We start from the raw sequence: 56157 nt of genomic DNA, 5'->3' as shown, positions 1-56157 counted from the left end.
AGACTGGCCAGCGTGCCGGCAAGGTCAGCGAACAGGCCCGGACGGTCCTGCCCTGACACGAGCAAGGTCAGCGCGCCGCCTTCCGGCGGGAAGCGGTAGCAGACGACATTGCCGGAATCCTTGAGGGCGGTCGCATGCCAGGTCAGGTCTGGCACGTCGAAGCCCGTCCAGTAGGCGGTTTCCATTTCCAGCAAGACCGGCGGGATTTCTCCCAGATCCTCGATCAGCGCTTCGCGGCGGGCTTCGGCGCGACCTTCGAGATGGGCTTGCACGCCGGCTTCGTCCGCCCGGCCACCACGCAGGGCCGCAGCCGTATTGTGGTAGAGGTCGGCCATTAGCTGTCCCTTCCACGCATTCCACACGCCGGGGCCAACGGCGCGAATATCCGCCGCCGTCAGGATATAGAGCAGTCGTAGCCGCTCGAGCGAACCAACGAGGTTGGCAAACTGCGTCACCGTGCGCGGATCGGAAATATCCCGCTTCTGCGCTGTCTCGCTGAGTTCCAGATGATTGCCCACAAGCCACGCAACCAGATCCGTTTCGTCCTCTGGCAGCCCCAGACGCTGGCAGGCGCGGGTGGCGGTCTTCATGCCTTCGATCTGCTGGTCGCCTCTGCCCTTGCCGGTGTCATGCAACAGCATGGCGAGGTAAAGCGCGCGGCGATTCTCGATCAATGGGAAGATTTCGCTGGCCAGGGGGACGCGCTCCCCGTTGACCTGCTCCATTTCCGCAATGGCCTCGACGGCGCGAATTGTATGCTCATCCACCGTATAATGATGATACATGTTGAACTGCGTCTGCGCGACGATGCCGCCGAATTCCGGAATGGCCTTGCCGAGCACCCCTGCCTCGTTCATGCGGCGAAGGATCAGCGCCGGATCCCGGCCACCCAGGATCGCATCCAGGATCAGCTTTCGGGCATCGTCCGTATTCCGAATACTTTCGTTCAGCGCCCTCAGGTTTCGGGTGATCGCCGACAGGGCGTCCGGATGAATGTCCTTGCTCTCGCGCCGCGCAATGATGAACAGCCGCAGCATATTCAGCGGATCGTCCTTCATCACGGCCTCGGATGTGATACTCACCCGCCCGGCATCAATGACAAATCCCTCGTCTTCCAACGCCTGCGGAGTCTTCTGCGGCAACAGCCGGCGGAATCCTTCCGGTTTCTTCTTCTGCTCGGCTTCCAGCTTTGCCGCGATGATCCGCGTCAATGCGCCGACATCCTTGGCCACGAGGAAATAGCGCTTCATGAACCTCTCGACGCCCAACTGGCCGGTCCGGTCACGATAGCCCATGCGGGCCGCAATTTCGGACTGCAGGTCAAAGCTAAGCCGTTCTTCGGCCCGACCGGTCACGAAATGCAGATGGCAGCGCACTGTCCAGAGGAATTTGGCCGATCGGATGAAAGAGCCATACTCGCTACGCGTGAACGGCCCGCCCTGCATCACGTCTTCCAAGGTGTGGCCCCCATAGATATGTTTGACGATCCAGTAGAGCGTCTGCAGGTCGCGCAGGCCGCCCTTCCCTTCCTTGATGTTCGGCTCCACCACGTAGCGGGCATCGCCTTGGCGCGCATGACGTGCATTACGCTCTGCCAGCTTGTCAGCGATGAAGTCGGCATCCTTGCCGTCGACCGCATCCTTCTTGAACTTGGTCAGCATCTCGGCCGACAAGGCCTGGTCGCCACAGATGAAGCGCGCATCCAGCAGGGACGTCTTGATGGTCACATCCTCGGCCGCCAGCTTGACGCACTCGGCCGGGGTGCGGAACGCGTTGCCCACTTTCAGCCCCATGTCCCACAACGCATAGAGCATGTATTCGATGACGCTCTCGGTATGCGGGGAGGCCTTGTAGGCGCGCAGGAACAGCAGATCGGTGTCGGAGGACGGCGCCATCACGCCGCGGCCATATCCGCCGGTTGCGATGATGGCGAGGCGCTCTGCTTCCGTGGGGTTGCGCGCGCGGTGCACATGCGTGGTGGTGAAATCATACAGCGCGTGGATCACTTCGTCCTGAACCGCCGCGATCAGCCGCGCCGTGTCCAGCCCGTCAGCGCCCTGTTGCAGGCGCTCTTGCGCGATCATGCGGCCCCGGAACATGGCGCCGTGCAGATGATCCAGCGCCGCCTTCCGCATCGCTTGGGCATCCCCCAGATTATCCAGCGCCGCAGCGGTCAGCTTCACCCGCAGCGCGCGGCCATCAATGATGTTTGAAATGCGCCATTTGCCGGGCCGGCGGCTCGGCCGGTTGCGGGATTCAACAAGAGTGGGTTCTTGCGGCGGCTGGACGGGGGAATCTGTGCTCATTACCTGCCTGTATAGCAGCTCCCTCTCCCGCGCCTATGCTGTCATAGCGGGATTGAGACAGGAGAGACCGGAAACTGCGCCTATTTCCGGCATTTCACCCGGCATATTGCCGTTCAAGCCCCGATCTTGACCGGCAGGACACGCGACTTCTTGACGACGCCATAGGCAAAACTGGTCTCGACAGACGAAATGCCGGGCAATTTCTGGAAGGTCTTCCGCACCAGTTCCTCATATTCGTCGAGGCTGCTCGTTACGACCCGCAGTTGGTAATCCGACCCGCCTGCCATCAGGTAGCAATCCAGGATCTCTGGCGTATCATTCACGATCTTCTCGAATTTCTGGATCGTGTCCTCGGTATGGATCGACAGGCGGATGCGCACAAAACAGGTAATTGGATAGCCGCAGGCCTTCTGGTCGATCGTGGCGCAATAGCCCTTTATGATCCCGGCTTTCTCGAGATTCCGAACCCGGCGCAGGCAAGGTGATGGCGACAGGCCGACCTTTTCCGCCAGATCCTGATTGGTCAGGCGGCCATCCTCTTGTAAGGCGCGCACAATCTTAGCATCAATCTTATCCATATAACCCCCAGTTGGTTATTTCTGCCAATTCTCATTCTGAGATTGGCATTAATTGACAGCACATGTCCCAAATGTGCTGCTACTCTACCCGAACAGATCAGGAGACTTCCCCCGATGACTCACAAACCTGTTCGCTCCCACGGACCCACAACGCGCGCCATCCACCATGGCTACGCACCTGCAAATCATTCGCACGCACTTACTCCGCCCGTGCACATGACGTCTACCTTCGTTTTCCCTGATACTGCAACAGGTTCAGAACTTTTTGCGGGGGAAACCGAAGGTCATATTTATTCCCGCATCTCCAATCCGACCCTTGCCCTGCTCGAGTCCCGGATCGCCAATCTCGAGGGCGCTGAAGCGGGTTTGGCGACAGCCAGTGGTATGGGCGCCATCTCCGCAACGCTCTGGACCCTGGTAAAACCCGGCGACGAGATCATAACGGACAAGACGCTGTATGGCTGCACATTTGCGTTCATGCGCGACGGCCTTTCACGCTTCGGCGTAAAGGTCACCCATGTCGACCTGCGCGATCCGGCCAATTTGCGCGAAGCGCTCAGCGAGCAGACCCGGATCGTCTATTTCGAAACCTCAGCCAATCCGAACATGCGACTGGTCGACATTGCCGCTGTCTCAGCGATCGCGAAACAGGCCGGTGCGTTGACGGTGGTCGACAACACCTATGCCTCCCCCTTGCTGACTCGGCCCATCGAGCTTGGCGCGGATTTCGTGCTTCATTCGGCCACGAAATATCTCGGCGGGCACGGCGATCTCGTGGCAGGGGTCGTGTGCGGCCCGGCTGACCTGATTCATGAAATCCGGATGATCGGGGTCAAGGACATGACCGGCTCTGTGATGGCTCCGCTGACGGCGATGCTGGTGATGCGCGGCCTGAAAACGCTCCAGCTACGCATGGCGCGCCATTGCGAGAGTGGGCTGACTGTCGCTGAATGGCTGGAAGCTCATCCCGCCGTCTCGGAAGTCCATTATCCTGGCCTGCCAAGCCATCCACAGCATGAACTCGCTCGCCGGCAGATGAGTGCATTCGGCGGCATGATTGCCTTCGAACTGAAAGGGGGCTTTGACGCGGGGACGGCCATGATGGACAGGCTCACCCTGATCCAGCGCGCTGTCAGCCTCGGCGACGCGGAATCCCTGATCCAGCATCCGGCCAGCATGACCCACTCAACCTATTCGCAGGAAGAACGTCTGGAGCACGGCATCAGCGACGGTCTGGTCCGGCTTTCCGTCGGGTTGGAAGATGTCGAGGACATCCTCGCAGACCTCGACGCGGCCCTTGGCTAGCCCCGACTTACCACATCATGCTCGCCTCCAAACCAGAGCGGCGAATTCGCAAGGTCGATGAATTTCTTCTCGTCCTCCAGCAATTCTGCGCCGGCTTTCACCGCCGCTTCGCTGGTATTCGCGGCCAAGGCTGCCTCGCTTTCGAACCAGAGTTCAGCAACGCCATCATAGGCGTCGGGACCACCTCGCGAACCTTGCATGGCCCCGCTTAGTGCATCATGCCCTGTATGGCATTGCACATAGCGGAGGATACCCAGCGTTTCGGCATGTTTCGCGACCAGCGGGGCATGCTGCTCCCGCCAGTAGCGCTGGAACGCCCCACGGCTCAAATGGGGCAAGCGGCGCAGGCAAAAGGTCAGCTTGATCAAAGCAGATCCCCCCCCGCTGCGGCCGCGGTCGTGCCGTCCTTCCGGAACGCGCGAATGACATTCTTGCCGGTGATCCATTTGTGCACTTCGTCCGGCCCATCTACGAGGCGTTGGGACCGGATATGCGTGTACCAGGCCGCCAGGGGCGTATCGAGCGAATAGCCAAGTGCGCCATGCAACTGGATTGCCGTATCGACCACCTTGTGGACCATGTTTGCGAGGAAGACCTTGGCGATACCGTTTTCCTGCCGCAGGTCCATGCCATTCTCGGCCTTGTAGGCAATATGCATCAGCATCAGCCGGGCAATGTAAAGTTGGCTCGCACATTCCGCCAGCATGAACTGGACACCTTGCCGGTCTTCCAGCGGCTTGCCAAAGGTCTCACGGCTCGTGACGTGTTCCGTGGCCAGATCAAGTGCGCGCTGAGCCATTGCCACATTGTGCATGCCGTGACGCAGACGACCATAGGCCAGGCGATGCTGCCCCATGGAGAATCCGCCCCCTTCCCCGCCAAGCAGGTTTTCTTCCGGCACGACGAGGTTCTCGATCTTTACTTCAGCATGGCCGCCGCCCATTTCTTCATAATGGGCCCCGTGCACCGCCATGGTCGGGATATCCCGGATGATCTTGTAGCCGGGATTGGGCAGCTCAACGATGAAGGTCGAGAATTGCTGGTGACGTGGTGCGTCCGGATTGGTCTTGGCCATGACGACCGCAATATCGGCGGCGGAGGCGGCACTGGAAAACCATTTCTCGCCATTCAGGACGTAATTGCCCTTCCCGTCCTTTTCTGCGCGCGTCTGCATGCCGGTGGCATCCGCGCCGGCGGCCTTCTCCGTCATGGAATAGCAAATGCGCTTTTCGCCATTCAGCAGCGGCTTCAGGTATTTCTCTTTCTGGAAATCGGTGCCATGCGCCAGCAGGGTCAGCATGGTTGCATCGTCCGGTCCCTGCGAGTTCATCGACAGCGCGCCGAGATGGCTCTGGCCAAGCTCCATCTGGACCAGCGCATTGGCCAGCGGCCCAAGTCCCATCCCCCCATGCTCGATGGGAATAAAGGGCAACCAGAGCCCCTGCGCCCGCGCCTTCTTGCGCAGCTCAGGTAGTACGTCCTTGAACGCCCGACCGCTCGCCATTTCCTGTTCGGCGGGAATGCATTCTTCCTGCACCCATTTGCGCACCCGCTCGCGGATTTCTTTTGCCTCTTCCGGTATCGTAAAATCGATGGCCATCTTTTCGCTCCCTCTTGTTTTCCAGAGAGGCTAGAGCGGAAGCCGAATTCTGCACAGACTGACTTCGCGTCAGGCGGGACTATTCGTAATCGACCTTTTCCAGGTAGAGCCCATCCGGCGGGGAGATCGGCCCGCAGGCCGTCCGTTCGGCGGCGGCCAGAATGTCCGCAATCCAGCCAACCGGCTGCTTGCCCCGGCCGACATCCACAAGACTGCCCACGATGGAGCGAACCTGTCGGTGCAGGAAACTCCTCGACCGGCACGTCACCTCGACCCGGTCACCATAGCGCGAAACGGAAATCGCGTTGAGCGTCTTTACCGGCGACTTGGCCTGACAATCTGTATCGCGGAAGGTCGTGAAATCGTGCGTTCCAACAAGGGTCTGCGCCGCAGCGTGCATCTTGTCGGCATCCAGCCTGGAGGAGATCCGCCAGGCTTGGCCGTCGTCCAACGTCAGATGCGCCCGGCGATTGATGATGATGAAGCGATAATGCCGCTCAGTTGCGCTGAACCGGGCGTGGAAATTCTCGTCCACTTTTTCGGCCTTCAGCACGGCGATCGAATGCGGACGCAGATGGAAATTCATCGCGTCCGCAACCTTGGTTCCGCGATCCGTTTGCAAATCCATGTGCGCGACCTGTCCCGTCGCGTGAACGCCGCTATCGGTGCGCCCGGCGCCATGCACCTCAACGGGCGCGCCATCGAGCTTTGCGGCTGCTTCTTCCAGGGCGCCCTGCACAGTCGGGATTCCGGGCAGGCGCTGCCAGCCCTGATACGGGCCACCATTGTATTCGAGGAGGAGTCTGTAACGCGGCATTCAGCGGCCCTAGCCAAAGGCCGCCGGATAGGTCAACCGGCCGGATGTCGGTGCCGCCGGATCAAGACGCAGCGCCATGAAGGCATCACCGGACCATTTGCACTCGAATGGCTGGGCAAGATCGGCGGAAAACCCAAATCGGGGATAGTATTCGGGGTGGCCAAGCACGAAGACGAGTTGCTCCCCCGCCCCTTCCAGCGCCATAAGGCCCATCTGGATCAGGCCGCTGCCGATACCGGTCTTCTGGAAATCGGGATGCACTGACATCGGCCCGAGACCGACAGCTACGGGCTCATCATCCAGCAGCATGCGGAAAAACTGAATATGGCCGGCAATGGTCTTGTCATCGCTCGCCACGAGGGAGAGCACGCTCTCACTGCTCTTGGCGAGATCCCGAACGATGCGGCCCTCAGCCTTGCCGCCAAAGGCAAGATCATTCAGCGCAACGATCTCGTCGAGATCTTCTTCGCGGGCGGGGCGAATCCAGAAACTCATCAGCCAAGCACCGTATCCGGAGCAATCGCCTGCCCCTGCAGGAATTGGTCTGCATCCATTGGCTTTCCCCCTGGCTTTTGCAGACGGAGGATACGCACAGCGCCGCCATCGCCGCAAGCGACCAGCAGGCGGTCATCCAGAACCATGCCGGCCGGCGCAGTGGTTTCCCAACCGGAGCGACGGCACATCAGCAATTTCAGGCGCACCGGCTCGTCCTTGCCCGGCGGCGTCCAGTAGCACCACGCCCCCGGGAACGGCGACAGACCCCTGATATGGCAGTCGACCTCTCGCGCAGGCCGCGACCAATCGACCTTCTGGTCATCCGGGCCAAGCTTGGCGGCATAAGTCATCCCCTCTTCCGTCTGCGGAACAGGGGTCAGGCTGCCATCGGCGAGGCCTTCAAGCGCTCGGGGCGCGAGCTCTGCGGCGAGCGCGGCCAGCCGATCATGCACGCTACCGGCGGTATCTTCTTCGGTGATCTGCGTGCGCGCCGAGGCAAGCACCGGCCCGGTATCAAGCCCGGCTTCCATCATCATCGCATCGACGCCGGTTTCCGTGTCCCCCGCCATGATGGCCCGCTGGATTGGCGCAGCGCCCCGCCAACGCGGCAGGATCGACGCATGCATGTTGAGACAGCCAAGGCGCGGTGCATCGAGAACGGCCTGCGGCAGGATCAACCCATAGGCCACGACCACAGCCGCATCGAGATCCAGCGCCGCAAACGCCTCCTGCTCCGGCAATTTCTTCAGGGATTTGGGCGTGCGCACTTCGATACCCCTGGCCTCTGCGAAGGCATGCACGGGCGTGGGTGTCAGTTTCTTGCCACGTCCAGCCGGGCGTGGCGGCTGCGAATAGACACAGACAATCTCGTGCCCGGCCGCGATCAACGCACCCAGCACACCGGTGGCGATATCCGGGCTACCCATGAAGGCAAGGCGAAGGGGTTTGGTCATCGTGCCGGGAATAGTCGGTTCGGGGTCATTTTGGAAGCAACGTTTCGCAAGCGCCTCAGCGCAGTGCGCCCGTCATGCTGAATGGGGTGAGCCCATTGCCGCCTACACTGATCACGATCAGGGCAGCGAGGAAAAAAGCGGCGGTCCAACGGACCCAGGGACGCGCGAAGAAGCTGCCGCGCTTCTTCATGACGATCAGGCCGACTCGCGTGCGTGCAGGCGCTTGGCCTTCTTCACCTTGTCGATCGCCCGCTGGCGCTTCAGGCGCGACAGATGGTCGATGAACAGCGTGCCTTCCAGATGATCCATCTCATGCTGGATGCAAACCGCATACATGCCGGTTGCAACTTCATCGACTTTGAAGCCGTCATAGTCGAGGTAGCGGACGTGGCACTCGGTCGGACGTTCGACTTCATCGAAAATGTCCGGCACCGACAGGCAGCCCTCTTCATAAGGCGCCATGTCCTCAGTCAGAGGCAGGATTTCCGGGTTCACGAAATAGCGCGGCTGGGGCTCTTCCCCCTCTTTTGCGAGATCCATCACGATCACGCGCAGCGGCACGCCGATCTGAATCGCGGCCAAGCCAATACCCGGCGCGTCATACATGGTTTCCAGCATGTCATCCATGAGCGCGCGAATCTCGTCGGTGACGCCGCCCTCGACGGGCTTCGACACTTCCTTCAGACGCGGGTCCGGGACGGTGAGGATTTCTCTGATAGCCATGAGTTTCAGATATGCACGGAGGGGCCTCTGGTCAACACTTGGCCGTCATTCGGCCGCGACGGCCTTTTTGGAATCCCCGAAGTCCAGTTCGCCTGTATCTTCGGGAACATTGGCCCGATTTTCGATCTGCTTGGGTTCTGCCAGCGCCTTGGCTGGCGGCGCAATCTCCATGTCTTCGAATTTGCGGAGGGTCGGCAGGACCCGCTTGTCAAACGATCCCATCGCGGAATTGAAATGGTCCACCGAGCCGTTCAGCGATTTTCCGAGCTTTTCAATATGGCCCAGCATCACCCCCATGCGGCTATAGAGTTCCGCGCCAAGCTCGGCGGCTGCCATCGCATTCTCGTTCTGGTGATGCTGGCGCCAGAGATGGGCCACCGTCCGGGCCAGCGCGATCAGCGTGGTCGGCGTTGTCACGATCACCTGACGGCTCATCGCTTTTTCGATCAGGTCCGGGGAATGCTCCAGTGCGGCCGCGAAGAAATTTTCTCCGGGAATGAACATCGCAATGTAATCAAACCGGTTGCCGAGATTGGACTGGTAGTCCTTGGAGGCCAGCGTGTTCACATGCCGCTGGACGCTGGTCGCATGCGCCTTCAGATGGACGACCTTCTGGGCCGGATCCTCGGCTTCTACCGCCGCCATATAGGAGGCGAGCGAGACCTTGGAATCGATCACGATCTGGCGGTCACCTGGAAGACGGATGATCGCATCCGGCCGCTGGCGTCCCTCTTCCGTCTGGTCGTGCACCTGTTCGGAAAAATCGCAATGTCCCGACAGGCCCGCCTGCTCCATGACGTTTCTCAGGGTCATCTCGCCCCAGCGCCCGCCGCCCTTCGGCGCGGTCAGCGCGTTGACCAGCTTTCCGGTCTCCTGCGTGTTACGGTGCAGGCTTTCCCCGATCGCCTTGACCTGTTCCGACAGCAGCGACTTGTCTTCGGTGCGGACTTTCTCGATGTCATCCACCCGTTTCTTGAAGGCATCGAAATTCTCGCCAATCGGCTTCATCAACTCCTTCAGGTGGCCCTGTGCGCCTTCCTTGTGCTTCTCAAACGTCTCATTGGCGAGCTGCAGGAATTGCGCATTTGCGCGTTGCAGAACGCCCTGCGCCATTTCTCCGAACTTGCGTTCATCCTCGGCGCTGCGGGCGCGGGCTTCAGCCAATTCCAGCTCTGCCTTGCGCGAGACCTCTTCCAGCGTGCGGATACGCTGTTTCGCCTCGACCAGTTCATCGGTCGCGCGCTCAAGGTCCAGCGTCAGCCGCTCCGCCTTCGCGCCGGACTTGCTGGCAAGCCACCAGGCCGTACCTGCCAAAGCAAGGGCTAGGAGGAACAGAACAAGGTGCACGACGTCAAAGCCGGCCCCGCCGATAATGATGATTGGGTCCATACGGGCATCCTCGCACGATTCTGCTCAGAACATATAAGGAACATGCTGCGATGTCTATCAAGCGCGATCATTTCAGCGTCCGCTTGACTTCCCGCCCAGGCTGAGCCCCTTTCTACCGGGATGCAAAGGGGAGGATCGAATGCGCTTGGTTTTGCTGAGTGCGGTGTGGGCGCTCACGGCGTGCGCCTCTGCGCCTGTGCCCTCGGTTGACTCAGCCTCGCCGCCAGAGGGCACGATCACCTACCTGCCCCCCCTCGTGGAAATCACCCTGGTCACCGCCTCCGGTCTCCGAGAGCCGCAATCGGAGCAAACTGAAACAGCGCGACTTAATCTTGCCGATGCCTTGGCGAGCGCCGTACCAGCAGAAGCCCTGGACTCCAGCGATCTGGCGCGAGCGCATGCTGAAGCGCTGGCCCAGAAGCTGGACACGCAGCCTGATCCCCCGGCGCCTGCGCGCGAGACTCCGGCCGAACTTATTGCGGTGATCCGGGTGGAATATGATCTGGAAAGCTCCGCCAGCCGGCTCGTCCAGGGCGGGCTTGGCCTCATGTTCGGGGGTATCCCGGGACCAGATGGCATTGACCAGACGGCCCAAATCGCCCTCTTCGACCCAGCGACCGGCGATCTGGTCTGGTCCCATGCGACAGAAGCACCTGACCCGCGTGATCCGAAAGCTGCAAAACGCCTGATAAACAAGCTGATCGCCGCTTCAGCGCCGAATCCAGGTTTCTGACACTGTTTTCGGCTTGAGGAATCACGCATGCGTGGCATGGGACTTGCTGATTTGCATTCCGACATGTTTGACGCGCACGAAGCCCCCATGAGGTCGCCGAATTGAATATCGACATATGCGTCTGCACCTATCGCAGGCCCTCAATTGAGGACACGTTGCGATCCCTTGACCGGCAGGCCCTGCCGGAAGGTGTGGCGGCGCGTGCGATTGTCATCGACAATGACGAAACCCCATCGGCGTGTGACCGGGTCGAAGCGATCGCGCAAACCCTGTCGATTCCTGTCAAATACCTCCATGCTCCGGCCAACAATATCTCGATCGCGCGCAATGCCGGTCTCGATGCGGCCACAGCCGAATGGATCGCCTTCATCGATGATGATGAAGTGGCCGACACCGATTGGCTCGCTTCCCTGCTCCAGATGGGGCGCGTAAATGAGTTGGACGCCGTGTTTGGGCCGGCGATCGCGGTCTATCCCGATACTGCACCCGACTGGATGCGCCAGCAGGATTATCACTCGAACATGCCCACGCGCCGCGGCGGCGTGGTTCAGACCGGCCATACCTGCAACGCCCTGATGCGCGCGAGTTCCCCGATTGTGAAAGGCCAGCGTTTCCTGCTTGAAAAAGGAAAGACCGGCGGAGAAGACACCGAATTCTTCTTCCGGCTCTGGTATGCCGGTGCGAAATTCGACATCAGCGAAGCGGCCATCGTGCATGAAGCGGTCGACCCGAAACGGCTCGACGCAAGCTGGATTCGTCAACGCAAATTCCGCTCAGGGATGAGTTATGGCTACCACTCTCTCACGACACGCAATTCGGTCACGCTGGGCATTACGATGCTCGCCTCATTGAGTAAGATCATCTTCTGCTACGCCATGGCGGCCGTGTTCGTCTGGTCCGAGAAAAAGCGGAATTTCTGGGTGATGCGAGCAATGTTCCATCGCGGCTGCCTGGCCTCGGCCTTCAGCACAAGAGAACCTGAACTCTACTGATCCGCCTTAGAAAGGCAGCTTGAAGCCCGGTAGCATGCCGCCGCCCAAGCCTTGGGTCGCTTCCTTCATGGCCGCTTCCATCGCCTCATCAAGGCGCTTTCGGGCATCCGAATGCGCGGCCTTGATGAGGTCCTCCACGATCTCCTGATCATCGCCCATCAGGGATGGGTCAATCCTGACACTGACCATATCGCCCTTGCCCTTCAGGCGCACGGACACAAGCCCAGCCCCGGCGACGCCTTCAGCCTCGGTCGATTCGATCTTTTCCTGCGCTTCCTGCATCTTGGCCTGCATCTGCTGGGCCTGTTGCATGATCTTGCCAAGGTCTTTCATGGGAAGCGGGCCTCCTTCAGGCCGATCGTCTGGAATTCAGGTCTATGACATTGCCGTCGCTCGCCGGCGGCTCGGTTACATCAACAATGGTAATGCCGGGAATGCTCTTCAAGGCATCCGCGACAGCCGGATGGGCGGCCGCAGAGGCAAACAATTCCTCCCGTGTGCGGATTTCCGTCTGGCGCATGGTCTCGGCATTGGTGCGAATCTGCTCGACCACCCAATCGTCGCCCGTGTCGCGCTCAAGGAACGCCTTGAGCCTGGCAAGCAGATCGTTAGGGGCATTGTCTTCGAGTTCGCATGAGAAATAGCCGTAGCGCACAGGACCTGGCCGAACGTATCGCTCCAACTCGACCTGCAAGTTCACTTCCCTGTGCTCACCCAGATAGGCGACGATTTGGGCAAAGCTCTCCAGCCCGCCGGCGGGAGACGGGGCCATGCCATGTTGCTCAGGCTTTCCCGGCGCACCGCCTGACTCGGCGATCATGCGCGCAGCCTCCTCCGGTGACGGAAGGTTCGCTGCTGCCGCAAGGCGCAGGATGATCATGTTTAGCGCGGTCGCCGTGTCCGGCGCCGTCTGGAGGTCGTTAAAGCCCGACAGGAGAATTTGCCAATACCGCGCAGCCTGCGCCGCGGTCAGCTTCTGCGCCATGGCCAGTGTGCGTTCGGTCCATTCGGCGGGCCCGGCAGACTGGAACTCGCCGCCAGTCGCCTGCGCCACGGAGACATCGGCGCAGACGTCCATCAGGTCTTTCAGGATGACCGCCGGATCAGCGCCCGCATGGATCTGGTCTTTCACCTCGGCCAGTGCCTCTGAAGCACTGCCAGAGATGGCTTTCTCGAACGCATCCAGCAGGCGCGCACGATCGCCAAGACCCAGCATGTCCCGCACGGCCGCACCGGTGACTTCCTCGCCGTCCATGGTCTGCACGATGGCCTGGTCGAGAATGGAGAGGCCGTCGCGGACGGAACCTTCGGCCGCGCGAGCAATCAAAGCGAGCCCCTCTTCGGAGACTTTCGCCCCCTCATTCGTGGCGACCCGGCCGAGGTGCTCGGACAAATTCACGGCATCGAGCCGTTTCAGGTCGAACCGCTGGCAGCGCGACAGGACCGTGATCGGCACTTTGCGGATCTCGGTCGTCGCGAAGATGAACTTCACATGCGGGGGCGGCTCTTCCAGCGTTTTCAGCAGCGCGTTGAACGCGGCCGTCGACAGCATGTGAACCTCATCGATGATATAGACCTTGTGACGGGCCGAGACCGGGGCGTAGCGTGCCCCGTCCAGCAGGTCGCGCATGTCGGCAACCCCGGTGCGGCTGGCGGCGTCAAGTTCCAACACGTCCGGATGGCGGCTCGCCATGATGGCATCGCAATGCTCGCCCTTCGGGTCGAGCCGGATCGACGGGCCGTCATGATCGTCTGACTGATAGTTCAGGGCCCTCGCCAGCAGGCGGGCGGTGGTCGTCTTGCCGACCCCGCGCACACCGGTCAGCATGAAAGCATGCGCTACGCGGCCCGTCTCGAACGCATTGGAAAGCGTGCGGACCATGGCCTCCTGGCCGATCAGGTCCTCAAAGCGGCGCGGGCGGTATTTGCGCGCGAGCACCTGGTATTCAGCCGATTTCGGGGCCTCATCCTCCCCGAACATCGAGAAGGTCTGGTCATCACGTTCTTCGGGGAGTTCGGAATCGCTCATCAGCCGGGACTTTAACGACTCATGCGGCCCGGCCGCAATGGGGCGGGCTCATCTCATTTGCCCACAACAGGATCAGGCCTCAAGCAACCGGGCCCGCAGCCGCTCCTGCGCGGCCTCATCCACACCCAGCACATCCACCAGATAGGCATCGACGGTGCCGTGCTTGTCATGGATCACGTTGAAGGCGGTATCGAGATAGCGCAAACGCACGCCGAGGAATGGGCGGAACACTTCCGGTTCATACGCCTTGCCGACCTGTTCATTGAAGAAGGCGGCTGCCTGCGGCAGGAATTCGTCGACCTTCACGGCTGTATTCGTCAGCTCATAGTCGGCCCGGAGGTCGGCTTCCTCGACCCCCAACACATGATGCGTCAGCGCGCAGAGAATGCCCGTCCGGTCCTTGCCAGCCGCGCAATTCACGAGCCCGGCGGCGTCGTCTTCCAGTCCGGCCAGATGCTCGAACCAGCCCGAGAACAATTCGGCATGGTGGGCCTTGAAGGGCGCCAGCGCGTAATAATCATTCATCCAGTCGTCCGCCTTCTGGGCGTCGGCCTCGACCTTCTTCAGGAATTGCGCGTGCGGGGCTTCATGCTCGCGGCCGCCATCATGAGTCAGCGTGTTGGGCGCCGACCAGCGCGCCACATTGCGCTCGCGCTCATCCGGGCGGCGGAGATCTGCCTGCAAATGGATGCCAAGCGCACCCAGCGCGGCCAGATCCTCCTCGGTGGCCTCGGCATAATGGCCCGACCGGAACAACCGCCCGCGCTTCACCTGCCCGCCATGCCGGGAAGCATAGCCACCGAAATCCCGGAAATTCCGGACGCCCTGAAGAGTATGGATTCTGTCTGTCATGGTCTGCGAGGTACCGCGCCCGGCCGCGCACGTCCAGATGGGCGTCGGGGAAGGTTTTGTGACCCTCATCACGCACGGACAGCCTTTGCCCTCACAATCTGCCGTTAACAGAGGGTGAAAATTCATCGGAACCGCCAGCGCGCGAGCCGGTTGAATTCATAGACACTCACACGAAAGAGGCCCCCATGACCGACACCGTTCAGAACCAGTACGAAATGCGCGACCCCCGTGCGCAATATCCCAAGCCCCCCTTCCCGAAACAACCCCAGGAGAAGCCCGGCTTTGACCACAAGATGGAGCCGAAGGCCGATCATGGCGAAGACAGCTACAAAGGCTTCGGCCGCCTGAAGGGCCGCAAGGCGCTGATCACCGGCGGCGATTCCGGCATAGGCCGCGCGGTTGCCATCGCCTATGCCCGCGAAGGGGCAGAAATCTGCATCAACTACCTGCCGGAAGAGAAAGAAGACGCCGACTGGGTCTGCGATCTGCTGGAGGGCGAAGGCCATACTGTCCACCGGATGCCCGGCAATCTGACCGACAAGGAATTCTGCAACAGCCTTATCAAGGATGCCCACGAGAAGATGGGCGGACTCGACATCCTCGTGAACAATGCCGGTAAGCAGATACGCCAGCCCGGCATCGAGGACATTTCCGACGAGCAGTTCGACGAGACGATGAAAACCAATGTCTATGCCATGTTCTGGTTGTCCAAGGCCGCGCTGCCGCTGATGCCCCCGGGCGCGGCGATCATCAACGTCACTTCAAACCAGGGCTTCAGCCCAGCGCCGTACCTGCTCGACTACGCGACAACCAAATTCGCCATTCGCGGCTTTACAGAAGCCTTGGCACAAGGCGCTCTGGACCGTGGGGTTCGCGTCAATGGTGTTGCCCCTGGCCCATTCTGGACCCCGCTGCAGCCGTCCGGCGGCCAGACGCAGGAGAAAGTGCAGGAATTCGGCAAGGCCACGCCCATGGGCCGCCCCGGCCAGCCCGCCGAGTTGGCGCCAACCTTCGTGTTCCTTGCATCACAGGAATCCAGCTATGTCAGCGGCGAAATCATAGGAGTTACCGGCGGTAAGCCGATCAGCTGATTGATACGCATCAACGAAATAACGCTACCTTGCCTCTTATTGACGGGAACCTTGGCCCGTCTGCGGAGTTCAAGCTGATCTATATCATGAAGGAGTCTATCCATGATGAAATTCCGTTCCGCCCTCCTCGCTGGTTGTTTTGCCGCCACTACTGCCCTCGGCCTCAGCGCCTGCTCGTCCCTCCCGGACGAAGTGGACCGCGCCCAGATTGACGCCGGCAGCCGCGCCGCGCTGAACAAATTGGTCAGTGAGAATGCTGCCGCCCGGGCAATCAACCACCAGTCCCGCGCCGTGCTCGTCTTCCCGTCCATGGTGAAGGCCGGACTTGGTCTCGGTGGCGCCTATGGTGAGGGTGAACTGATCCGCAATGGCGCGACAGTTGATTACTACAATTCCATGACCGGCTCCTGGGGCCTTCAAGCTGGCGCTCAGTCCTATGGCTACGCCGTCTTCCTGATGAATGACGATGCCGTAGAGTATTTGTCAGAATCCGATGGCTGGGAAATCGGCGTAGGCCCGACCGTTGTGCTGGTCAATGCCGGCATGGCGGAGAACCTCTCGACGTCCACGCTGAAAGAAGATGCCTACGCCTTTGTGTTCGACCAGAAAGGCCTGATGGCTGGCGTCAGCATCGAAGGTACCAAGATCACCAAAATGGACTAACCAAGCTTGGGCTCAGGTGAGCCAGGGTGAAGGCGCAGGGTTCCGGTTCATCGGACCCTGCGCCTTTTTTCTGCCTGAGAGGTCCAGCCTACCTGAAGGGTGGCTCATCAAAGGCGCGCAGTTTGCGGCTATGCAGCTTGGCGCCCTTGTCAGCGGAAAGCCGTTCCAGCGTCTCGATCCCGATACGAATGTGCTCGCCAATGGCCCGCTCGTAAAAGCGGTTGGCGGCGCCTGGCAGCTTGATCTCACCATGCAGCGGTTTGTCCGACACGCACAGCAGGACGCCATACGGCACACGCAGACGAAACCCATTCGCCGCGATGGTCGCGCTTTCCATATCAATGGCAATTGCTCGGGATTTGTTGAACCGGCGCGCCGTGGCCGAGAAACGCAGCTCCCAGTTCCGGTCATCCGTGGTCACGACGGTACCCGTCCGAAGCCGCCGCTTCAGCTGCTTCTCATTCTCCCCTGTCACAGTCGCGGCTGCCTCCTGCAGGGCGACCTGAACTTCCGCGATCGGCGGCACGGGGATTTCCGGCGGCAGCACGGAATCCAGCACGTGATCCTCGCGGAGATAGGCGTGCGCCAGAACATAATCGCCAATCGCCTGGCTATGGCGCAGACCGCCGCAATGCCCGACCATCAGCCAGACTTCCGGGCGAAGCACGGCCAGATGATCCGTGATCGTCTTTGCATTTGAAGGCCCCACGCCAATGTTCACCAGCGTGATGCCGCCGCCATTCGGGGCGCGCAAATGATAGGCCGGCATCTGGAAACGCCGCCAGGGGGAGGCATCAATTTCCGCCCGCGTCGTATCGGTCGGCTCCGACACTTCCAGGCCGCCCGGAACAGACAATGACGTATAGTGATTGTCTTCCGTCAGCTTCTGCAACGCCCAGTCACAGAATGCGTCGACATAGCGATGATAGTTCGTGAACAGCACATAATGCTGGAAATGCTCGACGGGCGTACCGCAATAATGCTGCAACCGCTTCAGGGAGAAGTCGACGCGTTGCGCATCGAACAGCGCAAGCGGGTGCGTCTCATATGGCTCGTAGAGTTCGCCATCGGCCACTTCGTCGCCAATATCGGCAAGGTTCGGGCTTGGGAAGTGTCGCGCCAGTTCGGCCGGCGAAATCTCCTCCAGGCCACTCGCCTGCCCCTGCTCCCAGACATAGGCATAGGGAATTTCGGAATCCGACTGCTCGACATACACGTCGATGTCATAATCGCGCATCAGCAGGGCAAGCTGTTCGGTCAGGTAGTCGCGGAAGAAGTCTGGCCGGGTGATCGTGGAAACATATGTTCCCGCCTCGGACATCTTTCCGAAGGCCCGTGAAATCGGCGGAGGTGGCCCGTCCGGATTATAGACCAGCCGGATTTGCGGATAGCAGAAAGCCCCGGATTCCCGCAAATTCGGTGATGGCGGGGTACCTGAGTGCAGGAAAATGTCCAAAGCTGAGGACAGGGCAGAAACGGCCTCGGAATAGAGTTTCTCAAGCGCGTCAATTACGTGTTCGGGTGTGTTCAATTTCGACATGGCGTCAAATGGCGGGAATGCGACCTTCTGTCAATCTGCGGGGCTCTGCGGGTCACACATGACAAACAAATGAGCATCGTTCGCATAGGCTTCGTGCAATCCCGGTGCGCAAGGCAGCCATGACTTTCTGCCGTGCAGGTTTCACTTGAGGTATGCGCGAATATGCGTTTTTGTTGCAGTGCAACATGAAACGTCAATCCCGCGCGGAAGGCCATGACGCTTCGGCGTCACTGTGGGGAGAACAAAAGAATGACGTTGCATGGGGCGGGAGGAGTTTCCTGTCGGCACACGCCGACGCTAACTCTGAAGGTAGTTTTGACATGAAAAAGTTCATCATCCCGGTCCTGATGGCCGCCGCAACCATCGTTCCTGCTGCAGCGACTGCAGAAGGCACTCCAATCACTGTAGAAATTGCCTACGACAAGGCTTTGCTGGCCTCCGATGCCGGCGCGGCTGTCGTGCTCGAATCCATTGACGCACAGACCCGAGCAGCCTGCTCAACACGCATGCCGGTCACGAACCAGCCATATGTTGACCGGTCATGCGCCAAGGACCTCACAAAGGCCGCTCTGAAGAAAATTCTGGAAGAGCAGGAAGTTGCGAACCGTCCAACTGCGCCTGTTTTTGCGCGCCAGGTTACCACCCTCGTCGCTGACGCGGGACAACGCTAGACCTTTTCCTCCCGGAATAGCGTTGGAGGGGCTGCCCAGGGCCACGGGCAGCCCCTCATTCGTTCTGGGTTCGGCCCCGTTCTGGACCCGTCCGCCCTTCCCCTTTCCCGGATTAAACCCGCGCAATCATGGATCGCTCGCCCGCCTCACGCATTGGTTTCTTACTGGTGGGGCTTTCACCATGACAGGGAGGTATCCATGTCAAACGATGCAACATTGAGTTCAAATCCGCTGATCAGTTCAGATCGGGTTGAAGGCACCAGTGTCTACAACATGGCTGGCGACAAGATCGGTCATATCGACAGCCTCATGTTGGACAAACGCGGCGGCAAGGTCGCCTATGCGGTCATGTCCTTTGGGGGCTTTCTCGGGATCGGGGAAGAATATCATCCCCTTCCCTGGCAATCGCTCGATTATGACGAATCCAAGGAAGGCTATGTCGTGGACCTCGACGAGGATCAGCTGCGCGGAGCCCCGACGCTCAAGCGCACCGAATACGACCGTTTGCGTGACGACGCCTATGGCCGCAGCGTCTATTCCTATTATGGCGCCATACCGTACTGGTATTGATCAATAAGGTAGACCGCAAAGAACAAGGCGCGCTATCCCAGTCAGGGTAGCGCGCCTTGCTATGCATGGATTCGGTGACGCCTAGCTTGTGGTCGCATCTACCAGCTTGCGCTGGTCAAATTTCGACCATACGCCGTCGTCGCCATGCCAGTCGCCGCTGGTTGCGCCCTTGGAATACTCCGTGGCGCGCTGCTCGAAGAAGTTCGCGTGCTCAACCCCGTTCAGGATTTCCGTCAGCCACGGGATTGGGTGCTTGGTTACACCGAAGACAGGCTCCAGCTTCAGCTGGCTCAGGCGCCAGTCAGCGATGTAGCGAATGTACTGCTTGATGTCGTCAGCGGTCATCCCTTCGACCGGGCCCATCTCGAAGGCCAGTTCGATGAACTTGTCCTCAAGGGCCACGACAGTGCGGCAGCACTCGCGGATCCGTTCGCGCAGCGCATCATTCATGACGCCGGTTTCGGCGCAGAAGGTGTGGAACAGCTTAATCATGCCTTCGCAGTGCAGCGACTCATCGCGTACCGACCAGGACACGATCTGGCCCATGCCCTTCATCTTGTTGAAGCGCGGGAAGTTCATCAACATGGCAAAGCTGGCAAACAGCTGCAGGCCTTCGGTGAACCCGCCGAACACGGCCATGGAGACGGCAATGTCTTCATTCGTCTCGGTGCCGAACTGGCCGAGATAGTCATGCTTGGCGGCCATCTCCTCATATTCCATGAAGGCCGAGAATTCCGAATCGGGCATGCCGATCGTTTCGAGCAACAGGGCATAGGCCGCGATGTGGATCGTCTCCATGTTGGAGAACGAGGCCAGCATCATCGACACTTCGGTCGGTTTGAACAGGGGCATGTAATGCTCCATGTAGTTCGCACCGACTTCCACGTCAGACTGGGTGAAGAAGCGGAAGATCTGGGTCAGCAGATTGCGCTCGGAATCATTGAGCTTCACCGCCCAATCCTTGCAATCCTCGCCGAGGGGCACTTCTTCCGGCATCCAGTGCACCTGCTGCTGGACCTTCCAGAAGTCATACGCCCACGGGTAACGGAAGGGCTTGTACGCCCGGCTCGCGGTCAAAAGTCCGGGCACATTGGAATTTCCGTCAGCCATCAGGGCCTCCTACGTCATTTACTGCGTTTTCTGGAACAATCTACACCATATATAGTGCCTCATTGAGGCTCTTGCCGCAAGATGTTTGACTGCGGCAAAGCGTACTTGTTCACAGGCTTGCCCACAGTTTTGGCATATTTCCCGCTTAGGGGTGGCGCCGTCCGGATTAGTGCAGAATGATCAGCACATTCCGGGCGCCTAAGCGTTCCATCCCCGCCTTGCGAGACAAGATATCTATGCGTTTCTTCAGTGTCATTCTTTTTGCCGTGGTTTCGGCCTTTGCATGCGCTGCGCCCGCCAGCGCAAAAGTGGTGCGGGATGTCATCTATGCCGAAGCGCCGGGCCTTGATCCGGGCGATGTGCGCGCGGATATCTACATTCCCGAGGATGCCGAAGGCGCGCCCATGATCATCATGATGCATGGCGGCGCGTGGACCTTCGGCAACAAGCAGAATGCGCTGGGCATGTTCCAGTCAGATTATTTCACCGATCAGGGATTCGTTTTCGTCGCCATCAATTACCGTCTTGCGCCCGGCCATCCCTTCCCCGCTCAGGAAGAAGATGCCGCCGCCGCCATCGCCTATTTCCATGAACATGCGGAAGAGTTTGGCGCCGACCCGGACAAGATCTTCCTGATGGGACATTCGGCCGGCGCGCACATGGCGGCGCTCGTCGCCATTGATCCTGACTATCTGGACGCCTTCGACCTGACACCAGCGGTCATCAAGGGCGTCGTCGCGATGGACAGCGCTGCCTACAATCTGGCCCGCACCGGGCATGACGGCGACATCCCCGACTTCTACCACCCGACCTTCACCAGCGACGATCAGGACGTCTGGGCGGCCGCCTCCCCAACCTTGCAGGTCGAGAAAAGCACCGAGATTCCGCCCTTCCTGCTGCTCTATGTGAACCGCGCCGTCGCGCCCAGCCGGGCCAAGGAACTGGCTGAAGCGCTCAACAGCGCCGGGCACAAGGCCGAAGCGCGCCTCGTCAAGAATCGCGACCACAAGAGCCTGAACGAGCGCCTCGGTGCAAAGGGAGACAAGGCCGCACCAATGATCGCAGACTTTTTCCGCGACCAGCTGGACAACTAGCTGGCCTCAGGGCTCGACGACATTGAACCAGAAGTCGGGCGTCTCCAGCGCCGTGAACCAGGCGAGTAGCGCGGTCGGGTCACCCTCGACCTTTGCCTCACCCGCTGCCGCGATCTCCCGAAAGCTGCGAGTCTGGAGGATCAGATCGTTGAAGGCGTCGCGGGACAGGGTGAGGGTCGCCACCGCTCCCTCAGACTGCACCACCGGACGCGGGAATGCCGTGGCATTGCCCACATCGATCACGAAGTCTTCTTCGGTATCAGTGAAGCGGAAGTTCAGCTCGAACGGATCCCGGCTCAGTTTCTCCGGCGCATACCGCACCGCCAGCGCATTGAACAATTCAATCGTCGGCACGCCCTCGACGAACTCACGGCTGCGCGTGCGCACGGCGCCCGCATCGGCCAGGCCATTCCGCAATTCCTGCGCGCCCGTAAGATAGAAATCGCGCCAAGCACCACTCTCGGCCTGAAACCCCATCTGTTCGTAGCTCGCCGCCAGCCAATCGCGCGCCGCCTGATTTTCAGGATTGGCAAACACCGCATAGTTCAGCACTTCGGCGGCCCAGCGATAGTCGCCCTCATCGAAGGCTTCCTGGCCGATCGCCAGCGCCGCATCCTCTCCCCCGACGGCCTTGATGAACCGGCTGGCTTTCGCTTCCAGCGGATGGGCATTGAACGTGGCAGGCACGCCATCCCACCACCCGAAATAGCCCTGATAGACGGCTTTCGCATTGTGGTTCAGCGTGCCGTAATACCCGCGCGTATCGAAATGCTCGGACTGTACGGCCGGTTCGGCCAGATCCTCTGCAATCTCGAACTGGGTTTCCCCGCGATTGGCGCGCCGCACGGTTTGGTCGTGCGTGTACCGATAGATATCCCGCTGGCCGCGCAGGAAGGTCTCGACATTCTCCTTCCCGAAGGTCGGCCAGTGATGCGACGCGAACACGACATCCGAGCGCTCGCCATATTCGGTCAGTACATAATCGATCACCCGGCTCCATTCCAGCAGGTCGCGGACCTTCGCGCCGCGCAGGGTGAGCGCATTGTGGAAGGTGGCCGTGGCGACTTCTGCGGTACACAGCGCGTTGAAGTCCCGCAGGTAAAACATGAATTCGGCTGGCGCCTCCGTGCCGGCCGCGTCGATGAATTCAAATGTCACGCCATCAATCACACGAATTGTGCCCCGGCCCGGCACCTCTTCCGTCGGCTCGATCAGGCCAATTGTCCCCTGTGACAAGGCCGGTCCAAGCCCCACGCCCACCTGCCCCGTCGGCCCGCTGGGCAGCGTGTTGCCGAACATCAGCACCGCCCGTCGGCTCATATAGTTTCCCGCGAGCAAATTCTCGGCCACGGCTGATTCCGTAAAGCCGACGGGCGCCAGCACCGGCACGCCCCGCGCCTCAATGTCAGTCTCGTCGATCACCCCGCGCACGCCGCCAAAATGGTCACCATGCGAATGGGTATAGATCACGCCGGTTACTGGACGGTCGCCCAGTGTGTCGTTCACCAGGCCCAGCGCCGCAGCGGCCGTTTCCTGGCTGAGCAGCGGATCCACGATGATCCAACCCGTGTCACCCCGGATCACCGACATGACGGCAAGGTCGTAGCCTCGCACCTGATAGATGCCGTCCGTCACCTCAAACAGGCCGTGCTCGGAGTTCAGCCGTTCCTGCCGCCAGAGCGATGGGTTCACCGTGTCAGGGCTATCACCGGCAATAAAATCCCGGCGGCTGACCTGCCAGACGACATTGCCCTCCGCGTCCGTGATCGTGTCCTGCTTCAGCTGGGCCAGCAAGCCGCGCGTTGCGTCGACAAAATCGGATGTCTCTTCCAGCGGCAGGCGCTCGGCCACCGCCGCATTTGCCGCGCGGGTCACATCCGTCGCTTCTCCGATGGGTGGGGCCTTGGCAGCAGGGTCCGGTGCATCACTCTTTGAGCCTGGGGAACAGGCCGCCAGCAATATGGCTGCAGCCACGCTACAAAGAATTCGCATAGTTTCCTCCCGTATCGGCACTTTCCTGCGCGCCCTTTTCAGGCACTGTGCGACGAGGCCGGAAGAGGCGCAAGACAGCCGCGAGGGAAATGCGGATTTAGCGGGAGATGCTGATCGACAGCGCGCCGAAACGTTGCGGGCCGTCCTGCCGAATGAATTCCTCGGTCCGGTTCACGAAGGTGAAGGCCAGTTGCACACTGCGATAATGCATGGCGACCCCGGCCTGCAGGTCGCCGACTATGGGCCGGCGATCTTCCACGCTCGGGCCATCACGCCAGAGATTGCCATCCAGGAACATGTCGCGGGCAACCGCCCGGCCATCCACGCCCACAAAGAAGTACCCGCCCAATGGATCTTCGGGCGTGCCGGGCACGAACTCCCCTGCCCCGGACAGGGCCGGGCGGATGCGCGGCGGACCGAAGCTCGAATTCAGATCCCACCCGATCCGTGCGGTCAGCCCGGTCGACCCATAGGTCCGGACATTTCCGAGCGCGACGCCCAGGTGGGCCCCGAAATCGGTCTCGATGCCCAGCGGCAGATCCGGTCCGTCAAACATCTGCATACGCTGCGCGATGATTTCGATGCCGGGCTCATCCTTCAGCTGGTGATCCCACCCCTTCGCCGTCGCCACACCGATGATTTCGTGCCAGGTGTTCTGGACGAATTCGCCGGCTGCGGATGGGCCGACGACGCCGAGATTCACCTGCAATGTATCCTGCGTGTTGTCACTGCTGGCGGCCACGGTCGATGACAGGGCCAGCCAGGCGGCATAAGGGCGATCGGTAGGGTCCGGGGTAAATGACTGGATGTCTTCCGGCGTGAAGATGGCATGCGAAAGCGCAAATCCCTGCCGGAGCTCCGTACGATCCAGATCGAGCCAGGGCAGACGGTCAGCGACCCATTTCAGGCCCGGATGGACATTGTCGGCGCCCGACACACGTTCGATACGAAGTCCGTTCGAATAATTACGATCCGTCCCCCCTCCGAAGAAGTCATTTTCTGTTGAAAAGGACACGACGGCCGGCTTCGGCGGCGCAGTCGGTTGATCGGCCTGCGCGTTAGCGGTTGGGACATGTAAAAAAGCTGCGACAAGGGCCGCAGCTTGAATGGGTGTGAATCGAGCCTGCATGGGCTCTGATTAACAGTTAACGACGCATCGTGAAACTAACACCTGCGAAATCTTCAGTCTCGCTGATGCTGACATTCCGGTCGGAATATTTCACTTCACGGCGGATATAGCTGAGCGACAGTTCGCCGCCGCTGCGCTGTACGGAAACACCCGCCTGAAGGTCACCCACTGTGACTTGGTCAGTGAGGGACATGTCACCCAGATTCGGCCGGAATCCGCTGGCATCGGCATCCCAGACAAGGGCTTCCCCGTCGGCGCCAGCAAAGATGTACCAGCCCTGCGGTTGGCCATTGCGGTCCAGCAGGTCAAAATCCTGACCGATCCGAACTTCACCCCCAACGCGGCGCGTGAGAATCTCGCCCTCTTCGCGGACAGCAATACGCGGCGCAACGCCGACATCGAACTTCAGACCAGTGACTTCCTTCGGTGCAGAAATGGCGATCTCCGCAGCGATGTCCTTTTCTATACGGCCAGGACGCGACAGCGCTGAACGGCTTCGCTCGGCTGCAACAGCGACCAAGGCTTCGCTATTGCCCCAATCAACACGTGTGTTGTTGGGCACAATATACTCTGCTGCCGGGGCAGACCGATAATCAACGGGTTGATCGACGAGCAACTGCGCCGCAACCGTGTTCGTGGCATCAAGCGGCACACCGCTGAAGCGTGTGGACTGGACACTGAAAACATGGACAGACGCCGCGCTTGGCGCGGTTGCGCCTGAATTGGGTGCGTAGCTGGCAGGTGCAGCGAGCTGCATGCCCAAGGTGGGAGGGGCTATAGGTTCGGAACGGACCTGATCATGGGGAGACGTCGATACGCATCCCTGACACGCCATCGTGATGACTGCGGAAGAAATTGCAAACACCATGTGCCTTATACCTCTCATGCCTTCATCCCTGAACGATAACGTATTCAAGGATTAGACCGCTCGACGCTTAACTTAGCATAAAGAACTCGCGCGCCCCAAACGCCAATCGGTCGAATTGCATTAATACCTGCCTATCAAACTCGCCTCTGTAGAGTTTGTTCCAGAACCCGGTAAAATTATGTTTTTTAGGGGGCAAATGGCCTGATTTCCGGCCTATTCCGTTGTTAACCAACTGTAAAATCTAGGGAAATCATGCAGCGTTTTAGGTCGAAACCGCCTTAATCACGCACCTGTCCCCTCTCCCGAATCTCGAAAAAAAGCCGGCACCCCCCAGGATGCCGGCCAATTTATGTGCGCAATTTCGGGTTGAAGCCCTACTGACAGGCAAGACATTCATCATAATCGGTGTTCGGGGTGTCCATTTTCAGGACTTCCGCCTTCTCAGACCCGGCAAAAGCCGCGCGCTGTACCGATTTGGAGCGACAGTAATAGAGCGATTTGAGCCCGCGCTCCCACGCTGTCCAATGCAGCATGTGAAGATCCCATTTGGCGATGTCGCCCGGAAGGAACAGGTTCAGGGACTGCGACTGGCAGATATAAGGTGTACGGTCGGCAGCCAGTTCGATGATCCAGCGCTGGTCAATTTCGAACGCCGTCTTGAAGACAGACTTCTCGTGCTCGTCCAAGCATTCGAGATGCTGGATGGAGCCTTCATGCTCGAGAATGGAGGTCCAGACCTCGTCCGTGTCCATATCCTTGCTGGCCAGCAGGCGCTGGAGCTGCTGGTTCTTCACCGTGAAGGAGCCAGACAGCGTCTTGTGCGTGTAGACGTTTGCCGGGATCGGCTCGATGCCGGCCGAGGTGCCGCCACAGATGATGGAGATCGACGCGGTCGGCGCGACAGCCATCTTGTGGCTGAAACGGGCCATCATGCCGACGTCACGGGCATCCTCACAGGGGCCCCGCTCCTTGGCGAGCTTGACCGAAGCCGCATCAGCGCCCTGACGGATATGCTTGAACATCTTCTCGTTCCAGACTTTCGACATGGCGCTTTCCAGCGGCACGTTCATCGTCTGCAGGAAGGAGTGGAAGCCCATCAGGCCGAGACCGACCGAGCGCTCGCGCTTGGCGGAATAGACCGCGCGGGCCATTTCCGGCGGCGCGCGTTCGATGAAGTCTTCAAGCACATTGTCCAGGAAGCGGAAGATGTCTTCGATGAAGGTCTCGTCCTTGGACCATTCCAGATACTTCTCGGCATTGACCGAAGACAGGCAGCACACAGCCGTGCGGTCCTGGCCGGCATGGTCGACGCCGGTCGGCAGGGTGATTTCGGAACAGAGATTGGACTGGGTGACCTTCAGGCCCAGCTTGCGCTGGTGCGCCGGCATCGCATTGTTCACCGTATCAGTGAACAGCAGGTACGGCTCGCCCGTCTGCATGCGCAGTTCGAGAATCTTCTGCCACAGCTTCCGGGCATTGATCGTGCGGATCACTTCCTTCGATTTCGGGCTGATGAGGCCGTAATCCTCATCCTTCTTCACCGCGTCCATGAAGTCATCAGTGATGTTGATGCCGTGATGCAGGTTCAGGGATTTCCGGTTGAAGTCGCCGGACGCCTTGCGGATTTCGAGGAACTCCTCGATTTCCGGATGGTGCACGTCGATATAGCAAGCAGCCGACCCCCGGCGCAGCGAGCCCTGGCTGATGGCCAGCGTGAGCGAGTCCATGACGCGGATGAACGGGATGATCCCGGACGTCTGGCCGTTCTGACCAACCTTCTCGCCGATCGAGCGGACATTGCCCCAATAGGTGCCGATGCCACCGCCATTGGAAGCGAGCCAGACATTCTCGGTCCAAGTCTCGACGATATCGTCCAGCGAATCGCCAACCTGGTTCAGGAAGCAGGAAATGGGCAGGCCGCGGGCCGCGCCACCGTTCGAGAGAACAGGCGTCGCAGGCATGAACCAGAGCTTGGACATATAGTCGTACAGGCGCTGGGCGTGCTCGGTGTCGTCCGCGAAGGCCAGCGAGACGCGCGCAAACATGTCCTGATAGGATTCACCGGGCAGCAGATAGCGGTCCTGAAGGGTCTTCTTGCCGAATTCGGTCAGAAGGGAATCGCGCGATGGATCCATCACGATCGGGCTGCCTTCAACAACACGAAGCAGGCCTTCCACCCCGGCCTTGGGCTTTCCCTTGCGCAGCGCAGATTTAGACACAGTTTTGGCCTCGGTTGCAGACATTAGAGCAGCCCTCCAGATTCAATAGAAACATATAGGTCCGGAAGCCCCTGAAAGCCAGATATTGCTCTCAACCCCGTTCCTGACACTAGATATAGTGTCTGAAGGTTAATATCGGGTCAACGGCCCTTGTCTCTAAAACGTCAAATTTGCCGTGGAATTCTGGTTAATCAATGGTTAACACACCCACCGATGGCCCGCCAGTATTGGCCTTTCGGGAACTGCACAAATCTGCGCCAAAACCACCTGGGCCAACCGGCCAAAATTTACCTGCCGGATGACCAAGCGACAGGGATTCCGTTAACGCGGTGTGACGATTCCTCAACCGATTGGTCCGGCCTGTTGAGACAATCGCTAACTACCACCGTGCATTATGGCCTCATCGGTCCAATTTCGACCCGCAAGAGGACACTATGCTGAACTGGCTCAAGAATCAGACCCTGCAGAACTGGGCGAGCGCGCCCATCGTGAATGATGGTGAAACGATCATCGACGCCCCCGCCGCAGAAATCTTCGAGAAGCTCGACCTCGCCTCCCCCCGCAATGCCCTGCGCGAGCGCGGCTTCGTCTTTGGTGCAGGCAATCCGGCCTATGATATCTTCGAGGCCACCGATCCCGACCAGCCGGGCGTCACACTGGTATTTGAAGTCACCGAATCCCGCCCGCGCAAGCGATACTGTTACCGCACGACCACGCGGTCGAACGATGCGGACTGTGCGGTTCTCGAATCGGCCTGCGAATACACGATCATCCCGCAAAAGGATGGCCGGCACCTGCTGCACCTCCAGGAGACCAGCACGCTGGCACCGGGACTCAGTCGTGATCAATATGTCCTGGAGCGCGCAAAGCTGAATTTCTCGGTATTCCGCACGCTCGCACGCCTGCGCCTGCACCTCGAACTCGGCACGGACCTCAGCGAAATCAACTAATCGTTTTCTGAGAAAGCGGAGACAGACGAGCGACCCGGGCGAAAAAACTCGTTGGGGCTGCTTCGTTCCCGACCTGACCCGATTGGCGAGCGACCCGTCCGCCGCCTGCCTCCTGCCGGTTATATGCGTCGAGCAGCGCCCCGGTGCAAGGGCCAGCATCCATCGCGAAACACTTACCCCTCCCCCAAATCCCATGTTAGCCTCCCCGCATAGGGTTCTTGGAGGGATACTCAATGAAACTTCACCAATTTTGCGCGGCCGCCGGCCTGACAGCGGCCTTGGCGGTCACATCGGCCCTCGGCCAGGAAGACACGGCTGACGACAGTAAGCGGTTCACCGCCGAGCGCGTGTTCGACATCGAATATGCAACTGGCCCGCAAATCTCGCCGGACGGCAAGACCATTATCTATGTCCGCCACAGCATGGACCGGATGACGGACCGCGACACCGGTCATCTCTGGATCATCGATGTCGAGAGCGGCGCCCAGCGGCCCCTGCTCGGCGCGGGCGGCAGCGCCGGGGCGCCAAGCTGGTCCCCCGATGGCTCCCGCGTCATTTACACGAGCACGGCAAATGGAAAGCCCGAGTTGAAGCTCGTCTATATGGACACAGGTCTTTCCTACTCCATCGCCCAGTTTGAAGAGAGTCCCTCAGGCGCCACCTGGTCCCCCGACGGGCGCAACATCGCCTTTTCCATGTTCGTGCCGGGCGACAAGCCGGGCTTTGCCACGCCCCCGGAACAGCCAGAGGGCGCGGAATGGTCCGAGCCGGTCAAGGTGATCGACGATTTGACCTTCCGGTTTGACGGCGCAGGCTATCTTGAGGACGGCGCGGATCAGGTCTTTGTGCTCCCGGCCGAAGGCGGTACGCCCCGCCAGGTGACCAAGGGCGAGGCTGAAATGGGCGGGCAAGCCTGGCTCGACAATGATACGCTTCTGGTCACCGGCAATCTCGCAGACGACCGGGACATGGACCCAATCGAAAGCGAGATCTACGCCGTTGAACTGTCTGACTTGTCCATCAGCCCCCTGACATCCCGCGACGGGCCAGACTACGCCCCCATGCCTTCACCCGACGGGCAATTGATCGCGTTTCGCGGCTATGATGACGAGGAGAAATCCTACCAGCAGGACCATCTCTACCTGATGTCCGCCGATGGGTCGAACGTGCGTGAACTGATGCCGGGCTTTGCCGGGTCGCCCGCACAGATCGAATGGGCGCCGGATGGCAAGAGCCTGTTCATGCTGTTTGAAGATCACGGCGTCCTCACCCTCAATGAGGTGGATTTGCAAGGTCGCATGAGTGAAGTCGTCACCGGCATTGGCGGCACATCCATTGGCCGACCCTATGCGGGAGGCAGTTTCTCTGTCGCCAAATCCGGACGGCGTGAACAGGTTGCCTACACGGCAGGCTTCACGGATCGCCCGGCCGAGATCGCCACCATCCGCTCCGACGGCAAGAATGCCCGTATCCTGACAGATCTGAATGCGGATGTCCTGCCCTATCTCGACATGGCCTCCATCGAGGAGTTCAAGGTTGCGTCCAGCCATGACGGACTGGAAATCGAAGCCTGGGTCGCCCTGCCCCATGACTTCAAGGCCGATGGCAGCTTCCCCCTGATCCTGGAAATCCATGGAGGCCCATTCTCCATGTACGGCCCCTTCTTCGCTAGCGAAATCCAGCGCTATGCGGCAGAAGGATATGTTACCGTCTATGTGAACCCCCGCGGATCCACAGGCTACGGAGAAGAGTTCGCTCAGGAGATAGACCAGGCTTATCCGGGCTACGATTATGATGATCTGATGAGCGTGGTCGATGATCTCGTCGCGCGGAACTATGCCGACCCAGACCGCCTGTTCGTGACCGGCGGGTCCGGTGGCGGCATTCTGACAGCCTGGATTGTCACCAAGACGGATCGTTTCGCTGCCGCGGCCTCCATCAAGCCGGTCATCAACTGGATGACGATGGCGCTTGCCGGCGATATTGCGCAATATGTCCGCCGTCACTGGATCCGGGAAGACCCATGGTCCAACCCGGAAGCCTTCCTGAAACTCTCGCCCATCACCTATGTCGACCAGGTCGTTACCCCGACCCTCGTCATGGTCGGCGAAGAAGACTGGCGTACACCGGCCTGGGAAGCGGAACAATTCTACACCGCGCTGAAAATGAATGATGTGGAGACGGCCCTCATCCGTGTGCCGGGGTCTTCCCACTATATTGCCAGCCGTCCGAGTCGCCTGATCGCAAAAACCGACAATATCATGGGCTGGTTTGCGAAATATGATCCGGCCAGGAAGGAAGATGCCACGGACGAAGAATAGTCTCTCAAGGCATGCCGTGCACGTTTCCTCGTGGATGGCATGCCGGCCACTCCATGTCTCACCCGGCTCAAGACGGCGCAGCGCCTCCCCTGCGGAATGCCCGCACCCGGAACGCTACTGGCACCCTTCTTGCCTAGCCTTCTTTGCGTGACGCTGCTCCGCATCGCAAGCAATGACGGGGTCGCAACCTGATGATGCACGTAACCGTTCTGCCGTTCACCTCTGTGCTGGCATATCTCAGCTCCCGTTATTTCGAGACGCCGCCAAATATGTGGCTGCGCATGATCCTGCACCTGCCCAAGCTTCCGCTGAAATCGGTTAGGAATGCAACGTCGGAAATGCGTCCCACGGCAGTATAGGCCGCCGACCTATTCGCTGGTCGCCGTTTCGTCCCGCCGGCGTGTCTTGGCGACGCCGGTGATGATGCCAAAGCCGATCAGAACGATAGCGCCAACGCCGATCCAGACAGGGGGTGCGCCAATCAGGTAAGCGGCATAGGCGAGGCCGGAAATCAGGATCAGGAAACCGATCAGATACAATCCGAAAGACGACATTGTGCGCTCCAGTGCTGTTAAAACATCTGGAGACACAACGTCACGCCCTTAATCCGGTTCCCCGGACCGCATCAGGCCTGTATCAGGATCGCGTCCTAGTCGCCTTTCTTGGCGGCGCGCTTGCGCTCATGCGGGTCGAGATAGACCTTGCGCAGGCGAATATTCTCCGGCGTGACCTCGACCAGTTCGTCATCCGCAATATAAGCGAGCGACTTCTCAAGCGTCATCTGAAGTGGCGGCGTCAGCCGCACGGCCTCGTCGGTGCCGGATGCGCGCACGTTGGAGAGCTTCTTGCCCTTCAGCACGTTCACTTCGAGATCATTATCGCGATTGTGCTCGCCAACGATCATGCCGCCATACACCTTGTTGCCCGGATGGATCATCATCGGACCGCGATCTTCGAGGTTCCAGAGCGCAAAGGCCACGGCCTCACCCTGCTCCATCGCGATCAGAACGCCCGTATGGCGCCCCTGGATCTTGCCCTTGTGTGGGGCATATTCGTGGAAGACGCGGTTCATAATCGCAGTGCCGCGCGTGTCGGACAGCAGCTCGCCCTGGTAACCGATCAGGCCGCGCGTCGGCGCGTGGAAGATCATGCGGGTACGGCCCACACCGGACGGGCGCATGTCCAGCATGTCGGCCTTGCGCTCGGACAGTTTCTGCACGACCACGCCGGAATGCTCGTCATCGACATCAATGACGACTTCCTCGATCGGCTCAAGCTTCTCGCCGTTTGGGCCTTCCTGCATCACGACCTGCGGACGCGAGACGCCCAACTCAAAGCCTTCGCGGCGCATCGTCTCGATCAGAACGGCCAGCTGAAGTTCGCCGCGTCCGGATACGGTGAAGGCTTCAGCGTCCGTCGCGCGCTCGACTTTAAGGGCGACGTTGCCTTCGGCTTCTTTCAGCAGGCGATCCCAGATCATTCGGCTGGTGACTTTCGTACCCTCGGTACCGGCCAGCGGAGAATCATTGACGCGGAATGTCATGGAGATGGTCGGCGGGTCGATTGGCTGGGCTTCGATCGGCTCGCTGACGGACGGATCACAGAACGTATCGGCCACGTTCGCCTTGGTCGTGCCAGCGAGGGAAACAATATCGCCAGCCTGGGCTTCATCAACCGGCACGCGGTCCAGGCCGCGGAACGCCAGTACTTTGGAGACGCGGGTCTGCTCGACCAGTTCACCGTCGCGATTCAGCACCTTGATGGACTGGTTCGGCTTGATCGTGCCGGACGAAACGCGGCCCGTCAGGATACGACCGAGAAACGGGTCGGAAGAAATTGTCGTGGCGAGGAAACGGAACGGCCCCTCTTCCACCTTTGGCACCGGCACATGATCGACGACCATCTGGAACAGGGAATCCATGTTCTCGGTCGGGTTTTCATATTCGGTGTTCATCCAGCCCTGCTTGGCCGATCCGTAGAGGATCGGGAAGTCGAGTTGGTCGTCTGTCGCGTCGAGATTGGCGAACAGGTCGAACACTTCATTGATGACCTCGTCCGGGCGACGTTCCGGCTTGTCGATCTTGTTCACGGCCACAATGGGGCGCAGGCCCACTTTCAGGGCCTTTGACACGACGAATTTGGTCTGCGGCATTGGGCCTTCAGCGGCGTCGACCAGCACGATGGCGCCGTCCACCATCTGCAGGATACGCTCCACCTCACCGCCGAAATCGGCGTGTCCGGGCGTATCGACGATGTTGATGCGATAGTCTTTCCATTCCACCGATGTCGTCTTGGCGAGAATGGTAATGCCCCGCTCTTTCTCCAGATCGTTGGAATCCATCATCCGTTCGGCGGTCTTTTCGTTCTCGCGGAACGTGCCGGATTGTTTCAGCAATTCATCGACGAGCGTGGTCTTGCCGTGGTCAACGTGGGCAATGATCGCGATGTTGCGCATTTTCTCGATAGGCGTGGACATGGAGGGTATGCTTTCGGGAGGGAGGCTGATTTGCCGCGCACATACACGGGCCCGCCGCGGTTGGCTATGCTTTGTTGTCAGGCTGCGCCTGAGCGTGCCATGTTTGGCCCAGACACTCTGACGGGAGGGGATTATGGTCTTCAGGCGCGCATTCGCCGGCCTGGTCGCGGCATTCATGGTATCAGGGTGCGCTGTCGCGCCCGAACCGGCCCCTGCTGAAGATACGGCCTATATATTCTCATCCTTTCGGGGAGATGGGGAAACCGGCCTGCATCTGGCCTATTCGCTTGATGGCCTGACCTGGACCGCCCTGCGCGGCGATGCCTCATACATGACCCCCGAAGTGGGCGGACAGCTTATGCGGGATCCCTGCATCATCAAGGGCCCGGACGGACGCTATCACATGGTCTGGACGACAGGGTGGTGGGAAAACAATATCGGCATCGCCCACTCTTCGGATCTGATCAGCTGGACGGACCAAACCCGATTGGACGTGATGGCCCACGAACCGGGCGTCATGAACAGCTGGGCTCCCGAAATCTTCTATGATGAAGAGACGACTGAATATGTGATTTTCTGGTCGTCATCCGTGCCGGACCGGTTTCCGGAAACCGATGACCGGGGCGACATCTGGTCCACTACAGGCAAGTCCCTCAACCACCGGATCTATTTCGTGACGACCCGCGATTTCGAGACCTTCTCGGAGACGCAACTATTCTATGATGGCGGGTTCGTTTCGATTGACGCCTCCCTGCTGAAGGACGGCGATCACTACATCATGTTCCTGAAGGATGAGACCAAGCGCCCGGAGCCAGAGAAGAACATCCGCATCGCGGTGGCAGACCAGGCGCAAGGCCCCTATGGCCCGGCCTCTGCGCCCTTCTCACCGGAAGGCGTCTGGGTCGAAGGCCCCACCGCCGTCACGATCAATGGCGTCCATTACGTCTATTTCGACGCCTATATGGAGCACCGGATGCGCGCGATGCGATCCGGGGATCTTGAGCATTGGGAAGATATCAGCGACCAGATCACCTTTCCCGAAGGTATTCGCCACGGCAGCGTTCTGCCGGTGTCACGCGATGTGCTGGACCGGCTGATTGCCGCGCAATAAGCGCTCGGCCCTTCCCCTATCTGCCCGAACGGCATCGTTTACAAATGCCTCCTCAGGCGGCAAGCCAGCCCGGCAAAGTGAGGATCGCCCATGACCAATTCGAACGACATGCCGCTTGCCGCAAAGCCCATCGACCGGGCCGCGCACCACCGCAAGGATGATGCCTGGCTGGACGCAGCCTTTGCGCGGGAGGATGTCCTGATCCTGATGCTACGCAATGGCGATCCGTTCGCTGCAAAGGATGGCGGCCTTGTCTGGATGGGGCCGGAAATCGAGAAAGTCTCGCCGGGTTCTCCCCGTATTTTCCTTGGACAGGACACGAGCGGTGCACCCGTCTTCGCGGTCAATTTGCCGTCAAAATTTGATCTGGAAACCTCCCTTATCGCCGGCGCCGGGGAGTTCATCGAATTCCGGGCGGCAGCCGGCCGCATGAGCCCGCTGGAAGCCAATTGCGCCTCGACGGGCCGCAGCATTTTCCTGTGGCATGCCTCGCATGGCTTCTGCGCAAAATGCGGCGCGGGAACCGCCATCGTGGAAGCGGGCTGGAAACGCGAATGCCCAGCCTGCGGAACCGAGCATTTCCCCCGTACAGATCCGGTAGCGATCATGCTGGCCGTCAAGGGCGACAAATGCCTGGTCGGGCGCCAGACCAATTGGCCGGCAGGCTTTGTCTCCTCCCTCGCAGGCTTCTGCGAGCCGGGCGAAACAATCGAACAGGCCGCAGCCCGCGAACTGGAAGAGGAAGCCGGCATTGTCTGCGATCCGGCTGGCGCCGAATACATCGCCTGCCAGCCCTGGCCTTTCCCGTCTTCCCTGATGGTGGGCCTGATTCTGGAAGCCCAGACCGAAGAGATCACGGTCGATACCAACGAGCTGGAATCGGCCGAATGGATCAGCCGCGAGGACGTAAAGCGCATGCTTGCGGGCACACATGATCGCCTGTTCTGCCCGCCGCCCATGGCCATTGCCCATCATCTCCTGAAAGTGTGGGCTGAGAGAGCGTAACCGCGCTCTCTGACCTCTGACTATCCCCTTGCGGACATACGCAAAAATGGAGTTGATTTTACTCGAATCAATCTAGGTTGATTGTTGCCATTTACAGGAGACCCGACATGGCAACAGCAACTCTGAAAAAGCCGGCCAAGAAGGCCGCCACCAAAAAGCCCGCAGCCAAGAAAACCGTGGCAAAAACGGCTGCAAAGCCAGCCAAGAAAACAGCGGCAAAACCTGCTGCGAAAAAAACGGCCGCAAAGCCGGCAGCAAAGAAGGCCGCCGCCCCGAAAGCGGCCGCATCGGCAAAGAAGCCTGCAGCAAAGGCCACCAAGCCAGCGGCGAAAAAACCTGCTGCAAAGAAGCCGGCCGCAAAGAAGAAATAAGCTTGCGGACACGCTTGTCGGAAACGGGCGGGCCTCCCGCCCGTTTTTTTGCCCCCTGAGAAATCGAAAACCCCCGTATCCAAGGGACACGGGGGCGCTGGCGGGCCGGTGGCAAACGGCACCGAGTGCCCTCCGACCCGCTCAGACAGGATCGATCATCACGGAGCTGTGCCCGCTTGACCCTGTCAGCATGATACCGGCCTATTGTGGCAATTCTTTTCGCTTGCCATTTACCTCACGAATTTTTGTTCCTGCGCCGCGCAGACAGATGGTCTGCATACAAGCGGATTGATTCCATGGGATTTTGTGGCACGCGGAAGCAAACACTTATCGCTGCCCGTTTCATAGGCCCGCTTAACCAATAGGGCCGCCTGCCCTAATCATTAATGCCTGCCCAGGCCGTGTCGGCACGGTCAATAAAGCCCGGAATGTCGGCATCCCACTTTTTCTGAATGCTCTTGTTGTAGTTCAGGTAAAGCTTTCCATCGACGATTTTCCAATACCGCGCATCGCCCTTGGCATGCTTGCCGTCGGCCATGGCCCAGGCGCAGTAACCGCCATATTGCGGCGCATACGCTTCGGGCGTGTCGATGAAGGCATCGCGATTGGCCGCGTTCGAGAATTTGAACTTTGCGCCCATATAGTCGGCCGTGAACGCATCATTGCCCTTCATCGGCTTGCCGTCTGTGAAATAGGCGACGGGATCATACCCTTGCAGGGCAGTGTCGGAAAACACGCCGGTATGAATCGGCGGTTCGGCATGGGCGGCTGGCACAGCGGCCATCATGGGCAGGCCAGCAAGCGCAGTGGCCAGGATCATGGCACGAAGTTTCATGGACGGAGTCCCCTATTGCGGGGATGTCTGGACAGACGCCAGCTTGGCCGTCCGGGAGGCGGGTTCCACAGCACCTGCCTGTCCTGGCAGGACGGCGCGGCCGACCCCGGTGAGAATGGAAAGGAGCGTGTCCCGATGGAACACGAGATACACAATCGATGCGAGCCAGACTGTCACCGCCATGACGAACAGGCCGCCGCCATCACTATTCGGATCAATGCCGAGCGGCGTGAACAGGTGGAAACTCACCGCGCCGGTCATGACGGCGGTGGCGATCAACGCGCCAAGGGTCTGCAACCGGCGCAAGGCCGGAATGAGGCCAATCAGCAAAAGCGTTGAGGCGACCAGTTCCGCTGATCCGATGACGTACTGGCTGAACAGGCCGGTCTGATCGAACAGCCCCCCTGCCCCGAAACTTGCAGCCCACGCATCGAGCTTGCCGAAAATGACCTGCGTTTCCGGCGCATTCGTGAATTTGAACCGCAAGCTGTCCAAAAAGACTGCGCCGGCGATCAGAGCATAGGCCACGGGCGCATATTTCCTGAGTTGTGCGAACATGTTGAGCGTCCTCCCTTGGCGCTGTTTTCTCACAAACGGGGCGGCGTCTCAAAACAAGGGCGTGTGAGGTTTGCCCACTTTTGTGTGAGCCAAACGGCTATTTTTCGTGAATTACCGTTGCGGTCTCGCGAAATGCCCTCCGCGTCCCTACATAGCATTTCGACATGCAGGGAGGGGTCAGATGGACCGTATCGACGCAATGCGCCTATTCGTTCGCGTAGCCGAAGCGGGCAATTTCTCCAAGGCGGCCTCGGCCCTCGGCGTGGGCCAGCCAACGGTGTCTCGCCGGATCCAGGATCTGGAAGCCCAGCTGGATGTGACCCTCTTCCAGCGAACAACCCGCGCGCTCAGCCTGACCGAGGCGGGCGAGCGCTTCTACCGGCGCGCCGTAGACCTGATCGCCGACTATGAATCGGCCGAAGCAGAAGCCCGAGGTCTGCAGCACGAGCCCGTCGGCCTGCTCCGCATATCCTGCTCGAATTCCTTCGCCCGACGGATCATCGTCCCGGCCATTCCGCCGTTTCTCGAGAAATATCCCCGGATACGCTTCGACGTGATTTCGGACGACGCACTCACTGACCTCGTCGAAGAGGCCATCGATCTGGCGTTCCGCTTTGGTCATCTCAGCGATTCCCGCCTGATGACCCGCAAACTCGCAGATACCCCGCGCGCGCTTTGGGCCTCGCCGGACTATCTCGCCCGAAAAGGCACGCCGCAAACGCCAGAGGATCTGGCGCAGCATGATGCCGTCCTGTTCCGGAAAGGGCTCCACTCGGATTGGACGCTCACACGCGGCGAGGAAAGCGTTACCGTCCGCGTGGACGGGCCCTTTGCCGCCTCCGGGGGCGACAATCTGGTCCAGGCCGGCCTCGCCGGGCTCGGAATCCTCATGGCGCCCAGCTGGCTGGTCTCAGGATGCGTCACCGAGGGCCAGATGGTCCGTATTCTTCCCGACTGGGAAATGGAGAGCCTGCCCGTGAACTGCGTCTGGACCGCTGGCCGGCTCCGGGGAAAGACCAAGCTCTTCGCCGATCACATCACCGAAGAACTCAAACTGGCCATGTCTCACTGCTAATCCGGCGCATGTTCCGAACTCGGGAACACGCCGAGAATTTTCAGCGAATGTGAGAAAAACCCCAACTCTTCCAGCGCCAATTGGACATGGCGTTCATCGGGGTGGCCTTCGATCTCGGCGTAGAATTGTGTCGCCGTGAAGGACCCGCCGACCATATAGCTCTCCAGCTTGGTCATGTTGATGCCGTTCGTAGCAAATCCGCCCATCACCTTGTAAAGCGCGGCAGGGATGTTGCGAACTTCAAACATGAAGGCGGTCTTGGCCGGGCCATCCTTGGCTTCCACCTCGGAATGGTCCTTCGACATGATGATGAAACGCGTTGTGTTGTGGGCGGCGTCCTCAATGTCTTCAGCCAGGATTTCGAGACCATAGACCTCCGCCGCAAGACGCGGGGCAATGGCTGCGACCGATGGATCGCCCAGTTCAGCGACTTCTCGCGCCGCGCCCGCCGTGTCCGCCGACGTCACCGAATCAATATTGTGTGCGCGCAGGAAATCCCGGCACTGACCGAGGCCCATAATGTGGGATCGCGCCTTTTTCACCTCGTCCAGTCTGGTCCCCTTCAGGGCCATCAGCTGGAACCGGATCGGCAGATAGTATTCGGCCACGATCTGTAGCTCAGTGTTCGGGAGCAGGTAATGGATATCCCCTACCCGGCCGGCAATCGTGTTTTCGACCGGAATCATTGCCAGATCAGCGTCCCCGCGCTCCACAGCGGCGAAACAATCCTCAAACGTGCGGCACGGCATCGGCTCCAGGTCGGGATAGGCTTCATTGCAGGCGATATGGGAATTTGCGCCAGGTTCACCCTGATACGCGATTTTGCCGGTCATGGATTTGATGTCCCTTTTTCTTGGAATCATGTGCGTCGGATCGCCGCGACGAAAGGGGGAAGCCCTATAACGCACAGCCTTTATATTGTCTGCACTCCGTTAGCGTGCCAAAAGGCGCGCGCCAAGACGTATGACCAGACAGATTCGAAGGAATACCTCCATGGGAGAACTCGGTCTCAACAAGATTTTCGGTGCGCTGCTCGCAACGGCCCTCGGGGTATTTGCCCTGCAGACACTTTCGAGCATCGTGTTCAGCCATGGAAGCGAGGGCGCCCATCACGGCGACGAGCACGCTGAAGCGGCCTCCATGTCGGAGCAGATGTGCGAGAAATTCGCCTACTGCGTCGAAGTCGCCGATGCAGGCGGCGCCGGCGCTGAAGAGGAAGAAGTCTTTGACCTCGGCCTTCTGCTGGCCAGCGCGGACGTTGCCCGCGGCGAACGCACCTTCAAGGGCAAGTGCGCCACCTGTCACACGATTGACCAGGGTGGCTCGAACGGCACGGGCCCGAACCTCCACAACGTGGTCGGCGCCGACAAGGGCCATCATGACGGCTTTGCCTATTCTGCCGCAATGGAAAGCACGCCCGGCGAGTGGACGTATGAAGCCCTTGATGAGTGGCTCTACAATCCGTCTGCCTATATTCGCGGCACCACGATGTCCTTCGCCGGCCTGCGCCGCGACGATGACCGCGTGAACGTGATTGCCTACCTCGCGTCCAACACCACCAACCCACCGGCTTTCCCGGAACCCCTCGCTGCTTCTGCTGAAGAAGGCGCTGAGGGCGAAGAGGGTGCGGAAGCTGCCGAAGGCGACGCCACCGAGTCCGGCGACGCCGTCGAAGCAACCCTTCCGGCCGATGGCGTGGACGACATGGAAAACCCGACACTGGCCACAGGCGAAGTCAAAACCATCGATTCTGTTGATGCGACCGGCCGTGATGATGGCGGCACCGGTGAGACCGTGACCGTTCCGGCAGAAGCCGTCGAAGCAGTTGAAGACGCTGCAGGCGACGCCGAAGAGACCGTGACCGAAGCCGCGGACGACAACTAGGCGCTTGCGCTTAGCCAGTCGGGGATGCGTCCCCGTTCCGACGAAACATCTATGCGCCGGGCCCCTATGGGCTCGGCGTAATAGTTTGCGATCCGGGTGATGGCAGACTCCAGCGGCTCGACCGCCACAGCCATGTGCCACGCATTCGCATGCAGCAAATGGTCGGCATCAGTCATGATGCCCACATGCCCTTTCCAGAAGACGAGATCACCCCGCCGCAGGGCGTTCGGCGCGCGCCAGTCCGGAATATCCGCGCCAGCCCAGTCGAACTGCATGTCGCTGTCGCGCGGCAGCATTACACCGGCCGCCTCGAAGGCTTGCTGGGTGAGCCCAGTGCAATCGAGGCCAAGACTCTGCCGGCCGCCCCACAGATAGGGTGTGCGCAGGAACCGCTCGGCAACGGTGACCGGGTCATCCTCCAGCTTTTCGGCCGGAGCCACATGGCGCGCATGAACCCATCCGCCACGATCAGAATGGAGCCAGTCCCCTTCCCGGCCGCTGACCGACAGGCGGGCACCGTGGCTCAACAGGAAACGGGGCGCGGATTTGAGGTCGGGTGCGCTATAGCAATGGGTTCCGGGCGAGGAGACCTTGTGGGTTGCCTGCAACAAGGGGGCTGACAGCGCCTCCATCCGCACCCAGCCGCAATATCGGTCGCGGCGGCACTGGACCAGGCCAAACGCGCCTTCCTCTCTGAAGACGTCCACGATCTCGCCATGCAGGGCCTGGGTGGCGAGCCGTCCATCCGCCGCAGGTGTCTCGCGTACGGCCGCCACACCGGCCGTCACCTGATAGGCCACAGCCTCACCCGCAGGCCGCTGAAGTCTCTTGTCGTCGAATGTAGGCATGCCTGTTCCCGAATTCGGGCGCTTCAGGCGGCGGCGTTGGTCTTCCCGCCGCGCTTGGGCGCCAATTGGCTGTCATCCTTGCCGGAAGCTGCGGCAAGAACAAGGCCGGAGAATGTCCGAAGATACGCCATGCCGGCGGGCGTGCGCTCGATGAAGATATTACGCAGGTCCGTATCGTCCTTGATGCGGCGGATGAAATCCAGCCGGGCCAGCGCATCCAGCGCGCGGGTGACCGCAGGCTTGGCAATGTTCAAATGCTCGGCAAGGCCCCGCACCGTGTGGGGGCCGGGCGTCAGGGCAATCGTCATCAGGATGGCCTGCTGGCGGGCCGTCAGATCCGGCGCATCGGATCGGACGGAGGCCGTCACCGCGCGTCGCCACAATTCCAGACCTTCGCGCTCAGACAGTGCCATTTCTCTACCCTTATTGTTCGCCTTAGTGGAGAATCTCAGGTGATTTGCAGACTCCGTCTAGGGGTCTTGTCCTGTAAAGCTGGGGACAGGGGCCTTCACATTCCGGCCGAAACGCACGACATTACAGGCATGGCCCAGTCACACAGTCACATTCACGCAAATACCCCCTGCAGCCCGCAGGACGTGGAAGCCTTTATCAATGAGGCAGAAACTCTCGTCATGCGCCAGGGACAGCGGATGACGCGTATTCGCCGCAAGGTGCTCCGCCTGCTGCTGGAGAGCACGGAGCCCGCCAAGGCGTATGATTTGCTGGCCAATCTGGACGGCGAAGGCTCTGCCAAGCCCCCTACCATCTATCGCGCGCTCGATTTCCTCCAGGAAACCGGCCTCGCTCACAAGATCGAAAGCCTGAACGCCTATGTCGCCTGCGGCCATGCCAGCCACAATCATTCCGCCGTGTTCCTGATTTGCGACACCTGCCATGGCGCAGAGGAATTGCACGCAACAGCGACGAACGAGGCGCTGGACGCCGAGACGAGCGCCGCCGGCTTCAAGATGAGCCGCGCAGTCGTTGAAGTACGGGGCACCTGCCGGGACTGCGTTGCATGATCACATTGTGGAGGGGGAGCTGCAATCAGTGGGATTGCGACGAGATGGGGCACATGAATGTGCGCGTCTATGTCGAGAAGCAATTGGAGGGCCTCGCCGCCTTTGCGCCGGACCTTGGCATGCCACACGCTTTCAAGGCGTCGTCGCCTTCGACCATCATTCCAGTCGACCAGCATATCCGCTTCGTACGCGAAGTGCTGCCGGGCCGACCCCTCACCATGAATGGCTGCGTACTAAAAACCGGCGAAGACGACGCCCTGATCTATCAGGAATTGCGCCATGCCGACGGCTCACTCGCTGCCGCAATGCGGACCCGTGTGCTGCATGTCGATACGACAATGCGCAAGCCCTTCCCGTGGAGCTCCCGCACGCGCGCGCTTTTCCCGGACTTCATGGATACCGCACCGGAGGAATCCGCGCCCCGCTCCATCGACATGTCCAAGCCCAGCCTGCCTCTGGAAGAGATCACACTCGACCGGGTGAAGGAAGTCGGCGCACCGCTCGCCGGCCGCGGCGCCATACCGCCCCACCATATCGACGTGCATGGTCGCATGTACCCCTATTGGATGATCGGGCGCACGTCGGATTCGGTGCCGAACATTCTCTACACCTGGCGCAAACGCGTCGCGGACGCTGCGGGCGATTTGCGCATGGGCGCCGCCGTGCTGGAATATCGCATCCGCTACCATGCCATGCCGGTCGCGGGCGATGTGTATGAGCTCTACACTTCGTTCGGGGGCGCGTCGGGCAAGACGCACAATCTGATCCACTGGATGATGAACCCGGCGACGGGCACCCCCTGGGCCACCATGCAGGCAACCGCGATCACGCTGGACCTCGACGCCCGCAAGGCCATCCCCGCCCCCCCGGAAATGCTCAGTCAACTGAGCTCAATGGCCGCGCCCGGCCTCGAAATATAGCCTTGGAGATTTAGGCTTCGCTGGCGATGATGTCGGCCACGGCCGGAATATCATTCAGACTGAGGCCCGCAATATTGATCCGCCCGGAATTCGGCATGTAGAGGCCGCTCTTCTCGCGCATCGCCGTGATGCCGTCCTTCGACAGCGGCAGCTGGCTGAACATGCCATTCTGGTTGGCCACGGCGGCTAGCCGGTTGGAACCGGTTTTCTCGACCAGCGCGTCGGCCAAAGCCTTGCGCAGCGAGATCATCCGCTCACGCATCTGCGTCAGTTCGGCCTCCCATTCGGCGCGCAGGTCTGCATTGTTCAGGATGGTGGCGACAATCGCCGCGCCATGCGCGGGCGGCATGGAATAGCTCGCCCGCGCCAGCGCCGCGACATGGGTTGCCGCTGCCGCGATGCCCTCAGCGGATTCTCCTACCGCGAGGAAACAACCGGCGCGTTCGCGGTATAGGCCGAAATTCTTTGAGCAGGAATAGGAAACCAGCGCTTCGCCCGCTGCCTCGATGAAAGCGCGCACGCCTTTGACGTCTTCGTCCAGCCCCTTCGCAAAGCCGTGATAGGCGACGTCCAGCATCGCGATGAGGCCCTTGTCCTTGACCAGCGCACCGACGGCCTTCCAGTCCTCGACGGTCAGATCGATCCCGGTCGGGTTGTGGCACGGTCCCTGGATGATGATGCCATCGCCCCGCTCGGCCTTTTCGATCCCGGCCAGCATGGCGGCAAGGTCAAGCTCGCCCGTCTCCGGATCGGCATAGGGATATTCGGCCACATCCAGCCCCATGAAGCGGACAACGTTCGGATGGTTCGGCCAGGTCGGGTTTGACACCCAGACCGTCTTGACGCCCATCCGGCTCATCAGGCCGGTCCCGAGGAACAGCGCCCCGCATCCACCCGGCGCGGTGAAGGACAGAGTACGCCCTTCCTGGACGGCAGACGCCCCTTCCCCGAACACGAAGCCTTCGATGGCGGCGCAATAGTCGGTATTGCCGCGCGGGCCTTCATACACTTTCGTGGTCTGGGATTTCAGGATCAGCGCTTCGGCCTTCGCCACCGCCGACATGACCGGCGTCTCGCCCTTGTCATTCTTGTAGACCCCAACGCCAAGGTCGAATTTCTCATCGCGCGGGTCTTCGCGATAGGCCGTCATCAGGCCGAGCAGGGCATCCGCCGGCATGGGCGTAAGGGTGGAGAATTGAGACATGTCGGAAATCCGTTTCTTCTGGGAAGTCGCGGCGGACCCTATGCAGTTGCGGACGCCTCCGCAACCGCCGCGGCGGGAACCGATTGTCGCGTGGAGACTTTATTCTTCAGACACAGAAAGGCCCCTGATGACCGACCATGCCAATACCGCCCTCGAATGGTTGATGCGGGCCGGATATGGGGCGCGGGGCGTGGTTTACCTGATTGTCGGCGGGCTCGCTTTCTTTGCTGCCCTGAATGGCGGGGAAGCGGAAGGTACCTCCGGCGCGCTGAACTTCCTGATCCGCCAGCCTTTTGGCGCCGTGCTGCTCGCCATCACGGCCGCAGGCCTGTTCGCCTATACACTGTGGCGGCTGGTCGACGGCATCATGGACCTCGAAAATGAAGGCGACGATGCAGAAGGCTATGCCAACCGGGCCGGCCAGATCATGTCGGGCCTGACCCATGCCGCGCTCGGCGTCTCGGCCATCCTGATCCTGATGAAAGGCGCGCGGGCCAGTGGCGATGATTCCTCGGCCGAGAACTGGAGCGCGTCCCTGATGCAGCATCCAGCCGGGCAGCTGGTGGTCATCGCCGCCGGTATCACAACGCTCTGCGTCGCCATCTATCTGTTCCACAAGGCGTGGAACGCGGCCCATCGCAAGGACATCATCCGCAGGGAAATGGCCGAACGGCTGGAGCCGGCCGTCCGCTTCGGTCTTGCCGCGCACGGCTTCGTCCTGCTGATCGTCGGCGGGCTGATCCTCTGGGCCGGCATTTCGGCCAATCCCGAACATGCGGCTGGCTTGGGCGAGGCCCTGCGCATCCTTGAGACGCAAGCCTATGGACGTGTCCTGCTCGCCCTGGCGGGCGCCGGCCTTGTGGGCTTTGCCGTCTATTGCTTCGTGATGGCGCGCTATCGCATCGTGCCGAAACTGTCAGGCAACACGCTCAAGACGCTCGCATCCCCTGTCAGCTGAGCCTGTCTAGTCGACGAGGGTGGCTTCGGTTTTCGATTTCACTTCGTCCATCGTGACACCCGGCGCCAGTTCGATGACTTTCAGGCCGCCCTCTACCACGTCCATGACGCAGAGATCGGTGATGATCCGGTCGATCACTTTCAGGCCTGTCAGAGGCAGCGTGCATTCCTTCAGAACCTTGGACTCGCCGCGCTTGTTGGCATGATCGGTAATGACCACGACGCGGCCGACACCGGCCACAAGGTCCATCGCGCCGCCCATGCCCTTGACCAGCTTGCCGGGGATCATCCAGTTCGCGAGGTCACCATTCTCGGCCACTTCCATGGCGCCGAGGATCGCCATGGCGATCTTGCCGCCGCGGATCATGCCGAAGCTGGTTGCGCTGTCGAAATAGGCCGATTGCGGAAGCTCCGTGATCGTCTGCTTGCCGGCATTGATCAAATCGGCGTCTTCCTCACCCTCGAAGGGGAATGGCCCCATGCCCAGCATGCCGTTCTCGGATTGCAGCGTGACATTCACACCCTCCGGAATGTGGTTCGCCACCAGCGTCGGAATGCCGATGCCGAGGTTCACATACATGCCGTCTTCAAGTTCCTGTGCGGCCCGCGCCGCCATCTGGTTACGATCCCAAGGCATCAGACTTCCTCCCCTGTTCCAGCTGGCGTATTGCTCGTATCGGACCGCGGCCGCGTGGTGCGCTGTTCAATGCGCTTTTCGAATTCGCCCTGCACCAGGCGATGCACATATATGCCCGGCAGGTGGATCGCGTCAGGGTCCAGTTCGCCCGGCTCGACGATCTCTTCGACTTCCATCACGCAAATCTTGCCACAGGTCGCGGCGGGCAGGTTGAAGTTGCGCGCGGTCTTGCGGAAGATCGCATTGCCGGTCGTGTCGGCCTTCCAGGCTTTCACAATGGCGAGGTCTGCGAAGATCCCCTCTTCCAGGATATAGGTCTCGCCATTGAAGACCTTCTCTTCCTTGCCCTCGGCCACCAGCGTGCCAACGCCCGTCTTGGTGTAGAAGCCCGGAATGCCGGCGCCGCCGGCGCGCATGCGCTCAGCCAGCGTGCCTTGCGGGTTGAATTCCAGCTCCAGCTCGCCGGACAGGTATTGCCGCATGAATTCGGCATTCTCGCCGACATAGGACGAGCACATCTTCTTGACCTGGCGGGTCTGCAGCAACACGCCAAGGCCGAAATCATCCACGCCCGCATTGTTGGAATAGACGGTGAGGTCCCTGGTGCCGGCCTCGCGGATCGCCGCGATGGACAGTTCCGGAATGCCGCACAGGCCGAACCCGCCTGCGGCAATCGTCATGCCGTCGAACAGCACGCCATCCAGCGCGTCTGCGGCCGTCTTGTATATCTTGCTCGCCATGAAGTGCGGGCCTCCCCTTGGATAATGCTGCGGTGCAGCAGGGGTTCTAGACCTGCTCGACCGTTTGTTCAATTGCTCCGAATATCGAATGCCCGGATTTGTCGAGCATTTCCATCCGCACAACATCGCCCGGTGACATGAAGGGGGTCTTGAATTCGCCGGTGGCGATCTTCTCGATCATGCGGATTTCCGCGATGCAGGAATAACCGCGACCGCCTTCGCTGACCGGTTTTCCGGCGCCGCCATCGGCGTCCTTGTTCGACACCGTGCCAGAGCCGATCACCGTGCCGGCTGACAGGGGTCGCGTCTTGGCCGCGTGGGAAACGAGCCGTGCAAGGCTGAAAGTCGCATCTTCGGCGGCTTCGGCGCGTCCGAAAGGCTGGCCATTATAGTCCACATGCAGCGGCAGGTGGACGAGATTGCCCTGCCACGCCTCGCCCAGCTCATCCGGCGTGACCGCAACCGGCGAGAACGCGCTCGGCGGCTTGGACTGGAAGAAGCCGAACCCCTTGGCGAGTTCGCCGGGGATCAGGCCGCGCAGCGACACATCATTGCACAGCATGACCAGTTTGATGTGGTCAGCGGCGTCCGCCTCGCTCGCGCCCATCGGCACGTCGTCGGTGATGACCGCAATCTCCCCTTCCATGTCACAGCCCCAAGCCGTGTCCTTCAAAGAGATTGCATCGCGAGGGCCGAGGAAAGCATCAGAGCCGCCTTGGTACATCAGCGGATCATCATAGAAGCTTTCCGGCACTTCCGCGCCGCGCGCTTTGCGCACCAATTCGACATGATTGATATAGGCCGAGCCGTCCGCCCACTGATAGGCACGCGGCAATGGGCTCTCGCAATCATGCTCATGGAAGCGCGCGGTTGGCACGCTGCCCAGTTCCACCTGCTCGGCCAGCTGTTGCAGCTTCGGGGCATAGACATCCCATTTGTCGAGCGCCGCCTGCAGCGTCGGCGCGATGCCTGCGGCGTCCGTGTAGCGGGTCAAATCCTTTGAGACGACGACAAGACGGCCGTCGCGGGCCCCATTCTTCAGTGTGGCGAGTTTCATGGTTCAGCTTTCGTCTGCGATTTTCTCGTGCAACCAGGCGGCATGGCGCGGCGCCTTCTTGGTCGCGCTCCATTCCTCGATCATCGGCTGGGCAACGTCTTTCAACTGCTTCATCTGTTCTGGCGTACCGATGTCGGCGGCCAGTTCGATGCGGTGGCCATTCGGATCAAAGAAATAGATCGACTTGAAGATGCCATGATGCGTCGGGCCGAGCACGTCGAGCCCCATGCCTTCAAGGTGCGCTTTGGTCGCCATGAGCTCGTCCATGGAGCCGACTCGGAAGGCGATATGCTGCACCCATTGCGGCGTGTTCCGGTCACGGTCCATGTCGGGCTGGGTCGGCAGTTCGAAGAAGGCCAGCACATTGCCATTCCCGGCATCCAGGAAGACATGCATGTACGGATCATGCGCGCCGGTCGACGGCACCTTGTCCTCGGCGATGGCCAACTGGAAATCCATGCCCAGCGCGTCGCGATAGAACTCCACCGTCTCCTTCGCATCCTTGCAGCGATAGGCTACGTGGTGAACGCCTTTCAGGGGGGCGGGAGCCGTCATTACGCGTCCTCCTCTACCTTGAGCGCGCCTCGCTCAATCTGGTCACGTTCCATGCTTTCGAACAAGGCCTTGAAATTGCCCTCGCCGAAGCCGTCCTTGTAGTCACCCTTGCGCTGGATGAACTCGAAGAAGACCGGGCCGATCTGGGCCTGCGCAAAGATCTGCATCAGCAGGCGCGGTTCGCCGCCCTCGGTCGTGCCGTCCAGCAACAGGCCGCGGGCCTTCAGGCCCTCGACGTCTTCACCATGACCCGGCAAGCGCCCGTCCAGCATCTCGTAATAGGCGGCCGGCGGCGCGGTCATGAAGGGCACACCGCGTTCTTTCAGGCGATCATAGCACGCATAGAGATCGTCACAGATCAGCGCGATATGCTGGATGCCTTCGCCATTGTATTCGCGCAGGAATTCTTCGATCTGGCCCTTGCCGCCCTCGCCTTCCTCGTTCAGCGGAATGCGGATCTTCCCGTCCGGCGCCGTCAGCGCCTTGGAGGTCAGGCCGGTATATTCGCCCTTGATGTCGAAATAGCGGATTTCCTGGAAGTTGAAGAGCTTCTCGTAGAAATCTGCCCAATATTTCATCCGGCCACCATAAACATTGTGCGTCAGGTGATCGATCAGCTTGAAGCCTGCGCCGACAGGATTCTTGTCCACGCCCGGCAAATATTCGAAGTCAATGTCATAGATATCCAGATCGTCGCCATAGCGATCAATCAAATAGATAATCGAATTGCCGATGCCGCGAATGCCCGGAATGTGCAGCTCGCTCGGACCCGTATTCACGTTCACCGGCTCGGCGCCCTGCGCCAGCAGATGCTGGTAGGCCTTGCGGGCATCGCGGACGCGAAAGCCCATGCCACAGGCGGACGGGCCATGCTCGCGCGCGAAATACCAGGCCGCGGATTTCGGCTCGTAATTGGTGATGAGGTTGATGCCGCCCTGGCGCCACAGCTCAACATCCTTGGTCCGGTGGCGGGCAATTTTTGTGAAACCGATGAGGTCGAACACCGCTTCCAGCTGGCCTTTTTCAGGCGCGGAAAATTCGATGAACTCGAAACCGTCGAGGCCGGCGGGATTTTCAAACAGGTCTGCCATGGTGCGCTCCAGTCGTAATTCCGGGGGTCAAAACTATTAGTTTCATATGTAACTATTTGACAGGCGGAACGCAACCCTGAATCAGTAAACCATGCCTGATATTGAAAACGTTTCTTTGCTTCGCCTGCGCGAATTCCTGCCCTACCGCCTGTCGGTCCTGTCGAACACGATCTCGACCCGGATCGCGAGTCTCTATGACCGTGAATTCGGCCTCTCGATCTGGCAGTGGCGGGTCATGGCCGTGACCGGCGACCGGCCCGGCATCAGCGCCACCGAAATCGGCCAGTTGACCGCCATGGACAAGGTCGCGGTCAGCCGGGCCATCGCCGCCATGATCCAGATGGGCTATCTGGAGCGCAAGACGTCCGAGACCGATGGCCGGCGCTCGCAGCTCTTCCTGACACCGGCGGGCCGCGACGTGTACGAACTCATCGTGCCGATGGCCCTCGGCGCGGAACAGGAACTCGCCAGCAGCCTGACGGAAGACGAGCAGAAACAACTTGAACGCCTGATGGGCAAGCTCGCCGATGCCGCCTCCCCTGACCGTCCGCTCTGGTAGGTCTCAGGCCAGCGGCCAGAACATCGGAATGACGATCATGGAGGCCGCGAACATCACCAGATTCAGCGGCACGCCAATCTTCAGGAAGTCCGAGAAGCGATACCCGCCCGCACTGTAGACCAGCGTATTGGTCTGGTAGCCGATAGGGGTGGCAAAGCTCGCGCTGGCGGCAAACATCACCGCCACGACGAAGGGGCGTGGATCAATGCCCAGCTGGCTGCCCAGCCCGATGGCGATGGGCGTCAGCAGGATCGCGGCGGCATTGTTGCTCATGATCTCGGTCAGGAAGGATGTGACGAGGTAGAGCACCGCCAGCACGGCCAAGGGTCCGAGCCCGCCGGTCAGGTCGGCAAGCTGCCCCACCAGCAGGCTGGCCACGCCGGTCTTCTCCATTGCCGTGCCGAGGGCCAGCATGCCGAAGATCAGCATCAGGATATCCCAGCGGATCGCGCGATAGGCTTCCTGATGGTCGAGGCATCCCAGCGCCACGACGGACGTTGCCGCAATCAGGGCCAGCGCCGAGATCGGCAACACACCCAGCGCCGCCAGCCCCATCACCGAAACCAGCGCCACAATCGCAATCGGCGCCTTGCCTCGTCTGATGGCGCGTTCGGTGGTCTCGGTGAGATTGTTGAGAATGCCATCATCGAACAATTGCCGCATGCCCCGCGCCGGACCTTCCAGCAGGACTGTATCCCCGACATCGAACCTTATGTCGTCCGTATTCGTGATATTCTCTCCGCGCCGGTGGATCGCCAGCACATAGACGCCATAGAGGCGGGCCAGGCCGAGACCGTTCAACGACCGGCCGATCAACCGCGATTGCGGACCGATCACCCCTTCCATGATGACGGTCTCGCTGGTCTGGATCGGCTCGAACGCAGGTCGCGCATCAGAGGCTGACGCGCCGATGGCGATGCTGCCCGCCTCCTTCAGTGTCAGGACTTCGGACACGGGCGTGCGCAATACGATCCGGTCCCCGGCCTGGATCGAGAGATCGCGCAAATCAGCCCGTAGGGAGAGCCCCTCCCGGAAGACGTCGATCACCTTGAACCCCTTCTCCGCAGAGAAGCCCGTTTCAGAGACCGTCTTGCCGATGAGGGGCGAGCCAAGCGGAATCAGAATCTGCGCCAGGAACCGGCGGTTCTTCGCATTCGGCAACATGTCGACCAGCGACTCGCGCGTCGGTAACAGGAAGGGCGAGGTCAGCGCCAGATAGGCCGCGCCGACCAGCGCCAGGATCGCCCCTGCGCCGGTAATCTCGAACACCCCGAACGGGGCCAGCCCGGCTTCCTGCGCCACGCCGTCCACAAGGATGTTGGTCGATGTACCGATCAGCGTGGTCGTGCCGCCAAAGATCGCGGCGAAGGAGAGCGGGATCAGCAGTTTTGACGGCGCCACGCCAATCGTGCGCGCGAGCTGGATGACCACCGGGATCAGCACGACGACGATCGGCGTATTGTTCATGAGGGCCGACAGGATCATCACGCCCAGCATCATGGCCACCATCGCCACCACGGGCGAAGCTCCACTGGCAAGGCGGGAGACCAGCCGCCCCGCCGCATCAATCACGCCGGTGCGCTCCAGCGCCGCCGACAGCACGAACATGGCGGCAATCGTGATCGGCGCGGAATTGGAGAAAACGGCAAGGGTCTCGGGAACTGACAGGATGCCCGTCAGCAGCAGCGCGCCCATGGCCAGCAAGGCGACCACATCGGACGGCAGGATTTCCCGCACGAAGCCGAAAAACACGATTCCCACCAGCAACAGCACGATGGCAATCTCTACCCCCGGCAGGGCCAGGATATCAGCGGGCATGAGGTCAGCTCCAATGGCAACCGCGCATCCTTACACGACCGCCTATTGTTCCACCACTGAGCTTTTCTCAAGTCAGGCGTCGCCCTCGCCTATCGTGAGCCCCGCCGTCGCATCTTCAGGGACCGTTCCACGAAGGCATCCTCTTCCAGCGTGAACCGCTCGACGAGGCGCGCCAGGAACGCCGACAGCTGGTCGCGCACCTCATAGGGCGCTTCCATGGGCAGGAAATGGGTCGTGCCGCGCACCGCCTTCATCATCATCGCCGGATAGGACAGGATCAGCTTCGCGCGCACCTTGTCGTTAATCACGGACCCACGCGTGGGCCGCAATATGGTCATCGGGATGCGGTGCTTCTTCACGTGGCGCAGCGCATGCCACGGGCGATTGCGCTGGCCGGCAAAGGTGGCCGCCTCCCATTTCGGTTCGCACAAGAGGCGCCAGGTCTGGTCTTCGCTATCTGGCGAATTGTGGTCCGTGCGCTCGATCCCGTCCAACAGATAGTCGGCCAGGAAAGGCGCGCGCCAGGTCTGGAATGCGCCGCGGCCGGTATAGGCTTCCAGCGCTTCGCGAAACGACCCGAATTCGGCGCGGCGTTTCTTGGCCTGGCGGGCCATCGCATTGCGCCGCATGAGGAAGGAAATGGGCGACAGCATATGCTGCCAGAAATAGACTGATTTCGACAGGATCACCGGGTCGGCCAGGACCAGCCCCTTCACGAGGTCCGGCCGCTTGCCCGCCACCAGAAGGGCCACGCAACCGCCCATCGAATGCCCGCCGAGAATCACGCCCTGCGGCGCTTCCTTTTCCAGCCATTCGATCACATCATCCCTGTGGCGCTTCCAGGATTTCATCCGCCCCGGCTTGGCCAGCAGGGTCGAGCGCCCATGTCCGCGCATATCGAGCGCCGCCACACGCTGGCGCAGGCCAAGCGGGGCCAGCAATGACTGATAGGTCATTCCGTTGAATCCGGTCGCGTGCAGCCACACCGCCGAGAAGGGCTTGATGGGATCACCGAATTCTATGCCGGCCATCTCTCCGCCGGCCTTGGCCTCATACGTAAAGCGACGCATCAGCCCCTCGATCCAAAGACGCGACGCAACAGGTCGGTCGTCCGAGCCAGAGGATTCTCACGGATTTTCTGCTCCTCCAGGGCGACGTAATGGAACATGCCATCAAGGCCCAGCGTGACCGCGTGATGGGTCAGATCGTTTTGCAAGGAAGAGGTCACGCCTCCCACGCCATAATTGGTGGCGACCTGCTCAAGAGAGGTGAAGGCGCCGGCCTGCGCAAGCGACGTTTTGACATAGGGCGTGAAGGAGGCACGCAGCTGACTCTCGGTCTTCTCGCGCAGGTAATCGGTTGCGGCCGTGTCGCCGCCATTCAGGATGCGCACCGCATCCTCGATCGTGATCTGGCGGATTGCGCCGATCACCAGCGTCTTGGCTTCCGGCACGGCGGCTTCGGCAGCGCGGTTCATGCGCAGCTCCAGATCATCCAGCGGGCCGCTGGCCCCGACGCGCGACAGGCCGGACTGGATGTCGCGATACGTCTTGGGAAGTGGAATCCGGATCTCGGAATCGCCGAAATACCCATTGGTCTGGCCCAGTTGGGCCGCGACGAGATTGGTGCCCACGGTAAGTGCTTCACGCAGGCCCGCATCGATCTCGGCCTGGGTCAGGGCGCCCTGCCCGCCGGTCTGCTGGCCGATCACCTCTCCCAGGACCCGGCCAAAATCACCGGAACTTCCCGTGGTTGCACAGCCCATCGGTACGGTCAGCAGCGCCATCGCCGCAATCGTCACTCGTCTCATAACCCGGTCCTCCAATACCTCTCCGGGAGGACCGTACTCGACGCCGTGCCCGAATAGAAGCCACGCGAGGACGTATTCCTGTAATGCCTGTCCACCTTACAAGAGTGTCATCTAAAAGGTGTTGACCACGAGTGTAGTCATGTCATACGACTACGCTTGTAGTCCAGAGAGGGGTTCTACACCATGAAGATTTCCGACGCAGAACTTGACGTGATGAGCGTGCTTTGGGAGCAGCCGGGCCTTGCCGCTTCGGATGTCCATGACGCGCTTGGCACGGAAAAGGACTGGACCAGCCGCACCGTCAAGACGCTGCTGGCCCGGCTCGTTGAAAAGGGCGCGCTGCGCACCGAAGAAGACGGCCGGCGCTATCTCTACTTCCCGCTTGTCGAGGAAGGCACCTACAAGGCCGGCGCCGCCCGGCAGTTCGTGGATCAGGTGTTTTCCGGCCGGGCCGCCCCTCTGGTCGCACACCTTGCCGATACACGCGGTCTGACAGCCGACGACATTGCGGAACTCGAAAAGCTCTTGGGGGAGTTGAAGAAATGATTTTCGACCTGAACAGCCTCAATTTCAGCTACGGTGTACAGACAGTTATTGCTGTTTCCGTCCTGATCGCCCTCATCCTCGTTGCACGCAAGCATGTGGCCCGCCAGTTCGGCGCGGGCGTCGCCTATGCTCTCTGGGCCATCCCGCTGGCCCGGCTTGTCCTGCCCCCCCTTTCCATGCCCTCGCCGCTGGCCGGTTTCTTTGCGGTCTTCCAGACCCAGTTGCCTGCCTCGGCCGGGACGACAGAAGTTGCCCCTGCATTCGTTCGCTCACCTGAACCCGTAGGACCCGTAACCCATGTCGTCGGGGCTCCGCCAGTCGCCAGCCCTGTGCACACGGGTCCCCTGCCCGATGCAGCTCATGGTCCTGTGGCCTTCCCCGAATTGACGGAACCGTTGTTCGGCGGATTGTTGCTTGGAACCATCCTGGCCGTATGGATTGGCGGAGCCCTATACATGCTCGCCCGCAGCAGCCTGGCCCATCACAGCTTCATGCGGACCCTGCGCCGGGAAGAAGCCCCCGCCTCGCCCCGGCTCGATGCGCTCGCACAGGATGTCGCCCGGCAGATCGGCCTGAAACGCAAGCCGCGTGTCTCCACCAGCTTCATTTCGTCAGGACCGCTCGTGTCCGGTCTCCTGCGGCCCACCGTGTTGCTCCCGGCCTGGTTCGAGGATGACTACACCCAGCCCCAGCAACGTGCCGCCCTGGCTCACGAGCTGACCCACGTCAAGCGCGGAGACCTCTGGGCGCTGCAGCTATCGGAAATCTTCGTGGCGGCGCTCTGGTTCAATCCCCTGGCCTATCTGGCCCGCCGCGCCTTCCGGACCGACCAGGAAGCGGCCTGTGACAGCGACGTGCTGAAATCCGGTGCCTCCTCGCCGCGCGCCTATGGCGAGACCTTGCTGAAAGCCGTGCAGCTGGCCCTGCCGGAACGCCTGACCGCCGCCGCCAGCCTGCCCCTGACCCACGCCCTGAAGGAAAGAATGATCCGTATGACCACACCCAGCCCCTCCCGCTCACGCCGCCTGGTAGGGGCCGGAGTCTCCGGTCTGCTCGGCAGCGCCGCGCTCATGTCGTCCGCCTTCGTGGCCACGGCCTGCGCCTCCGCCGAAGCCGAAGACAAGGTCGACATGGCTGAACTGGCCGGTGGCGCGCCGGACAGGATGGAAGAAACCTCTTCACATCGCAGCCTCCACTTCAAGAATGGCACATTGTACATTGATGGCGACAAGGTCGAGGACCGGCAGGTCGTCATCATCGGCGATCCTTTCTCGGTCGATGCGATGACGCCGGAACTTGAGCGGGAAATTGAAATCCTGACGTCAAAGATCGAAGCCGAGACAGCCGGAATCGAAACTCTGGTGGCCTCCATGCCGCAAATCGAACTCGCCTTCGAAGGCTTTGACGAAGAGTTGAACCGGAAGATGGAGATGGCCTTCAGCTTCACCGAAGAAACCATGCCGAAATCCGAAGCCGAGTGGGAAGCCTGGGCAGAGAAAGTCGAGGCACAGGCCGAGGAATGGGAAGCCCATGCCGAAGCGATTGCCGAGCGCGCCGAAGCTCATGCAGACGCTTGGGAAACCCGCTTTGAACCCCAGATGGACGCGCTTGAGGCCCGCATCGAAGCCCATGCCGATGCGCTCGAACGCAAGATCGAGATCGCCTATGGCGAGGAATTCGAAGACGACATGGAGCACACCCATATCGTCCTGACCGATCTGGTCGAACAATGCCGCGACGCCAATCTGGCAGAGGGCGAGACCCGTATCCTCGAACAGAGCAGCAGCGAGGACAAGACCAAGGACGTGAAGATTGCCTGCATCAAGGGTGACAAGGACACGCTGAAAGCCAAGGCAACGATCAAATCCGTGATGAAGAGCGACAAGCTCGATGCCGCCGAAAAGAAGGCCTTCAAGAAGCAGATCAACGGTTCGTCCAGCCACACGATCACGATTGAAACCGACACGACTGACGAATAACAGGTCCCGCTCGCGCATTGCACGGAATGCATAGGCGGAGTCCCCCGGCGCAGGTCCCATTGCGCCGGGGCTTTTTTTGCGAGTGAGTCTCGCGCTTTGCGGCAATGGG

56 protein-coding genes and 1 other RNA gene (1 of these 57 running past the window's edge) are annotated in these 56157 nt (G+C 60.7%); 22 read left to right on the top strand and 35 right to left on the bottom strand.

Annotated elements, in window-relative coordinates:
• On the bottom strand, positions 1-2306 hold the 5' portion of the coding sequence (locus V7660_RS13490; RefSeq protein ID WP_335603573.1) for a [protein-PII] uridylyltransferase. 547 nt of this gene lie to the left of the window's left edge; the window shows 2306 of its 2853 coding nt (coding positions 1-2306); the start codon lies at positions 2304-2306; its stop codon lies beyond the left edge, outside the window.
• A gap of 113 nt (positions 2307-2419) precedes the next feature.
• Positions 2420-2884 carry an Lrp/AsnC family transcriptional regulator gene (locus tag V7660_RS13485; protein WP_335603572.1) on the bottom strand — a complete coding sequence of 155 codons (465 nt, stop codon included), beginning with the start codon at positions 2882-2884 and terminating at the stop codon, positions 2420-2422.
• Between the two features lie 114 nt (positions 2885-2998).
• Between V7660_RS13485 and V7660_RS13480 the strand changes: the two genes are divergently transcribed.
• Positions 2999-4189 (top strand): methionine gamma-lyase, encoded by a 1191-nt coding sequence (locus tag V7660_RS13480; RefSeq protein ID WP_335603571.1) that lies wholly within the window; start codon positions 2999-3001, stop codon positions 4187-4189.
• Here V7660_RS13480 and V7660_RS13475 read toward each other — a convergent pair.
• The 7 genes from V7660_RS13475 to rmuC form a co-directional block, all read right to left on the bottom strand.
• Positions 4186-4557 (bottom strand): EthD domain-containing protein, encoded by a 372-nt coding sequence (locus V7660_RS13475; RefSeq protein ID WP_335603570.1) that lies wholly within the window; start codon positions 4555-4557, stop codon positions 4186-4188. The genes V7660_RS13480 and V7660_RS13475 overlap by 4 nt on opposite strands.
• Positions 4554-5789, bottom strand: coding sequence for an acyl-CoA dehydrogenase family protein (locus tag V7660_RS13470; protein WP_335603569.1), 1236 nt, complete (start codon positions 5787-5789; stop codon positions 4554-4556). The genes V7660_RS13475 and V7660_RS13470 overlap by 4 nt, the downstream gene beginning before the upstream one ends.
• Positions 5790-5868: 79 nt before the next feature.
• Positions 5869-6606 carry a tRNA pseudouridine(38-40) synthase TruA gene (gene truA, locus V7660_RS13465; protein ID WP_335603568.1) on the bottom strand — a complete coding sequence of 246 codons (738 nt, stop codon included), beginning with the start codon at positions 6604-6606 and terminating at the stop codon, positions 5869-5871.
• A 9-nt stretch (positions 6607-6615) separates the two neighbouring features.
• Positions 6616-7101: a GNAT family N-acetyltransferase gene (locus V7660_RS13460; RefSeq protein WP_335603567.1), complete on the bottom strand. Its 486-nt coding sequence runs from the start codon at positions 7099-7101 to the stop codon at positions 6616-6618.
• Entirely contained in the window at positions 7101-8054 is a 954-nt protein-coding gene (gene fmt, locus V7660_RS13455; RefSeq protein ID WP_335603566.1) for a methionyl-tRNA formyltransferase, read from the bottom strand. Before fmt ends, V7660_RS13460 begins: the two co-directional genes overlap by 1 nt.
• Before the next feature lie 195 nt (positions 8055-8249).
• Entirely contained in the window at positions 8250-8777 is a 528-nt protein-coding gene (def, locus tag V7660_RS13450) for a peptide deformylase (RefSeq protein WP_335603565.1), read from the bottom strand.
• A gap of 45 nt (positions 8778-8822) precedes the next feature.
• A complete protein-coding gene (gene rmuC / locus V7660_RS13445) occupies positions 8823-10166 on the bottom strand; it encodes a DNA recombination protein RmuC (protein WP_335603564.1) in 1344 nt (447 codons plus the stop codon).
• A 139-nt stretch (positions 10167-10305) separates the two neighbouring features.
• Here rmuC and V7660_RS13440 point away from each other — a divergent pair, with 139 nt between their 5' ends.
• Positions 10306-10899, top strand: coding sequence for a hypothetical protein (locus V7660_RS13440; RefSeq protein WP_335603563.1), 594 nt, complete (start codon positions 10306-10308; stop codon positions 10897-10899).
• 101 nt (positions 10900-11000) lie between these two features.
• Positions 11001-11891, top strand: coding sequence for a glycosyltransferase family 2 protein (locus V7660_RS13435; RefSeq protein ID WP_335603562.1), 891 nt, complete (start codon positions 11001-11003; stop codon positions 11889-11891).
• Positions 11892-11897: 6 nt separating this feature from the next.
• Here the strand turns inward: V7660_RS13435 and V7660_RS13430 are convergent, their stop codons facing one another.
• The 3 genes from V7660_RS13430 to V7660_RS13420 form a co-directional block, all read right to left on the bottom strand.
• Complete coding sequence (locus V7660_RS13430; protein ID WP_335603561.1) at positions 11898-12224, bottom strand: YbaB/EbfC family nucleoid-associated protein; 327 nt, start codon at positions 12222-12224, stop codon at positions 11898-11900.
• A gap of 16 nt (positions 12225-12240) precedes the next feature.
• The gene (locus V7660_RS13425; protein WP_335603560.1) at positions 12241-13920 is read right to left on the bottom strand and encodes a DNA polymerase III subunit gamma/tau; all 1680 of its coding nucleotides are present in this window, start codon (positions 13918-13920) and stop codon (positions 12241-12243) included.
• Positions 13921-13992: 72 nt separating this feature from the next.
• Positions 13993-14772, bottom strand: a complete 780-nt coding sequence (locus V7660_RS13420) for a tyrosine-protein phosphatase (protein ID WP_335603559.1) — start codon at positions 14770-14772, stop codon at positions 13993-13995.
• A gap of 185 nt (positions 14773-14957) precedes the next feature.
• Here V7660_RS13420 and V7660_RS13415 point away from each other — a divergent pair, with 185 nt between their 5' ends.
• Both V7660_RS13415 and V7660_RS13410 read left to right on the top strand, forming a co-directional pair.
• Complete coding sequence (locus V7660_RS13415) at positions 14958-15863, top strand: SDR family oxidoreductase (protein ID WP_335603558.1); 906 nt, start codon at positions 14958-14960, stop codon at positions 15861-15863.
• A gap of 102 nt (positions 15864-15965) precedes the next feature.
• Positions 15966-16526, top strand: a complete 561-nt coding sequence (locus V7660_RS13410; protein ID WP_335603557.1) for a YSC84-related protein — start codon at positions 15966-15968, stop codon at positions 16524-16526.
• 88 nt (positions 16527-16614) lie between these two features.
• Here the strand turns inward: V7660_RS13410 and V7660_RS13405 are convergent, their stop codons facing one another.
• A complete protein-coding gene (locus tag V7660_RS13405) occupies positions 16615-18066 on the bottom strand; it encodes an AMP nucleosidase (protein WP_335603556.1) in 1452 nt (483 codons plus the stop codon).
• A 152-nt stretch (positions 18067-18218) separates the two neighbouring features.
• Here V7660_RS13405 and V7660_RS13400 point away from each other — a divergent pair, with 152 nt between their 5' ends.
• Positions 18219-18737: a UrcA family protein gene (locus V7660_RS13400; protein ID WP_335603555.1), complete on the top strand. Its 519-nt coding sequence runs from the start codon at positions 18219-18221 to the stop codon at positions 18735-18737.
• A 198-nt stretch (positions 18738-18935) separates the two neighbouring features.
• Positions 18936-19307 (top strand): PRC-barrel domain-containing protein, encoded by a 372-nt coding sequence (locus V7660_RS13395; RefSeq protein ID WP_335603554.1) that lies wholly within the window; start codon positions 18936-18938, stop codon positions 19305-19307.
• An 81-nt stretch (positions 19308-19388) separates the two neighbouring features.
• Here V7660_RS13395 and V7660_RS13390 read toward each other — a convergent pair whose 3' ends face one another.
• Positions 19389-20417, bottom strand: a complete 1029-nt coding sequence (locus V7660_RS13390) for a ribonucleotide-diphosphate reductase subunit beta (protein ID WP_335603553.1) — start codon at positions 20415-20417, stop codon at positions 19389-19391.
• Positions 20418-20653: 236 nt separating this feature from the next.
• On the opposite strand from V7660_RS13390, the gene V7660_RS13385 reads away from it, so the two are divergent.
• Entirely contained in the window at positions 20654-21511 is an 858-nt protein-coding gene (locus tag V7660_RS13385) for an alpha/beta hydrolase (RefSeq protein WP_335603552.1), read from the top strand.
• A gap of 6 nt (positions 21512-21517) precedes the next feature.
• Here the strand turns inward: V7660_RS13385 and V7660_RS13380 are convergent, their stop codons facing one another.
• From V7660_RS13380 to V7660_RS13365, 4 genes are all read right to left on the bottom strand, one after another.
• Positions 21518-23503, bottom strand: a complete 1986-nt coding sequence (locus V7660_RS13380; protein ID WP_335603551.1) for an alkyl/aryl-sulfatase — start codon at positions 23501-23503, stop codon at positions 21518-21520.
• Positions 23504-23600: 97 nt separating this feature from the next.
• Positions 23601-24632 carry a lipid A deacylase LpxR family protein gene (locus tag V7660_RS13375; protein WP_335603550.1) on the bottom strand — a complete coding sequence of 344 codons (1032 nt, stop codon included), beginning with the start codon at positions 24630-24632 and terminating at the stop codon, positions 23601-23603.
• A 16-nt stretch (positions 24633-24648) separates the two neighbouring features.
• Positions 24649-25518 (bottom strand): hypothetical protein, encoded by an 870-nt coding sequence (locus tag V7660_RS13370; protein ID WP_335603549.1) that lies wholly within the window; start codon positions 25516-25518, stop codon positions 24649-24651.
• Between the two features lie 356 nt (positions 25519-25874).
• Positions 25875-27743 (bottom strand): ribonucleoside-diphosphate reductase subunit alpha, encoded by a 1869-nt coding sequence (locus V7660_RS13365; protein WP_335603548.1) that lies wholly within the window; start codon positions 27741-27743, stop codon positions 25875-25877.
• 410 nt (positions 27744-28153) lie between these two features.
• Between V7660_RS13365 and V7660_RS13360 the strand changes: the two genes are divergently transcribed.
• Positions 28154-28669 (top strand): hypothetical protein, encoded by a 516-nt coding sequence (locus V7660_RS13360; RefSeq protein ID WP_335603547.1) that lies wholly within the window; start codon positions 28154-28156, stop codon positions 28667-28669.
• 13 nt (positions 28670-28682) lie between these two features.
• Here the strand turns inward: V7660_RS13360 and ffs are convergent.
• Positions 28683-28783: signal recognition particle sRNA small type (gene ffs / locus V7660_RS13355), an RNA gene on the bottom strand.
• 119 nt (positions 28784-28902) lie between these two features.
• On the opposite strand from ffs, the gene V7660_RS13350 reads away from it, so the two are divergent.
• Both V7660_RS13350 and V7660_RS13345 read left to right on the top strand, forming a co-directional pair.
• Positions 28903-30990 (top strand): S9 family peptidase, encoded by a 2088-nt coding sequence (locus V7660_RS13350; protein ID WP_335603546.1) that lies wholly within the window; start codon positions 28903-28905, stop codon positions 30988-30990.
• 191 nt (positions 30991-31181) lie between these two features.
• Positions 31182-31349, top strand: coding sequence for a hypothetical protein (locus V7660_RS13345; protein WP_335603545.1), 168 nt, complete (start codon positions 31182-31184; stop codon positions 31347-31349).
• 9 nt (positions 31350-31358) lie between these two features.
• On the opposite strand, the gene V7660_RS13340 is transcribed toward V7660_RS13345, so the two are convergent.
• Positions 31359-31544, bottom strand: a complete 186-nt coding sequence (locus V7660_RS13340) for a hypothetical protein (protein ID WP_335603544.1) — start codon at positions 31542-31544, stop codon at positions 31359-31361.
• A gap of 95 nt (positions 31545-31639) precedes the next feature.
• The gene (gene typA / locus V7660_RS13335; protein ID WP_335603543.1) at positions 31640-33466 is read right to left on the bottom strand and encodes a translational GTPase TypA; all 1827 of its coding nucleotides are present in this window, start codon (positions 33464-33466) and stop codon (positions 31640-31642) included.
• Between the two features lie 133 nt (positions 33467-33599).
• Between typA and V7660_RS13330 the strand changes: the two genes are divergently transcribed.
• From V7660_RS13330 to V7660_RS13320, 3 genes are all read left to right on the top strand, one after another.
• On the top strand, positions 33600-34577 hold the full coding sequence (locus V7660_RS13330) for a glycoside hydrolase family 43 protein (protein WP_335603542.1): 978 nt from the start codon (positions 33600-33602) through the stop codon (positions 34575-34577).
• 90 nt (positions 34578-34667) lie between these two features.
• A complete protein-coding gene (gene nudC / locus V7660_RS13325; RefSeq protein ID WP_335603541.1) occupies positions 34668-35582 on the top strand; it encodes an NAD(+) diphosphatase in 915 nt (304 codons plus the stop codon).
• Between the two features lie 77 nt (positions 35583-35659).
• A complete protein-coding gene (locus tag V7660_RS13320) occupies positions 35660-35953 on the top strand; it encodes a hypothetical protein (protein WP_335603540.1) in 294 nt (97 codons plus the stop codon).
• Between the two features lie 376 nt (positions 35954-36329).
• On the opposite strand, the gene V7660_RS13315 is transcribed toward V7660_RS13320, so the two are convergent.
• Both V7660_RS13315 and V7660_RS13310 read right to left on the bottom strand, forming a co-directional pair.
• Entirely contained in the window at positions 36330-36788 is a 459-nt protein-coding gene (locus V7660_RS13315) for a YHS domain-containing (seleno)protein (RefSeq protein ID WP_335603539.1), read from the bottom strand.
• A 12-nt stretch (positions 36789-36800) separates the two neighbouring features.
• Positions 36801-37346, bottom strand: coding sequence for a hypothetical protein (locus tag V7660_RS13310; RefSeq protein WP_335603538.1), 546 nt, complete (start codon positions 37344-37346; stop codon positions 36801-36803).
• 181 nt (positions 37347-37527) lie between these two features.
• Between V7660_RS13310 and V7660_RS13305 the strand changes: the two genes are divergently transcribed.
• Positions 37528-38421 (top strand): LysR family transcriptional regulator, encoded by an 894-nt coding sequence (locus tag V7660_RS13305; RefSeq protein ID WP_335603537.1) that lies wholly within the window; start codon positions 37528-37530, stop codon positions 38419-38421.
• Here the strand turns inward: V7660_RS13305 and V7660_RS13300 are convergent.
• Entirely contained in the window at positions 38418-39254 is an 837-nt protein-coding gene (locus V7660_RS13300; RefSeq protein ID WP_335603536.1) for a prephenate dehydratase, read from the bottom strand. The two genes, V7660_RS13305 and V7660_RS13300, sit on opposite strands and share 4 nt — an antisense overlap.
• 160 nt (positions 39255-39414) lie before the next feature.
• On the opposite strand from V7660_RS13300, the gene V7660_RS13295 reads away from it, so the two are divergent.
• Positions 39415-40305: a c-type cytochrome gene (locus V7660_RS13295; protein WP_335603535.1), complete on the top strand. Its 891-nt coding sequence runs from the start codon at positions 39415-39417 to the stop codon at positions 40303-40305.
• Here V7660_RS13295 and V7660_RS13290 read toward each other — a convergent pair.
• Positions 40302-41153 carry a C40 family peptidase gene (locus tag V7660_RS13290; protein ID WP_335603534.1) on the bottom strand — a complete coding sequence of 284 codons (852 nt, stop codon included), beginning with the start codon at positions 41151-41153 and terminating at the stop codon, positions 40302-40304. The two genes, V7660_RS13295 and V7660_RS13290, sit on opposite strands and share 4 nt — an antisense overlap.
• Positions 41154-41176: 23 nt before the next feature.
• Entirely contained in the window at positions 41177-41566 is a 390-nt protein-coding gene (locus V7660_RS13285; RefSeq protein ID WP_335603533.1) for a MarR family transcriptional regulator, read from the bottom strand.
• Positions 41567-41695: 129 nt separating this feature from the next.
• On the opposite strand from V7660_RS13285, the gene V7660_RS13280 reads away from it, so the two are divergent.
• Together V7660_RS13280 and V7660_RS13275 are read left to right on the top strand one after the other, a co-directional pair.
• Entirely contained in the window at positions 41696-42175 is a 480-nt protein-coding gene (locus tag V7660_RS13280; protein ID WP_335603532.1) for a transcriptional repressor, read from the top strand.
• Positions 42172-43095 (top strand): thioesterase family protein, encoded by a 924-nt coding sequence (locus V7660_RS13275; protein WP_335603531.1) that lies wholly within the window; start codon positions 42172-42174, stop codon positions 43093-43095. The genes V7660_RS13280 and V7660_RS13275 overlap by 4 nt, the downstream gene beginning before the upstream one ends.
• A gap of 10 nt (positions 43096-43105) precedes the next feature.
• Here the strand turns inward: V7660_RS13275 and V7660_RS13270 are convergent, their stop codons facing one another.
• Positions 43106-44299, bottom strand: a complete 1194-nt coding sequence (locus tag V7660_RS13270) for an amino acid aminotransferase (protein WP_335603530.1) — start codon at positions 44297-44299, stop codon at positions 43106-43108.
• A gap of 127 nt (positions 44300-44426) precedes the next feature.
• Here V7660_RS13270 and V7660_RS13265 point away from each other — a divergent pair, with 127 nt between their 5' ends.
• Positions 44427-45257 (top strand): DUF1206 domain-containing protein, encoded by an 831-nt coding sequence (locus tag V7660_RS13265; protein ID WP_335603529.1) that lies wholly within the window; start codon positions 44427-44429, stop codon positions 45255-45257.
• 6 nt (positions 45258-45263) lie between these two features.
• Here the strand turns inward: V7660_RS13265 and V7660_RS13260 are convergent, their stop codons facing one another.
• Genes V7660_RS13260 through hppD form a run of 5 tightly spaced genes read right to left on the bottom strand, consistent with a single transcriptional unit; the run spans position 45264 to position 49336 of the window.
• Complete coding sequence (locus V7660_RS13260) at positions 45264-45893, bottom strand: CoA transferase subunit B (protein ID WP_335603528.1); 630 nt, start codon at positions 45891-45893, stop codon at positions 45264-45266.
• A complete protein-coding gene (locus V7660_RS13255) occupies positions 45893-46633 on the bottom strand; it encodes a CoA transferase subunit A (RefSeq protein ID WP_335603527.1) in 741 nt (246 codons plus the stop codon). The genes V7660_RS13260 and V7660_RS13255 overlap by 1 nt, the downstream gene beginning before the upstream one ends.
• Positions 46634-46679: 46 nt before the next feature.
• Positions 46680-47690: a fumarylacetoacetate hydrolase family protein gene (locus tag V7660_RS13250; RefSeq protein ID WP_335603526.1), complete on the bottom strand. Its 1011-nt coding sequence runs from the start codon at positions 47688-47690 to the stop codon at positions 46680-46682.
• 3 nt (positions 47691-47693) lie between these two features.
• Positions 47694-48245, bottom strand: coding sequence for a VOC family protein (locus V7660_RS13245; protein WP_335603525.1), 552 nt, complete (start codon positions 48243-48245; stop codon positions 47694-47696).
• Complete coding sequence (gene hppD / locus V7660_RS13240; RefSeq protein ID WP_335603524.1) at positions 48245-49336, bottom strand: 4-hydroxyphenylpyruvate dioxygenase; 1092 nt, start codon at positions 49334-49336, stop codon at positions 48245-48247. Before hppD ends, V7660_RS13245 begins: the two co-directional genes overlap by 1 nt.
• A 91-nt stretch (positions 49337-49427) precedes the next feature.
• On the opposite strand from hppD, the gene V7660_RS13235 reads away from it, so the two are divergent.
• Entirely contained in the window at positions 49428-49895 is a 468-nt protein-coding gene (locus tag V7660_RS13235; protein ID WP_290478683.1) for a MarR family winged helix-turn-helix transcriptional regulator, read from the top strand.
• A gap of 3 nt (positions 49896-49898) precedes the next feature.
• Here V7660_RS13235 and V7660_RS13230 read toward each other — a convergent pair whose 3' ends face one another.
• From V7660_RS13230 to V7660_RS13220, 3 genes are all read right to left on the bottom strand, one after another.
• Entirely contained in the window at positions 49899-51713 is a 1815-nt protein-coding gene (locus tag V7660_RS13230) for an SLC13 family permease (protein ID WP_335603523.1), read from the bottom strand.
• Between the two features lie 89 nt (positions 51714-51802).
• Positions 51803-52783 (bottom strand): alpha/beta fold hydrolase, encoded by a 981-nt coding sequence (locus tag V7660_RS13225; protein WP_335603522.1) that lies wholly within the window; start codon positions 52781-52783, stop codon positions 51803-51805.
• A complete protein-coding gene (locus tag V7660_RS13220) occupies positions 52783-53523 on the bottom strand; it encodes a DUF4197 domain-containing protein (protein ID WP_335603521.1) in 741 nt (246 codons plus the stop codon). Before V7660_RS13220 ends, V7660_RS13225 begins: the two co-directional genes overlap by 1 nt.
• 183 nt (positions 53524-53706) lie before the next feature.
• Between V7660_RS13220 and V7660_RS13215 the strand changes: the two genes are divergently transcribed.
• Both V7660_RS13215 and V7660_RS13210 read left to right on the top strand, forming a co-directional pair.
• A complete protein-coding gene (locus tag V7660_RS13215) occupies positions 53707-54069 on the top strand; it encodes a BlaI/MecI/CopY family transcriptional regulator (RefSeq protein ID WP_335603520.1) in 363 nt (120 codons plus the stop codon).
• Positions 54066-56048, top strand: coding sequence for a M56 family metallopeptidase (locus V7660_RS13210; RefSeq protein ID WP_335603519.1), 1983 nt, complete (start codon positions 54066-54068; stop codon positions 56046-56048). The genes V7660_RS13215 and V7660_RS13210 overlap by 4 nt, the downstream gene beginning before the upstream one ends.
• Positions 56049-56157: the final 109 nt, after the last annotated feature.

The organism is Hyphomonas sp., assembly GCF_036964145.1.
Classification (GTDB): domain Bacteria; phylum Pseudomonadota; class Alphaproteobacteria; order Caulobacterales; family Hyphomonadaceae; genus Hyphomonas.
The sequence above is the reverse complement of the archived record's forward strand: the minus strand, read 5'-3'. Positions and strand labels throughout refer to the sequence as shown.

Bases quoted from the DNA above. Each gene is read 5' to 3' on its own strand.
- V7660_RS13430 (WP_335603561.1), bottom strand. From the start codon at position 12,224: ATGAAAGACCTTGGCAAGATCATGCAACAGGCCCAGCAGATGCAGGCC.
- V7660_RS13390 (WP_335603553.1), bottom strand. From the start codon at position 20,417: ATGGCTGACGGAAATTCCAATGTGCCCGGACTTTTGACCGCGAGCCGG.
- fmt (WP_335603566.1), bottom strand. From the start codon at position 8,054: ATGACCAAACCCCTTCGCCTTGCCTTCATGGGTAGCCCGGATATCGCC.
- V7660_RS13425 (WP_335603560.1), bottom strand. From the start codon at position 13,920: ATGAGCGATTCCGAACTCCCCGAAGAACGTGATGACCAGACCTTCTCG.
- V7660_RS13330 (WP_335603542.1), top strand. From the start codon at position 33,600: ATGGTCTTCAGGCGCGCATTCGCCGGCCTGGTCGCGGCATTCATGGTA.
- V7660_RS13260 (WP_335603528.1), bottom strand. From the start codon at position 45,893: ATGCCTTGGGATCGTAACCAGATGGCGGCGCGGGCCGCACAGGAACTT.
- nudC (WP_335603541.1), top strand. From the start codon at position 34,668: ATGACCAATTCGAACGACATGCCGCTTGCCGCAAAGCCCATCGACCGG.
- V7660_RS13315 (WP_335603539.1), bottom strand. From the start codon at position 36,788: ATGAAACTTCGTGCCATGATCCTGGCCACTGCGCTTGCTGGCCTGCCC.
- V7660_RS13460 (WP_335603567.1), bottom strand. From the start codon at position 7,101: ATGAGTTTCTGGATTCGCCCCGCCCGCGAAGAAGATCTCGACGAGATC.
- V7660_RS13375 (WP_335603550.1), bottom strand. From the start codon at position 24,632: ATGCAGGCTCGATTCACACCCATTCAAGCTGCGGCCCTTGTCGCAGCT.
- V7660_RS13265 (WP_335603529.1), top strand. From the start codon at position 44,427: ATGACCGACCATGCCAATACCGCCCTCGAATGGTTGATGCGGGCCGGA.
- V7660_RS13345 (WP_335603545.1), top strand. From the start codon at position 31,182: ATGATGCACGTAACCGTTCTGCCGTTCACCTCTGTGCTGGCATATCTC.
- V7660_RS13250 (WP_335603526.1), bottom strand. From the start codon at position 47,690: ATGAAACTCGCCACACTGAAGAATGGGGCCCGCGACGGCCGTCTTGTC.
- V7660_RS13220 (WP_335603521.1), bottom strand. From the start codon at position 53,523: ATGAGACGAGTGACGATTGCGGCGATGGCGCTGCTGACCGTACCGATG.
- V7660_RS13385 (WP_335603552.1), top strand. From the start codon at position 20,654: ATGCGTTTCTTCAGTGTCATTCTTTTTGCCGTGGTTTCGGCCTTTGCA.
- V7660_RS13350 (WP_335603546.1), top strand. From the start codon at position 28,903: ATGAAACTTCACCAATTTTGCGCGGCCGCCGGCCTGACAGCGGCCTTG.
- truA (WP_335603568.1), bottom strand. From the start codon at position 6,606: ATGCCGCGTTACAGACTCCTCCTCGAATACAATGGTGGCCCGTATCAG.
- V7660_RS13300 (WP_335603536.1), bottom strand. From the start codon at position 39,254: ATGACCGGCAAAATCGCGTATCAGGGTGAACCTGGCGCAAATTCCCAT.
- V7660_RS13380 (WP_335603551.1), bottom strand. From the start codon at position 23,503: ATGCGAATTCTTTGTAGCGTGGCTGCAGCCATATTGCTGGCGGCCTGT.
- V7660_RS13485 (WP_335603572.1), bottom strand. From the start codon at position 2,884: ATGGATAAGATTGATGCTAAGATTGTGCGCGCCTTACAAGAGGATGGC.
- V7660_RS13305 (WP_335603537.1), top strand. From the start codon at position 37,528: ATGGACCGTATCGACGCAATGCGCCTATTCGTTCGCGTAGCCGAAGCG.
- V7660_RS13360 (WP_335603547.1), top strand. From the start codon at position 28,154: ATGCTGAACTGGCTCAAGAATCAGACCCTGCAGAACTGGGCGAGCGCG.
- V7660_RS13280 (WP_335603532.1), top strand. From the start codon at position 41,696: ATGGCCCAGTCACACAGTCACATTCACGCAAATACCCCCTGCAGCCCG.
- V7660_RS13480 (WP_335603571.1), top strand. From the start codon at position 2,999: ATGACTCACAAACCTGTTCGCTCCCACGGACCCACAACGCGCGCCATC.
- V7660_RS13420 (WP_335603559.1), bottom strand. From the start codon at position 14,772: ATGACAGACAGAATCCATACTCTTCAGGGCGTCCGGAATTTCCGGGAT.
- V7660_RS13395 (WP_335603554.1), top strand. From the start codon at position 18,936: ATGTCAAACGATGCAACATTGAGTTCAAATCCGCTGATCAGTTCAGAT.
- V7660_RS13275 (WP_335603531.1), top strand. From the start codon at position 42,172: ATGATCACATTGTGGAGGGGGAGCTGCAATCAGTGGGATTGCGACGAG.
- V7660_RS13290 (WP_335603534.1), bottom strand. From the start codon at position 41,153: ATGCCTACATTCGACGACAAGAGACTTCAGCGGCCTGCGGGTGAGGCT.
- def (WP_335603565.1), bottom strand. From the start codon at position 8,777: ATGGCTATCAGAGAAATCCTCACCGTCCCGGACCCGCGTCTGAAGGAA.
- V7660_RS13370 (WP_335603549.1), bottom strand. From the start codon at position 25,518: ATGAGAGGTATAAGGCACATGGTGTTTGCAATTTCTTCCGCAGTCATC.
- V7660_RS13415 (WP_335603558.1), top strand. From the start codon at position 14,958: ATGACCGACACCGTTCAGAACCAGTACGAAATGCGCGACCCCCGTGCG.
- V7660_RS13340 (WP_335603544.1), bottom strand. From the start codon at position 31,544: ATGTCGTCTTTCGGATTGTATCTGATCGGTTTCCTGATCCTGATTTCC.
- V7660_RS13440 (WP_335603563.1), top strand. From the start codon at position 10,306: ATGCGCTTGGTTTTGCTGAGTGCGGTGTGGGCGCTCACGGCGTGCGCC.
- V7660_RS13405 (WP_335603556.1), bottom strand. From the start codon at position 18,066: ATGTCGAAATTGAACACACCCGAACACGTAATTGACGCGCTTGAGAAA.
- V7660_RS13285 (WP_335603533.1), bottom strand. From the start codon at position 41,566: ATGGCACTGTCTGAGCGCGAAGGTCTGGAATTGTGGCGACGCGCGGTG.
- V7660_RS13310 (WP_335603538.1), bottom strand. From the start codon at position 37,346: ATGTTCGCACAACTCAGGAAATATGCGCCCGTGGCCTATGCTCTGATC.
- V7660_RS13410 (WP_335603557.1), top strand. From the start codon at position 15,966: ATGATGAAATTCCGTTCCGCCCTCCTCGCTGGTTGTTTTGCCGCCACT.
- V7660_RS13255 (WP_335603527.1), bottom strand. From the start codon at position 46,633: ATGGCGAGCAAGATATACAAGACGGCCGCAGACGCGCTGGATGGCGTG.
- V7660_RS13270 (WP_335603530.1), bottom strand. From the start codon at position 44,299: ATGTCTCAATTCTCCACCCTTACGCCCATGCCGGCGGATGCCCTGCTC.
- V7660_RS13365 (WP_335603548.1), bottom strand. From the start codon at position 27,743: ATGTCTGCAACCGAGGCCAAAACTGTGTCTAAATCTGCGCTGCGCAAG.
- V7660_RS13215 (WP_335603520.1), top strand. From the start codon at position 53,707: ATGAAGATTTCCGACGCAGAACTTGACGTGATGAGCGTGCTTTGGGAG.
- V7660_RS13470 (WP_335603569.1), bottom strand. From the start codon at position 5,789: ATGGCCATCGATTTTACGATACCGGAAGAGGCAAAAGAAATCCGCGAG.
- V7660_RS13295 (WP_335603535.1), top strand. From the start codon at position 39,415: ATGGGAGAACTCGGTCTCAACAAGATTTTCGGTGCGCTGCTCGCAACG.
- V7660_RS13400 (WP_335603555.1), top strand. From the start codon at position 18,219: ATGCGCGAATATGCGTTTTTGTTGCAGTGCAACATGAAACGTCAATCC.
- V7660_RS13210 (WP_335603519.1), top strand. From the start codon at position 54,066: ATGATTTTCGACCTGAACAGCCTCAATTTCAGCTACGGTGTACAGACA.
- hppD (WP_335603524.1), bottom strand. From the start codon at position 49,336: ATGGCAGACCTGTTTGAAAATCCCGCCGGCCTCGACGGTTTCGAGTTC.
- rmuC (WP_335603564.1), bottom strand. From the start codon at position 10,166: ATGGACCCAATCATCATTATCGGCGGGGCCGGCTTTGACGTCGTGCAC.
- V7660_RS13245 (WP_335603525.1), bottom strand. From the start codon at position 48,245: ATGACGGCTCCCGCCCCCCTGAAAGGCGTTCACCACGTAGCCTATCGC.
- V7660_RS13235 (WP_290478683.1), top strand. From the start codon at position 49,428: ATGCCTGATATTGAAAACGTTTCTTTGCTTCGCCTGCGCGAATTCCTG.
- typA (WP_335603543.1), bottom strand. From the start codon at position 33,466: ATGTCCACGCCTATCGAGAAAATGCGCAACATCGCGATCATTGCCCAC.
- V7660_RS13225 (WP_335603522.1), bottom strand. From the start codon at position 52,783: ATGCGTCGCTTTACGTATGAGGCCAAGGCCGGCGGAGAGATGGCCGGC.
- V7660_RS13230 (WP_335603523.1), bottom strand. From the start codon at position 51,713: ATGCCCGCTGATATCCTGGCCCTGCCGGGGGTAGAGATTGCCATCGTG.